The organism is Cobetia sp. LC6 (genome assembly GCF_030264805.1).
In the GTDB taxonomy this organism is placed as follows: domain Bacteria; phylum Pseudomonadota; class Gammaproteobacteria; order Pseudomonadales; family Halomonadaceae; genus Cobetia.
Map to the genome: position 1 here is coordinate 1 of NZ_JASSPL010000007.1, position 57,671 is coordinate 57,671.

The window sequence follows — 57,671 nt, forward strand, 5'->3', positions numbered from 1 at the left end:
GTAATGCTGAGTTCTGAGTATGACATGAGCGCAATACCTTACAGGGAAACTCAGGTGTTGCACTCAGAATCTGCGGCCAAGGAGAATATGATTGGTATTCAGTCACTGATGTTTTTTCTAGCTCTAAAAGCAGTGAGTTTAAGCGCTACGTATGTAAATATTCTACGGATTATACGAGTTGTTACTTTAAGTTTGTGGAAGGCTGCATGTTAGGTGAAAAGAGCTGTTTGAAATATATGAAAGGTGATTATTTTAGCTTCAGAAAAGAAAACTACCATTATATTGAAAAAACGAATGGCTTTAAATTGGACTCTATTCTAGTAACAGGCCCAGCTAGTGGCTATACAGCAAACGTAATAACTAAAAGATCTTTAGAAAATAATGTTGATATTAAATATGAACCCTTGTCTAATGATGATGTAAGAAGTTCACTTAAAGAATTGTTGAGCAGGATTTGATTTATGCTTATAAAAGACTTCGCAAAAAGCCCATATAAAATAAAAATCTATTTACTAGGAGTCTCTGCAGTATTAATATTGTTAATATTCTTAAATTATTATGCTCTTCCGTTAATTTGCAATTATTTCGGATTTGATTATAGCTCTACCTTTTCATCATTTTTCAATAATATCATAGCTCTGGTTGGCTCTAGCTTATTTGCTTCTGGTTTTTATTTATTGCTTACACCAAGCGGTCTAAGTGAAAATGATATTAACTTAATATCTTCTCATGACATTAAGGATTTGCTTAAAAATATGGTAAGTGAGACGGAGAGGTTTAGCTACTTAGGACATACGGCAAGATGGAATAGAAGTTTTTCATTGCCTAAGCTGAGTGAAATTAGCAATGATAAAAAGTCTACACGTCATGTAGATATAGTGATTATAGACCCGAATAGTGAGACGAGTTGTTTGTACTACTCACAATTTGGTCATGCAAATCGAGATAAAGGTGGTGAAGTAAAAAATATTCACGATGTGCGAGTCGAGTTGATTACAACTTACTTGTGCTGTGTCAAAGAGAATATGTCGCCTTTTATGGAAGTTAATCTTTATTTTACGGAAAATATTTCTTTATTTAGATACGATATATCAGACAATGGAATCCTACTTTCTAAACCCTACAAAGGTGATCCTGCGCTCTACTTCCCTAAGGGGACTTTTTTCTATGATTCTTATAAGCAGGAGTTTAACATAGCTAAAGATCAAGCAGATAGAGTTGACTTGGAAAGAATTGAAGTTCTAGATTACGAATCAGTCAAGCACCTATTATTGAAATCCGATATATTTGACGATTACTTGGATGAAAGTTTTGTAAATGTGGTATGGGATTCTTATAAAAAGATGACTATCCCATATTAGTGTCTTGGTATTTTATAAGTGCCCTCATATCGCACCCATTCCCGATAAAACCCGTCCAGTCGTTCTGTCTCGTTGAGGTGTGATGCCTCGGCGAGGCGTTCGCGTGCGTCTGTAGGCAGCATGGCGATGCGGGCGTCGAGGTCGTGAGCGTGGCGTGGGTTGCGGTATTCGAGGTCCAGCCCGAGCGGAGCGGTGGCGAGGCCGACGAGGACATGCCCGTGGCGGTGGGCGATGGAGACGTAGAAGCCTGCCGGTAGCGCAGGGTGGTGGGGCGCCTGGCCGCGCGGTGACCAGTCGGCCAGCGCAAGCTGGATGCCTTGAGCAGCGGCGAGTTCACCGAGTAGCACGCGGGCGAGGTGCGATTCGGCTTCTCGTTGCTGGCGACGACGGGCCTTGGCGGATGATACGGGGGGGGCTGCGTTATCCACATCCGGATGTCGAGCGCGCAGCGAGCGACGGCGGGAAGCCTCAGCCGAGGAGTTGATAGAGGGAGCAGCCAGATCAGCACAAACCGCGGGCAGCACACAGGCCTCGGCCAGCCACAGGCGGGCTGGCCGAGGGGAAGATTCAGAGCAGGGATTTGGCAAGGTGCAGGCAGTGCCGCCAGTCGCAGACGCCAGGGAAGCGGCGAGGGCGTGGGGATCATGCGAGATCAGCGGCTCGCCGTTGGACAAGTCGGCGCTCGGCGAGCCCGTGCTCAGCGAAGCGGTGTCATCTGATGCAGCACGCCCCAGCACCACGCAGCGGTAGGCGGGGTGATCGGTCGGGCGCACCGCAGGCTCGTCTGCCAAGTTATCCTCAACCGGCTCGCCTGCTTCACGCACATCCTTGCCTTGCCTGGCCGTCATGATGGCGAATCAGTTCTTCGGATGCAGGATCACCAGATCCCCACGCAGCGCGACGCCCGCGACGATATTGCCTGCGTGGCACTCGTACTTCTCGCTGCTGGAGTAGGGCACCTTGTCATAGTCGCTGCGGATGTTGATGACCGCATTGGCCCCGTATTCGCGCGCCTTTTCCTGCAGCGCACGCAGCGCCGACAGGAACACCCAGCGACAGGCTTCCGCATCGCTCTTGTTGGTCGCGTTGGTCTTCGGGTTCACCCGCGCCCAGCCGCGCTTCTCGATTCGCTCGTAGGGCTGCTTGTCACCGAAGAAGAAGGCCACGTCCTTGCCCAGTCGCTGACTGGCCGCGGTGCTGGCCATCACCGGCATGATCGGCAGGAAGTGTTGCGTGTCCCGCGCCTCTGCCGGTGCGGAGGCCAGCAGACTGGCAGAGCCGATCACCAGGGCGGCGCCCATTGCCATGCCTCGTGCAGAGCGAATGGCACGCAACACCCAAGGGAATGACTGAGCAACGGATGACGCCATGTGAAACCCCTCCTTACCGTGTGATTGACTGGCTCGAGGCCAGCGAATATCGCCGTCAGACAGCCAGAGGCGTGAGCCAATCACACCATAGACCATGCAGCGGGCGCGTATCTTGCGCCAGAACTGACCCGCTGCAAAGTCGTCTGGTAGCGACAGTCGTGCGCCAGCTCGCTCGCAGTGCAGTCACTCCTGCCAGCGACGCAGAATCAGCGAGGTATTGATGCCGCCGAAGGCGAAGTTGTTGCTCATCACGGTGTCCGTCTCGATCTCGCGGCCTGCGCCGGTGAGGTAGTCGAGCTGCGCACAGCGCGGGTCGAGACTGGTGAGATTGGCGGTGCCGTGGAACCAGCCCTCACGCATCATCTCGATGGCGATCCAGGCTTCCAGCGCGCCACAGGCGCCCAGGGTATGACCGGTGAAACTCTTGAAGGCGCTGATCGGCGTGGAATCGCCAAACACCGCATGGGTGGCATGGCTCTCGGCGATGTCACCGCGCTCGGTGGCGGTGCCATGCGCGCTGACATAGCCGATCTCCGAGGCCTCGACACCGGCATCCTCCAGCGCCATGCGCATTGCGGCTTCCATCATGTTGGCGTCCGGCTGGGTGACGTGACGGCCATCGGAATTGGTGCCGAAGCCGAGAATCTCGGCGTGGATGGTCGCGCCGCGCGCCAGGGCGTGCTCCAGCTCTTCCAGAATCAGCGTACCGGCACCCTCACCGATCACCAGGCCATCACGTTCGGTATCGAAGGGCCGCGGTGACAGGTCCGGGCGCTCATTGCAGGTGCTGGTGGCGAACAGGGTATCGAACACGGCGGCGTCTGCGGCGGACAGCTCCTCGCAGCCACCGGCGACCATCGCGGTCTGGCGGCCGAAGCGGATCGCCTCATAGGCGTAACCGATGCCCTGACTGCCCGAGGTGCAGGCGCTGGAGGTGGTGTGAATCCGCCCCTTGATGCCGAGGAAGACGCCGATGTTGACCGGCGCGGTATGCGCCATCATGCGGATATAGGAATTGGCGCTGAGGCCATCGGTGGAGTGGTTGATCAGCATGTTGCCGAAGTCGGCCACCGCGTCCGGCTCACCGGCCGAGGCGCCGTAGGCGATGCCCATCTGGCCGCTTTCCTTGAGCGGGCTGTCACTCAGTCCCGCGGCTTCTAGCGCCAACTCGCTTGAGCGGGTCGCCAGCTGTGCCACACGGCCCATGCTGCGTAGCGCACGGCGGTTGTAGTGCTTGGGCAGTGCGAAATCGCTGACCGGCGCGCCGAGACGCGTGTTCAGGCCGTCGTACTTGTCCCAATCCTCGATATAGCGAATGCCGGTGCGCCCGGCGGCCAGATTGGCGCGCAGGGTCGGCCAGTCATTGCCGATGGGCGAGAAACCATGCATGCCGGTGACCACGACACGTCTGCCGCGCAGTGCGTGAGAGGAAGCCGTCATCAGAACATCCCCCCGTTCACCGCGATGGTCTGGCGGGTGATGTAGCCGGCGTCCTTCGAGCACAGGAAGGCCACGGTGGCGGCGACTTCCTCGGCTTCCCCCGCGCGGCGCATGGGAATCATCTTCAGCGCCTCTTCCATCTCGACGCCTTCGGTCATCTCGGTGGTGATGACGCCCGGTGCGACGGCATTGACGGTGATGCGGCGCTTGGCCAGCTCCACCGCCAGCGCCTTGACCGCGCCGATCAATCCCGCCTTGGCGGCGGAATAGTTGACCTGCCCCCGATTGCCCATCATGCCCGACACCGAGGACATCACGATGATGCGCCCCGGCTTGCGACGGCGTACCAGCGGCATCGAGAGCGGCTTGATGACGTTGTAGAAGCCATCGAGGTTGGTGCGGATCACGCTGTCCCAGTCTTCGTCGGTAAGCGCCGGAAAGGCGTTGTCGGCATGGATACCGGCATTGCAGATCACGCCGTAGTAGCAGCCGTGCGCCTCGATATCCGCTTCGAGCGCATTGCGCGCGGCTTCTCGGTCGGCGACATCGAAGCTCAGGATGCGCGATTCACCGCCCAGGGCGCTGATCTCACGCGCGACCTCCTCGGCAGCGTCGCGGCGCGAGCGACAATGCAGCACCAGGTTGTAGCCTTCGCGGGCCAGACGCAGCGCGATGGCGCGGCCGATACCCCGGCTGGAGCCGGTGACCAGAATCCACTCGCGCGCTTCAGGGGCGGCGGTGGCAGTTTCAGTAGCGGGGGGGGTGACAGACATCAGACATTACCTTGCGATGAGGCACCGGCAGCATCCTGCTGTCCGGGTGAGGATTCTTGTGCGGTCTCTTGCGTAGACGCCGCAGAGGGCAGCGCCTCGGGCGCCGGCTCGAAGACATTGACGCCGGCACGCGCGACGGTGGCGCCGTGCTCGTCGCTGATGGTGGCCTCGAAGGCGCCCAGACCGTTGTCAGCGCGATAGTCGAGCTGAACATGAATCTGCCAGCGACAATCGCAGGAAAAGGCGGCGACTTCGCTCTCATAACGGCGACTCCCAAGCAGAAAGCCGACTCGTGGTGGCTGGCCGCTGCGTGCGGCCTGCAGGCCCGACCAGGCAGCGATGGCCTGCGCCATCCACTCAAGCCCGACCCAGGCGGGGATCACGGTCTGCCCGTCGGCGTTGTGCTCGGCGAACAGGTTGTCTGGCGTCGGGGTGATGTCGGCGCTCAGCGAATGCTCGTCACAGCGCAGCACGTTATCCAGCAGACACATGCCGGCATCATGGGGCACATAGGGGCCAATGGCGCAGGGCATGGCGGGATAGCCCGCCTCACGGGGCTGCACATCAGAGTCAGCAATGGAAACTGAGTCGGTGCTCGGGGTCAGCATGCAGAGGACTCCGGGTCGGTGGTGTGGCGCTCCAGCACCAGCGAGATGTTGTTGCCGCCGAAGGCGAAGGCATTGCTCATCACCCGCAGTGGCGGGGTCTCGGGACGGTCACGATAGACGATGTTGAGCGTAGGCAGCGTCGGGTCCAGTGCCTCACGCGGCGTGGCATGCGGCGGCAGGCGACCATGTTCCAGCGCCAGCCAGCAGAATGCGGCTTCCAGCGCACCGCAGGCCCCCAGCGTATGGCCGGTGAGGGCCTTGGTCGAGCTGACGGCGGGCAGACGGGGCTCGTCGGTATCAGAACCGGCATCAGAAACGCTGTCAGAACCGGCATCAGAACCGGCATCCCTGCCGAACAGGCGGCTGATGGCGAGGCTTTCCATCGCATCATTCAGCGGCGTGGCGGTGCCGTGCAGGTTGATGTAGTCGATCTCGCCGGGGGCGCGGCCGGCACTGGCGAGTGCGCCGCGCATGGCGGCCTCGGCGCCGCTGCCATCGGGGCAGGGCGCGGAAATATGGTGGGCATCGCTGGATTCACCGACGCCGGTCAGCTGTACGCCGCCTTGCTCCGGGGTGACCACGAACAGCACCGCGGCCTCGCCCAGGTTGATGCCATCGCGCTCGGCCCCCAGCGGCAGGCTCTCCTTGCGGCTGACGGCCTCAAGGCTCATGAAGCCTTTCACCGTCATGTGACACAGGCTGTCGGCGCCACCGGCGATCACCGCATCGCATTGGCCGGAGGCCAGCAGGCGGCGTGCGCTGGCCAGGGCCTTGGCGCTGGAGGTGCAGGCGGTGGACAGGGTGTAGATCGGCCCACGCGCGCCGCTCATCCAGGCGACACACTCGGCGGGTGCGCCCAGTTCCTGGCGACGATATTCAAAGCTCTGCGGCCAGCTGTCGGCGCTCGGCGTGCCCTGGGCGACGGCGGCGCGCTGGGCGTCCATCGCGGCTTCCGTCTCGCCGATGCCGGAGGTACTGGTACCCAGCACCACGCCGATGCGCTCTGGGGCGATGCCCTGACGCTTGAGAGCCTCAAGCTCCGGTGCCAGCTGCTCAAGCGCGGTGGCCAGCAGGCGGTTGTTGCGTGAGCGTAGCGGGGCCGGCCAGTCGCTGTCATCCACCAGCCGCGCGGTGACGCGTCCCAGTGACAGCGGCGTGCCGGGGCTGAAGTCATCGCTGACACGCAGGCCACGGCTGGCGCTGAACAGCGCACTGCTGATCAGGCCGTGGTCCGCACCCAGCGGGCAGACGATGCCGGGGCGTGACAGGCGGCAGGCGTTGCCAGTGTCGCGGCCCTTGGGGGTTGCGGTGGCCACGGTTGCAACAGATTCAGTCATGCGCGGGAGCTTCCGGTGAGTCGTCAGAATCGTTCTGTGTACTGGGCGCTGCCAGCGGTTCCAGCGTCAGCTGCATGTCGGCTGCCGGGTCGCGCAGCGTCACGCGGCCGCTGGCATCGCGGCTCAGCTCGGCGATGGTCACACCATCATGTGTGATGATGCGCTGCGCGGGCTGGCGGCGTTGCTGCCAGTCGCCGCGTTGTACCAGTTGCCAGCCTGTGTTCGCAAAGGCGTCATCGATCGCGTCCTTTGGCCAGTGCACCCAGGCGATACGCCGTGCCAGCCAGTCGGCGGTGAAGGGCAGCTTCTTGAGCACCTCGGGGCGTGCCTTCTCGAAACGATTGCCATCGGCGTCATGCACCAGCGTCAGCAGGCGTTGGCCCTGCACGCTGAGCATGACCAGCCGCATGGCCTCGGGCGATTGGCGTAGTACGCCGATGAGAGGCGGCAGATTGTGCTCCTGCGCACCCTCGCCATCGACTGCACGCTGTGCGCTGTCATCACTCTCTATACGCGCCACACGCAGAATCAGACGTTGGGTGCTGGTCTGCTCGAGATTCGCCAGCGCCGGCATCGGGCTGGCAGCCTCCAGCGGCTTTGGGGCGAGCAGGCTGCAGCCGCTCAACAGCAGCGTGGCGGCCACGGCAAGGCTGGCCAGCCCGAGGCGGCTGCTCAGCCCTGATGAACGCAGCCCGACTGAGCGCAGCCTTGCTGAACGCAGCCCGGTGAAAACAACGTGAGAGGCGAAAGAGATGTTTTTCATGACGCTACTTTACCTGTTCTCGCCGATGCTTGCTGCGCGGCCGAAGGCGCTGAGGCCAGCGAGTGAGTCGCTTTCCGGCTCCGCGTCAGGCGCGAGTGTCTGCTCGGGCGCGGTCAGCCTGGCAAGGGCCGTCAGGCGGCGGCGACTGGCGCTGACAAAGGGGTTGGCCGTGTCCCAGGCGTAACCGGCGAGCACCGAGCTGATCATCTGGCGAATCCGTGCATGCGGCTCGGGATGATAGATGATGTCGGTCAGACGGCTGTCGTACCAGGCGGTGACGAATTCGCGGAAGACCTCGATGCCACGGCGCAGCGGCTGCTCGTATTCGCTGGCCCAGTCGGGGCGCTGCTCATCGCGGGTCGCGGTAAGCTCACGCGCGACCAGCGGCGCGGCACGCAGCGCCGATTCCAGCGCGATGGTCACGCCGGAGGAGAATACCGGGTCCAGAAATTCTCCGGCATTGCCGAGCAGCGCATAGCCCGGGCCATGCAGGCGACTGACATCGGCGCTGTAACCGCCCAGTGACTGCACGGCGTTGGCCGGTCGAGCCTCACGCAGCAACTCCGCCAGGCGCGGTTCTTCCATCACCCACTGCCACAGGCGTGTCTGCGCATCGTCCTCGGCGGCAGGCTCGATCAGCTCGCGCGGGCCGACCACGCCCAGCGAGGCGCGGCCATTGGCGAAGGGAATCAGCCAGTACCACACATCGGGATGCGTCGGATGCGAGGCGATCAGGATATTGTCGCGACGATAGCCCTCGGCGGGCGGCGCGAGGTCGGCGATGCCATCGTGGACATGGCCGAACAGCGCCATGCGCGGCTCCAGGCGCGGGTCACGCTCAAGGGATTCGAGGCGCGCCAGCACGCGGCCATAGCCGCTGGCATCCAGCACGAAGGCAGCCTCAAGCTCACGGCCATCCGCCAGCGTGAGGCGCGGCCCCTGCGCATGGCCGGTGACGTCGCTCTGCGCGGGGCGGGCGGGAGTGAAGCCCGTGACCGTGACGCCGAATTCGACCTCGGCGCCCGCCGCCCGCGCGCCCTCGATCAAGCGCTGATCGAAGTCGGCGCGCTCCACCTGCCAGGTGGTGCCGGGGCCGTCGCTGAACTTGTCGCGGAAGTCGATCACGCGATGCTCGCCGCGGCGGGTGAAGGCCGCGCCGGTCTTGCGCTGATAGCCACCGGCGGCCGCGGCCTCCATCAAGCCGCAGGCCTCCAGATGCTGCATGCAGCGTGGCAGCAGGCTCTCGCCGATGGAGAAGCGCGGGAAGTGGCTGCGCTCCAGTACGCGCACCGCATGGCCCGCGCGTGCCAGCCACGCTGCCGCCGCCGCGCCGGCGGGCCCGGCGCCGATGATGATGACTTCCTTGCGTGATGGGTTGTTGCTGCGATCTGCCGATTCCATGGCATCGTCCCCTGTTGTTGTCGATATCATTATCGTTATGTGTACTTGTTGCGCTGCGTTCCCTGCGGCTTGCTTGCCTCTCGCTCATGGCTCGCCTCAACTGCGCGCGAAGGGCACCAGGCTCCAGGTGGCGCTCAGCCCCAGCAGGCAGGCCAGCCCCAGTGCCGCCAGCGCCGGTGTCTGACTGAAGCTCAATAACCCGAAGGCTAGCAGGCTGGAGGCGCACGACAGCGAAATCGCCAGCAGGCTGGCCTGCGATGCACGGCTGGCGCTGGTCTGTGCTGCATCTGACGCTGTAGCTGATAAAGAGCGGCGCGCGGGATGCTCGGCACAGAAGATGCCCGCATCCAGGCCAATCCCCAGTACCAGCAACAGGCCCAGCAGGTGGAAGAGGTTGAGGCCGACGCCTGCCAGCGTCAGGGCCGACAGCGTCAGTATCAGTCCGCCCAGCGGCGGCAGCAGGGCTCGCCAGGTGCTGCGACGATAGCGCAGCGCCAGCAGCAGGCTGATCAAGACCACCGCGCCGCCGACCAGCCAGGCCATCTCGCTGCGAATCCTGCCCAGCGTCGTCGAGAGCCTGGCGACCTGATCGACATACTCGAGGCTGTCGTCATCCACGGCGAGGCGCGCAAGCGCTTCACTGCCCGCAGCCGTGACATCGCCGAAGCGCACGATACCGATGGCGGCGCTGCGCGAGTCGAGCCACAGTCGCTGGCCCATCTCGCCGGCGGGCAGTGCGACCCAGCCCGCCGGGCGCAGCGGGTGGGCGTCTGCGATGGCCTGCTCGGCACGCTTGACCAGCTCGGGCGGCAGGCCTGCGGTGCTCAGCACCCGGGGCAGCAGGTTGCGGGTGCGCTCACGCATGGCGCCGAGGTTGGCCTGCTGCTGCGCAAGCGTCGGCAGTTGCTGAGCGAGGCTCGCCCAGTGGCCCAACTGCTGTTGCGCATTCAGTCGCTGGAAGGTGCCTTCCAGCGCATGTAGGCGCGTGAGCAGGGCGGCGTCGGTCTCGGCCTGCACGATCAGGTAGCGCAGGCCGTCCGGTTCGGCGAGCAGGCGCTGCACCTCGCGTTGTTCGTCAATCAAGGCCTGCGGCGACGGATTCAACTGAGTGAGTCGGTCATCGCTGCGCAGTCCGTAGAGGCTTGCCAGCGCGGCCAACAGCAGCAGGCCCAGCGCCTGCCAGCTGCGCCTGCCGGGAATGGCGCGCGCCAGACCTCCTGCGGCGCGGGCGGCGGGGGAGTCCTCGCGGGTGGCCTGCGCCGGCAGTGGCAGTTGCGGCAGCCACAGGCGCACGCTCAGCCAGGCACCGATCAAGCCGAGTGCGGCGAACATGCCCATCTGACGCAGACCGGGCATCGGTGTCAGGGTGATGGCCAGATAGGCGGCGAGGCTGGAGCACAGCCCCAGCGTCAGGCCCGGCCACAGCGCGGTGAGCCCGCCACGGCCATTCGTCGCCAGACGGCGCATGCATTCCAGATGCAACACGTAATCGATGGAGATGCCGATCAGGCTGGCGCCGAAGGCCAGCGTCAGCACATGCAGGCTGCCGAAGGCCCACCAGGACAGCGGCAGCGCGAACAGCACGCCCGTTGCCACCGGCACCAGCAGCAACGGCAGCCGCCGTGGGGTGCGGAACACCGCCCATAGCAACAGCAGCACGCCGATCAGCGAGCCGAGCCCGATGGTCGACATCTCCTGCTTGGCCTGCCGCGCGCCGTTGCTGGCATGGAAGACCAGCCCGGAGCGCAGCAGCCGGATGTCGGGATAGTCGGCCTTCACGCCATTCACGGCCTGTTCCAGCGCCTGCTGGTCACTCATCGCGTAGGCGCTGCCCGTCAGGGTGGCGCTGATCAGGCGATAGCCGTTACCGGGCTGCTCACCGCTTGATGTCGGCGCGCGCAGCAACAGCTGGCCGCCGGACAGCGACAGGTTGGCGGGCGTCAGCCAGCTCTGCCAGGCGCCGGCAAGCCCGAAGGGATCGCGGATCAGGTCGCGCTGGCCGCCGGGCTGGAACAACTGCCTGAGCGCGCGCGCCTGCCAGTCATCATCACTCAGGCCGGCAAGCGACGGGGCGATCAGGGCCGGCTGGACCTCTGCCGGCAGGCGCAGGCTTTCGAAGCTCTTGCCGTCATCCAGCCTCGCGATGGGCGCGAGCGCCTGCCGCAGCGCCCGGGCGGCAGCGTCACGCTGCTTTCGTGCGGCGGCGCTGGCATCGCGACTGCCGACCAGAATCACCAGCCGGTTGGCGGTGTCATCCAGCGATTCGGCGCGCGCCGCCAACGGGCTGCGCTCCTGCTCCGGCAGCATGGCGGTGATGCGGGTGTCGACCGCCCCGCGCCATGGGCTCTGCGGGACGATCTTCGCGGCCAGCAGCAGGGCGCACAGCAGCAGGGCGGCGGCCCACAGCCAGCGCCAGACGGCACGATCCAGCCCCTTGCGCGGCTCATGGCTGGGTGATGTCATCGCTCGCAGTGACCGCCGGCGGTGAGGGCCAGCTCCAGGCGGTCACCGTCGCCGCTGTCGAGGTTCACGTGTTCCAGCCAGCTGCCACCGTCGATCTCGAGGCGCTCGATGGCCTCGGCCAGGCGAGCATCGTTGGGCGTCAGGCTGGCCTGCCAGTCATCCGGCGTGCCCGTCAACGTGAGGGAGAAGTGCTCCTCCAGCGCCTGCCAGTCGCCGTGGAAGAAGCTGATCAGCAGTTCCGCCATCGCCTGCTGGTCGGCCGGCAGCGGTTCGCCATTCGGGCCTTGGCTGGCATCGGGGCGCATCTCGAGACGGTCTTCAATCGGCGAAGTGGTTTCCCACACCAGCCCTGCGGGCGCGTTCGGGTCGCCGATCAGACGGAAATGACCCCGGCTCTCGAGCTCTGCACCGACATCCTCGAGCCAGCGCGTCTGCTGGAAATCACCGCAGACAGGGGCGGTACGTGCCAGCTGTTGCGTCAGGGCACGGGCGTCGAATCTGGCGTCTGAGTCGCTGGTCCCTGAGGCACTGGTCTCGGATGCGCTGACCCAGGGGGCACCGGCAGTCAGCAGCAGGGCAGTGGCGGCAATGGCAAGGCGTGACGTCATCACGGCGTTCCTTGTGTCGGGTTCGGGGTGGCAGGCGCTTCTTCGTCGCTGGAGCGTGACTGACTGACCTGCCAGGCGGCGAGCCGCTCACTGAGCGCGGCGGGCGAGGCCAGCAGCATCTCGCCATCCTCCAACCCGACGGCGACCTGCACGCTGTAGCCACGGGTCAGGCGCTTGCCGCTCTCGACATCGCGGATCACGTAGTCGAGCTTGAGGCGGTTTTCCCACTCGCGCAGCCGCGCGGTGACGGCGATACGCTGGCCGAAGCGCGCCGGGCCGGCATAGCGCAGGCGCAGGTCGATCACCGGCCAGGCGTAGCCGGAATCGCGCATCTGCGGGTAGTTGTAGTCGAGCATGTCGAGCAGCTTGCAGCGGGCGATCTCGAGATAGCGCACGTAATGGCCGTGCCAGGCGACTTCCATCATGTCGACGTCGTGGAAGGGCACTTCCATCTCTACCGTGGCGGTCGGCATCGGGGTGTCTGTGGGCTGATTCATGGCTTGTCTCTCGCTCAAGGCTGCCTCGTTCATGGCTTTTTCCTCGCTCAAGGCTGTCCGCTCGCTCATGCGTTGGCCTCGTCTGCGCTCAGGGCCCAATGGCGCTCACGGATGCGCGCGCACAGCAGGCGCAGGTCGGCTTCCAGAGCGCGATCTTCCTCGAGGGGCGCGATGTCTTCACGCAGCTCGCGGGTGAAGGCGGCCAGCCTGGGCGGCGTGGCGGCCTGGCCCGTGATGTCGGCGCGCTGTTCGCTGCCCTGCACGGCGGCGTGCAGGGTGGCGGCGGCGACCTGTTCCACCAATGTCAGCACGCGCAACGCATCCCGCGCGGCGATGGTGCCCATGCTGACCTTGTCCTGATTGTGGCACTCGGTGGAACGCGAGAAGACGCTGGCGGGCATGGTCAGCTTGAGGGCTTCCGCCGTCCAGGCCGAGGCGCCGATCTGCACTGCCTTGTAGCCATGATTGAGCGGCGCGCGCTCAGGCGTGGCACCGCTGAGATTGCTGGGCAGGCCACGGTTGTAGCGGCTGTCGACCAGCAGTGCCAGCTGGCGGTCGAGCAGGTCGGCCAGGTTGGCGACCGCCGTCTTGAGGCTGTCCATCACCATTGCCACATGGCCGCCGTAGAAGTGGCCGCCGTGGAGAATCTTGCCGGCCTCGACATCGATCAGTGGATTGTCGTTGGCGCTGTTGAGCTCGGTCTCCAGGAAACTGCGCCACCAGTGCAGGCTGTCCTCGACCACGCCGATGACGTGGGGCGCGCAGCGCGTCGAGTAGCGGTCCTGCAGGCGCGGTGAGTTGATCGGCGTGGCATCCACTTCCGGCGCCGCCGGGTGGGCCAGATCATCGCGCAGCCACTGGGCCACGCGGGCCTGGCCGGGATGCGGCTTGGCGGCGAACAGGTCGGCATCGAAGTGATAGGGGTTGCCTTCCAGCGCCTGCACGCTGAGCGCGGTGATGCGTGCGCTCAGGCGGCTGAGGTAGGTGGTGCGGCCGTAGGCCAGCGCGGCGAGGGCCGTCATCACGGCGGTGCCGTTCATCAGCGCCAGACCTTCCTTGGGGCGCAGCACGTAGGGCGTCAGGCTGTGAGCCGCGAAGACCTCCGCCGTCGGGCGCAGCGCGTGGGGCTGGCCTGCGCCGGGGCGCACCCAGACCTCACGCTCGCCACACAGCACGGCGGCGACATAGGACAGCGGGGTGAGATCGCCGCTGGCGCCCACCGAGCCTTCCTCGGGAATGCGCGGCAGGATGTCGTGATTGAGCAGCCACACGAGGCGCTCCAGCAGCGCCATGCTGACCCCGGAGACACCACGGCACAGCGAGACGAGGCGCACCATCACCACCGCGCGACTGCTGACCACATCCAGGTCCGCGCCCATGCCACAGCCGTGGAAGGTGTAGAGGTGGCGCGGCAGGGCTTCGAGGTCCTCTGCCCCCTGCACGGCTCGCGTCACGGAATCGCCGTAACCGGTGGTGACGCCGTAGACCACGCCTTCCTCTTCCAGCAGGCGTTCCAGCAGGGCCGGGCCGGCCTCGATACGGGCGCGGAAGGCGGCATCCGAGGTCAGGCGCACCTCACGGCGGCCTTCGGCGACATCGATCAACTGCTCGAGGGTGATATCACTGCCGTCGAGAATCAGGGCGGAGGCAGAGGTGGCGGGCTGTGACATGACGAGGTACCTGGCGAAGAGAGAAGCGTGACAATGCGCTGAACGTGAAGGCCGAACAAGGTGAAGGCTGCGTAGCCGGGCGCGAAGCAGCGTTGTCGCAGGCCCGGCGCGGATCAGGCGTCCTGTTTCGGAGCCGACGTGCTGTCTGGATTCGACGTGCTGTCTGGCGCCTGATGCCAGAAATCGAAGAAGTTGAACCACTGCAGTGGATGGTGCTTCACGCGCGCTTCCAGATGACGGGCGTGGCGCTGCATGGCCTGCTGGATCCACGCCTCGCGACCGCTGCGCTTGACGGCGCGGCTGTCATCGAAGGGCGCGAAGTCGACCCGGAAACGCGGATGGGCGCCGCCCTGTTCGCGAATGCAGCTCAGGGTATAGACGTGACAGCGCAGCAGCGCGGCCAGCATGAAGGGCCCCTGGGGGAAGGGTGCGGGCTGATTGATGAAGTCACAGTGCAGCACGCGCGGTGAGGCCGCGGCACTGGCCGGTGACGCGGGTCGGCTGCCTTCTGCCGTGTTGGCTTCTACCGAAGGGGAATCTGCCTTGGTATCGTCGAGCGTGGGCGGAATCGGCACGCGGTCGGCGGCGATGACCACGAAGCCGCCGCGATTGACGCGATCACCCAGCGCCATGGCGGTGGCAGGCGTGATCTCGCTGACCTCGATCATCTGCGGCGGCTTGCGGCCGGTGGCCTGCTCCAGCAGTTGATTGAACTTCTCGGCATGGCGCGTGTGTACCAGCGCGCACAGGTCGATGTCGTGGCGCTCACCGATGGCATTGATCACATCCAGATTGCCGTGGTGGGCGACGAGGATGATGCCGCCCTCGCCCCGCAGCGCAGCGTCGCGCAGGTCTTCCGGGCCGGTGCCGGTCAGCGAGGACAGCGGGATCTCGCCGCTCCAGGCCGAGACCTTGTCCATGATCGCCTCACCGAACTGCATGAAGTGGGCAAAGCTTCTTGTCCACAGGCGCACGCCGCCAAGCTCTGGCTCAAGACGCTTGAGGAAGTCGAAGGAGGCCCGGCGCGCCACCCCGCGCAGCAGGAAGTACCACACCAGCACCGGGAACAGCGCGATACGAAACGGCCAGGCACCGAGGCGACGACGAATCGTCACCATCAGGCGCATGCCGGTGGTGGAGCCGGTTTCCGACAGGCGTGCCCAATGGGTCATTCGTGTTTCCCCTTCGCGTCGTCAGGCTGCGAGGGGCGGCTGACATGAGTGGATGTTGTCTTGCGATTGCGTCCCGACAGCGTGCGCCAGGCAAGTTTCGGCGAGCGCAGCAGCATGCCGAGGAACAGTCGCGTGTGCATGGCGCTGATCAACAGATTGTCGTGACCGGGGCGGAAGTGGCTGACGCCTCCGGTGGGATAGCTGACATGCACCGGCAGGTTGGCGACCTCGCCATCGGCCCAGTACCAGCGCACCAGCACCTCGGTGTCGAAGGACATGCGGTCGCCACAGTCATGACGTGCCAGCAGCCGGTTGGTGGCGGCCAGCGGGTAGAGGCGCACGCCGCACATGGTGTCGCGGATGGCCAGCGACAGGGTGTTGATCCACACCCAGATGTGCGAGGCGTAGCGGCCATAGAAGCGGATGCGCGGCACGCTGGCGTCGTATTGCGGATAGCCGATCTGCAGGCAGTCGGGGTTTTCCTGCATGCCGTTGAGGAAGGCGGGCAGATCGCTGACATCGTGCTGCCCATCGGCGTCCACCTGCAGGGCATGGGTGAAGCCGAGCTGCTCGGCAGCCTGCAGCCCACTGCGCACGGCAGCACCCTTGCCGCCATTCTGCTCGCGACGCACCAGGTGATGACCCTCGGCTGCCAGCTGATCCAGCACCTCGGCGCAGGGCGCGCTGCAGCCATCATCCACCAGTACGATGGGCAGCCCGAGCGGTGTCAGACCCGCACACACGCCGGCGATGGTGGCGGGGTGGTCGTAGACCGGAATCACCACGCAGGCGCGCAGTGGCGACTCGCTGACGGGGGGAGAGGATGTGTGGCCGGTCATCGGCGCCTGGGGTTGGCTCATGACGCCTCCGGTGTGGATGTCGTCTGGGGTGAACTGAGTGGCGAACTGAGTGGCGGACTGAGAGGTGTGTCATCGGTTTCAGCACCGTAGCGCAAGCGGCCGCTGGCATGCAGGCCTGCGCGGGATTCCAGGCGGAAGTCGACGCGCAGGCCGTGGCTGTCGGCTACCAGTGTCGCGGCCAGCGTGAAGCGCATGCCCGGCAGCAACAGGTTGGAGAACTTGATGCGCTCCAGACGCTGAAAACGGCTTTCCTCCACGCCGACACCCGCCAGGCGCAGGCGGCGGCCGAGATCGCGTGCCCACTTGAGCATCACCACGCCGGGCACCAGTGGCTGGGTGGCGAAATGCCCTTCGAGGTAGCACAGGCTGTCGGGTACCTCGGCTTCCAGCGTCAGCTGCTGCGCGCCGCTGGAGGTTTCGCCCAGCCAGCGTGGCAGACGATGATCGTCGAGATCGGCAAACAGCCGTGCGACGGAGTCCGCCGTGAACTTGCCCTGGGCATTCAGTGGCAGGCGCGTGACGAAGCGCCAGTAGCGCGGCAGGGCGATGCGCTCGAAGCCCGGCATCAGTGCACGCCGCAGACGCGCGATCAGGTCGTGGCGACTGGCGTGGTCCTGCGGCAGCGCGCTCTCCTCCATCACCACCACCGCGCCCAGGCGATGCTCGCGAGTGGGCATCGGCAGGCAACGTACCTCCAGCACCTCCGCTTGCTCGCTCAGGCAGCGCTCCACCGCGCTCAACGAGACCCGCTTGCCGGCCAGCTTGACCAGACGATCACTGCGCCCCAGCAGCTGGAAGCGTGGCGCTTCATTCTGCTCGCCCTGCGACGGAGGCTCAGCCGCCACTGGCGCGGCGTTGTCGGCCTGCTGCCACCACTGGTCCGGCTGTTCCAGAAACGGCGAGCGCACGGCGAAGGCGGGCGAGAAGCGGAGTTCGACCCGCGGCAGCGGTGTCCAGTCGGGCGTCTCGTGCTGGCGGCGGTGTGCGATGCCGCCCGTCTCGGTGCTGCCGTAGATCTCGATCACCGGCGCCTGCAGGCAGTTCTCGGCGTGGCGGGCAGCCTCGGCCGGCAGCGGAGCACCTGAAGAGAAGACCCGCAACACCTGGGCGTTGTCCTTGGAGTTGTCCGCCACGCGGGGCTCGTCACTGGCCTGGGGCAGGCGCGCCAGCTGGGCCGGTGAGCTGACCAGCTGGCAGCGATACCCGAGGCCGGACAGCTGCGCGATGGCGGCGGCCAGCTGCTCCGGGTAATGACAGGCTTCGCTGAGAAACGGCACCCCTTCGCTCAGCGGGCGCAGCAGCGACACCAGCAGACCGTAGATGTGCTGATGGCTGACCTGACTGAGACTGACGGTGTCTGTGGTTGGCTCAGACGCTGGGTCAGCGTCTGGAGTGTCTGACGCCAGCGGCCATAGCGTGCGATGCACGGCCAGTTCGGCCTCGAGCTGATCGAAGCGCTTGGCGATGCGCAGCGGCTCGCCGGTGGAGCCGGAGGTGCAGAGCTCCAGCGCGAGACGCGCGCCGTCCGGCGTGATCTCGAACGGTGCATTCGGTGCAGCGGTAGAGCTGACAGTGCCGGGTCGCTCCGACGGCCAGCCATCGCCGCTGGCCTCGGGCAGCTTGCCATCACTGCTCTCGGCCAGGCGGGCCAGGGTGTCCGGGCGGTCATCTCCTGGCAGCACGGCGAGCATACCGCGCTCCCACAGCGCCAGCAGCTGCACGCAGGCACCAAGCGCCGTGGGCTGGAACAGCACCCAGCGCGCACCGGGCCGGCGGACAGCATGCGCAGCGGGCAGGTTGTCCAGCCACTGATGCCAGGCATCAACGCGTGCCATCAGCTCGGCACGACTCAGCGGGCGCAGCGGCTGACCGAGACTGGCCAGCCAGCAGGCCGGCGCCGCAGGCGCGAGTCGGGCGAGCTGGCGCCAGCCCTGATGGATGAGGGAGGTGGCGCGCTGGGCGGTGTCTTGCTCAGTGGCACGACTGGCAGGCTGGCGGGCATCAGACATGTGAGGCAGGCAACTCTTCAGAAAGTCGAATTCATCTGGGGGCGTATCACGCCGGGCGAATCCACGCCGGGCGAATCCACGCCGGGCGAATCCACGCCGGGCGTATCCACGCATGGACTCAGCTATCGATAGCCGAGCTCATCGATAGCCAAGCTCATCGAGGACCAGGTTCAGCCATCGGCGTGGCGCAGGCGACGGCGTACCAGCCATTCGCCACAGAACAGCAGCCCCATCAGCACGTAGCTCAACAGGCCGTTGTAGAGCGTCCAGGTCGCGAGGTCGGCATACAGCGCCGTGGCCGCGGCAACACTGGCATTGAAGACGAGGAAGCCGCACCACACTCGGGTGACCTTGCGGGTATAACGCACGCCTGCGGCGGGCAGATCAGGCTCCTTGAGACGTGCCAGGCGCTCGATGATCGGCATGCCACGCCACAGACTGGTGGCGAACACGCTGAGCATGGCCAGATTGACCAGCACCGGATAGGCGCGCAGCCCCAGTTCCGCCTCGCTGAGCAGGCTGATGGCGACCAGCAGCGCGGCCAGCGTCAGGCGCGGGAACCACGGCAGGGGCAGACGCTGGATCAGCAGGGCGCCCAGCGCGATCAGCGCCCACACCCAGGGCGAGACATGTCCGCTGGTCGCGTCGCCCGTCGGGTCTGCCGTCAGCCGCGAGAGCAGGGCATAGACCAGCAGCGGCCAGCATACGGCGGCCACCACGCCCAGCCCACCAAGCAGAAGCCTTGGCAGTGATGGGCGCCGCCTTCGACCAGAGGACAGTGATGTCATGCCTGGCGCTGCATCAGCTGCTCGACGGCGGTCACGACATCATCGAGGCTGCGAACGCTCTTGAAGTCATTGGCTTCGATGCGGCGGCCGGTGAACTTCTTGAGTTCGACCACCAGGTCCACCGCATCGATGCTGTCGATGTCGAGGTCTTCGTAGAGCAGTGCCTCGGGGTGGATGTCAGCGGCATCGATCTCGAACAGCTCGATCAGGGTGCTGCGCACATGGGCGTAGATCTCTTCGCGGGACGCGGTCTGTTGCTCAGCGCTCACGACGGGCCTCCACGAGTTCACGCAGGGCATTGAGGCTGGCGAAATGCGCGCGGGTGTCCTCGGCTTCGGCGTCCAGCGTGATGCCGTACTGCTTCTGCAGCGCGAGACCGAGCTCCAGGGCGTCAATCGAATCCAGACCCAGGCCGTCCACGAACAGCGGCTCATCGGCGACGATGTCGTCCGGCGTGATGTCCTCAAGCTCCAGGGTGTCGATGATCAGTTGCTTGAGTTCCAGTTCCAGCTTGGCGCTATCGCTCATGAGTATTCCTCGTGTCGGCGTACCGATAATGGCCGGTATGAATGGCAGCAGGCTTTATTAACGGCGGGAAGGCCGAATATCTTAATCACTTTTTTCTCGCTATCTGATCAACATCAAGATCAGGGCAGTACGGAGCAGAGCGCTGTCATGACTCGCGAATCCGTTGCTGGAAGGCGGCCAGTTCAGCGGCAAAGTCGCTGGCCAGGCGGCGCGTCAACTGGCGGGCATCGCGTGATAGCGGTATCTCATCCTCGGCTGCCGATGGCGGTGCGACATGCGCCGTCATGTCAGGCAGCACCTTGATGTTGAGCATCACCCGTCGGGCCGGGATGTGATACCAGGGCTCGCCCTTGGTCAGGGTGCTGGGCTGGCAGTCGATCAGCACGGGGGTGATCTCGCTTGGCGTGCGCAGCGCGATGTTGGCGGCGCCGCGGCGGAATTTCAGCGCCCGCCCGGGCACGCTGCGTGTGCCCTCCGGAAACAGGATCAAGGCATTGCCGCGCGCCAGGCTCGCGCCGGCGGCCTCGAGCACGCCCTGCGGCTCTTCATTGGTGATGTAGCCCGCGGCGCGGATGGGGCCACGGGTGAAGGGGTTGCGCGCCAGCCGCCCCTTGACCACGCAGTCGGCGTGGGGAATCAGCGCGAGCAGGAAGACCACGTCGATCAGTGTCGGGTGATTGGCCAGCACCAGCAGGCCCGGACGTTGCAGGCGCTCGCAGTCGTGCAGGCGATAGTCGAGCACGCCCAGGCCGCGCATCAGACCCACGAAGCCGCGCATGCAGTGATGGATGATGCTGCGCGCGAGCTTCTGTCGTTTCTCGGGGCGACGTACCACCAGTGTCAGCAGTGGCCACATTCCCCCCACCAGCAAGCCGCCCAGCCCGAAGGTCAGGAAGCTGAAGGCCGTGGCGATGCCACGCCACAGGCGTCCGAGGGGTGACGACAGCATGCGAGGCATCAGTCTGCTGGCGGCGTCGGTGAGGCGGCGTGAGCGCGGCTCAGCTGCCAGTGATGGCGGCGACAGGCGAGCGTCTCGGCCCCGGCCTGCTCGAGCCAGGCAATGACCTCGAGCGGCGTCGGGGCGCTGTCCGTCAACGATTCGCCAGGCGTGGCGCTCAACGTCCATGCGCTGTCATCGTCACTGCGGCGGCTCAGACGCAGGGCGACGGCGCTGGCGCACGCCGGGTAGTCACCGTGGTGCAGAAAGGCCTCCGGCGCGGCAATATCGGAGAACAGCACGATGACATCCTCGCGCTCACTCAGATAGCCGAGCGCCTCGCTCATCAGCGCCTCGAATTCGTTGCCGCAGGCGGCGAGGGCTTCCAGCGGCTGATGGGACTTGCCGGTGATCGAGTACATGCCCAGTACGGCGTTGTGCACCGAGAGCGAGAAGCGCGCCGGTGACAGGGCTTCGTCGGACTGGGTGGCGGCATCCAGCAGGGCGAGAATCTTGCCGGTATCGCCATGGCGCGAGGCATGGATGATGGGCAGGTCGGCGTCAGGGTCGAGCGCGAACAGCAGCTTGCAGCAGGCCTGGCCGACCGGGCTGAGTCGACGACGCTGCATGGCCGGGACTTGCTCGGCACGCGGGGAAGGGGTGATATCTACGCGGCTGTCGTGGGCGGTGCGGGTCGCACTCGCCTGCCAGGCTCGCCAATCAGTCAGACGCATGAGGTTCTTGTCCGTGAACGCATCGTTGCCATATTGGGGTCTCAGTGTACCGCACAGGGGTTGGGCAGCCCAACCGGACTCAGGCGTGTTGGCACTGAGCAGGCGGCGTGGCTACGCGTGTCGTTGGCAGGATAGCAGCTTGCAGGGCGGCACAAGGCGCCTGGCGTGAGGTGTCGGGGGTGGGGGCCGTGCAGTTGATCACCGCTGTGGCGGCGCTGGACAGCGGCGGAAGAGGGTGTAGGGTATCGCCGCACTGAGACTGGCGCCCGGGGCGCCATGGGCAAGAACGCTGAGGACGCACAATGATGACTGTCATCAACAGGTCGGTGGCATGAAGGCTGGCTCGCCGAAACGGCGGCGCAGACGGGAGCGCGCAGGGCAGGCGACCCGAGCGCACTCGCAGGCGCTGGTTCGCCTTCTTTCGCTCTCGGAGTGGTTGCCGGTCGTCCGGGTGCTCGGCCTGCTGCTGTGCGTGGTGGCCTTGATGATGCTGGCGCCCTTGCTGGTGCTGCTTGGTGAAGCGGATGCGGATGCCAGCGCCTTTCTGATCTCGCTGGGCATCACGCTCGGCTCGTCGGCCATCATGCTGACGGTGTCGCGCAAGGTGGAGCTGCAGCTCAAGCCACGCGCGATGTTCGTGCTGACGACACTGAGCTGGGTGCTGGTGTCGGCCTACTCGAGCCTGCCTTTGATCTTCGGGGCGACCCACCTGGGCGTGACCGATGCCGTGTTCGAATCGGTGTCGGCGATCACTACCACCGGTTCGACCGTGCTGTCTGACATCGAAGGGCTCTCGGATGGCCTCAAGCTGTGGCGTGGCCTGATGCAGTGGGTCGGTGGCATCGGCATCATCGTGATGGCGATCGCGATCCTGCCGTTTCTGAAGGTTGGCGGCATGCGCCTGTTCCAGACCGAATCCTCGGACTGGTCCGACAAGGTGCTGCCGCGCGCCGGTGGCGTGGCCAAGGCCATCGGCCTGGTCTACGTCGGGCTGACGTTGCTGGCCATCGGCTGTTACTGGCTCGGCGGCATGCACTGGCTGGATGCGCTGGTGCATGGCATGACGTCGCTGGCCACCGGTGGTTTCTCCAATTACGACAGCTCGATGGGCGTCTATTCCGACCGGCCCTATCTGCTGTGGATGGCGTCGACCTTCATGTTGCTGGGGGCGTTGCCCTTCGTGCTGTTCATCCGCGCCTGGCAGGATCAGGCCGGTGTCCTGTGGCGCGATGCCCAGGTGCGCGGCTTCCTGCGTCTGCTGGGGTGGGTGATCGCCTTGCTGACGCTGTATCGCGTCGTCAACGGCGAGGCCATCTTCACGGCGCTGACCCAGGTGACCTTCAATGTCATCTCGGTGGTGACGACCACCGGTTACGCCAGCGACGATTACAGTGCCTGGGGGCCCTTTGCGGTGGTGGCCTTCTTCTACCTGACCTTCGTCGGCGGCTGCAGCGGCTCGACCAGCGGCGGCATGAAGATCTTTCGCCTGCAGATCGGGCTGATCATGCTCGGCAACCATCTGCGCTCGCTGATCCATGCCAATGGGGTCTTCTCGCAGCGTTACAACGGCCGTGCGTTGCCCGATGAGGTGGTGCGCGCCGTGATCGCCTTCTCGTTCTTCTTCTTCATCACCATCGGTGGCCTGGCGCTGGCGCTGTCATTCATCGGGCTGGATCTGATCACCGCGGTGACCGGCGCCGCCACGGCCGTCACCAACGTCGGCCCGGGGCTGGGCGAGATCATCGGCCCGGCGGGCAACTTCTCGAGCCTGCCGGACAGCGCCAAGTGGTTGCTGTGCCTCGGCATGCTGATGGGGCGTCTCGAGATATTGACCGTGCTGGTGCTGTTCTCGCCCAGCTTCTGGCGCAAGTAGCGGCCCACGAAAAAGCCACCGTCGATTGACGGTGGCTTTTTCGTGACAGGTACAAGACTCAAGTGCCTTGCTCCGCAGTGCTGGCTTACTGCGCGACCTTCTCGCGGTCCGTCGCTTCGGCGGCATCGAGCTTCTCGTCGAGGTCGATCGAAAGCCCTTCGCGATTGAGGATCGGGTTGGCATATTGCACCAGCCACCAGTCCTTGAGCTCTGTGGGTACCTCTGCGAGGCGGTTCTCGAAGGTGGCGCGCTCGGCACCGCTGATGGCGGAGACATCCAGTGCCGAGGCCAGGCGCGGCTCCTCACGCAGCTGCTGGCGGCTGGCGGCCAGCTTCTCGAGCGCCAGCTGATGGCTCGGGTAGAGGGTGTAGTAGGCCAGCACCTGACGGTCGACTTCCTTCACCACGTCTTCCGGGGTCTCGAAGTCGCCCTTGAGCGGCTCGCCGAATACCAGCTTGACGCGCCCCTTGTGGCCGCTGATACCGGCAGCGATGGACTTGATGTCCTCGTACTGCACCTTCTCGTAACGCCCTTCATTGGCGACGGCTGCCAGCTCACGCGCCTTCTGCAGATCACAGGGGTCGAACTCGTAGCTGATCGATACCGGCACGATGTTGAGCTCGCTGACCGCCTCGCTGAATGGACGTGTCTTGTCGGCGGTGCGCGCGGCCATGGTCAACATCTTGATGATGGCGCTTTCGGTGCCGTCTCGTCCATCCTTGGCGCGCCCTTCACGCTGGGCCAGCCAGATGGAGTGCTGGTCGTGGATCAGTGAGTGACGGATATAGCCCGACAGCGACTGGTAGGCGGCCAGCATCGCACGCTTGCCCTTGGCGGAGCGCGGCACGATGAAGCTCTTGTTGAGGCGCATCAGGTCGGTGACGAAGGGCTTCTGCAGCAGGTTGTCACCGATGGCGATGCGTACCGTGTCACGCCCGTGACGATAGAGGGCGTAGTTGACGAAGGCCGGGTCCAGCGAGATGTCGCGATGGTTGGACAGGAACAGATACGGCGTATCCGGCGACAGGCGCTCCAGCCCCACCGTCTCGAAGCTGGTAGTGGTGGTGTGGATCATGCGCGCCATGTAGACGGCGATGCGGCTCTGGAAACTGGCAACATCCTTGACGCCAATCATCTCGCGCTTGATGGCCAGGCGCGCGATCTGGCGTGCCAGCCACGGGAAACGCTGGGTCAGGCCCGGCAGGCGGAAGCGAGTCAGGGTGTCGAGCAGCTCGCGGTCCTGCTCCAGGCGTACCAGCACCTCCGCTACCTCGTCGTCGTGGTAAGGGCGAATATCGGCGAACGGGTCCTGTTCGCTGGTCGTGGCAGGCTTGGGTGTTGCAGTGTCAGTCATCGACGCACGTCATCCGGGTTTGTCATTCTGAGAAAAGAGAAAGTCGGCTGCGGGCCGAAGGCTCAACTGGCGGGCTGGGCTTCACCACCCAACCAGGCGGTCATCTGCTCGATCACGCCGGACAGTACCTGGGCCATCAGCGCGAAGTCGGTCTCCAGGCGCAGGATGGGGTCTTCGCCATCATCCTGGGCATTGGCTTCATCGACCACGGCATCGGCGAACTTGAGGCTCTTGAGCGCCATGTCCTCACCGAGCACCAGCGCGACGCGACCATCGACTTCCAGCGCCAGCTTGCTGACCACGCGGCCCAGATTCAGCGCCGTCTGGATTTCCTCGCCGTCGAGATCGAACTGACGCGCACGCAGCACGCCATCCTCGCCGCCCGGCGCCTTGAGTTCGACCTGATCACCGACGATCAGGTCTTCCGGGCGCGAGCTGACATCCTTCAGCCAGGTGGTCATCACCTGGGAAGGCGGCTGCGCGACGGCCAGCGGGGTGACCTTGAGCGTGCCGAGCGTCTGGCGCAGCAGGTCCAGCACTTCCTCGGCGCGCTTGGCATTCGAGGCGTTGACGGCGATCAGGCCGCGACGGCTGTCCCACCAAAGGTCGGTGCGCGAGGAGCGGGTGAAGGCGCGCGGCAGCAGCTCCTCGTAGATCTGCTCCTTGAGGGTCAGCTTCTCGCGGCGACGCAGCGGACGGCCTTCGGCGGTCTCGCGCTCGGCCACGCGCTCCTCGAGTTCTTCCTTGACCACGGCGGAGGGCAGTACGCGCTCCTGGCGCAGCGCGCTGATCAGGAAATGGCCCTGAATCTCGTGCACCAGCAGGTCGCTGTTGCGACCGCCCGGTGCCACCCAGCCGATACGCTTGGCTTCGACGCCGGTGACCGGGCGGAAGACGTGCTCCGGCAGGGCGTCGGCGAGACGACCCTCTTCCAGCGGTGCGCTATCGTGCAGGCGATACAATTGCAGGTTCTTGAACCACATGCGACCAGTCCTTGAGTCCGGTGAACGGGGGCAGCCCGTCTGAATGGCGCATATTATGGCGAAACTCATGCGGCGGGTCATCCGCCGTGGGTCTCGCGGTGGTGATCCGGTGGTTCGGGGAAGGGGAATAGGGAGGCTGGAGTGGTCGACGGTATGGCGCCTGTGCGTGGAGGTGAGGAGAAGGCTCTGGCAGGCATTTTCCTCTGTTCCATTTCTCTCCGGCCTCTGTCCGACGCTCGGGTGGCGGCAGTCGCGATTTTCAGCCAAGCGTTTGTTTTTCTGTCCGTCACCGGCATAAGATCAGCTGACGACGGCCATACGGCGCGATCGTTTCATGGACGGGAGGCAGGGATGCAACACGACAGCAATCCACCGCAGACAGCGAACGGCAGTCACGCAGGCGTCGTCAGTCGCACGGCCCTGACAGTGCGTGGCTACCATCTTGATGGCTATGGGCACGTCAACAATGCCCGCTATCTGGAGTTCTATGAGGAAGGGCGCTGGGAATTCATGCTCGCGCACCTCGATCTGGCCGCGCTCAAGCGAGAAGGCATCGCGATGGTGGCGGTCAACCTCAACCTGGACTGGCACTATCCCGCCACCGTGCACGATGAGCTGATCATCACCACGCGGCTGGCCGAACTCGGGCGTCGCAAGATGATCATGCGCCAGGAGATCCATCTGGGTGAGCGGCGCATGGGCGAGGTGCATCCGCGTTCCGGAGCGCTGGTCTCCAGAGCGGATTTCACCTTCGTGCTGATGAATACCGACACCGGTCGCGCCATGCCGCTGGATGGCGAGATCGGCTCGCTGCTGGGCGCGTTGGTGAGTGAAGAAACGGCCTGATCGCTCTCAGCGGCGAGGCATGAGCCAGCAGGCCGTGCACATTGACGGCCGTACTACCGTACTTAGGTGTCCTTGCGGCGTCGTGTGAGCTGCTAGGCGCGCTCGCAAGTGATATAATGCCGCCACTTCGGTGCCGCGGAGCTGGCACCCCGTGTCCGCTTCACGTCACTGCCGCGCTGCAGTACCGACGGAGCATGCGTCGTTGCTGCAGTGGCGCCAACAGTTGAGTTCAAGGATTTGACGAATCATGGGTGAGATCGCCAGAGAGATACTGCCAGTCAACATCGAGGACGAGCTCAAGCAGTCGTATCTCGATTACGCGATGAGCGTCATCATCGGGCGTGCCTTGCCGGATGTTCGCGATGGCCTCAAACCGGTTCACCGTCGCGTATTGTTCGCGATGCACGAGCTGAACAATGACTGGAACAAGGCCTATAAGAAATCTGCCCGTGTCGTCGGCGATGTGATCGGTAAATACCACCCGCACGGTGACAGTGCGGTCTACGACACCATCGTCCGCATGGCCCAGCACTTCTCCATGCGTTATGTGCTGGTGGATGGTCAGGGCAACTTCGGTTCCATCGATGGCGACAGCGCCGCGGCGATGCGTTACACCGAGGTGCGCATGGCGCGCCTGGCGCACGAGCTGCTGGCCGACCTCGAGAAGGACACCGTCGATTGGGTCGACAACTATGACGGCACCGAGCGCATCCCTGGCGTGCTGCCGACCAAGACCCCGAACCTGCTGGTCAATGGCTCCTCCGGTATCGCCGTGGGCATGGCCACCAACATCCCGCCCCACAACATGGGCGAGGTCATCGATGGCTGTCTGGCGCTGATCGACAACGGCGATCTGACCGTCGATGAGCTGATGGAATTCATTCCGGGGCCGGACTTCCCGACTGCCGGTATCATCAACGGCCGTGCCGGCATCCTCGATGCCTACCGCACCGGTCGTGGTCGTATCTACGTGCGTGCCGTGCATACCATCGAGCACAACGACAAGAACGGCCGTGATCACATCATCATCACCGAGCTTCCCTACCAGGTGAACAAGGCGCGTCTGATCGAGAAGATCGCCGAGCTGGTCAAGGACAAGAAGATCGAGGGCATCGCCGAACTGCGTGACGAGTCCGACAAGGACGGTCTGCGCGTGGTCATCGAGACCAAGCGTGGCGAGTCCGGTGAAGTGGTCGTCAACAACCTCTTCTCCCAGACCCAGCTCGAGACCGTGTTCGGCATCAATATGGTCGCGCTGCACGAAGGTCAGCCGAAGATCCTGAATCTCAAGCAGATTCTGGAATCCTTTGTGCGCCACCGTCGCGAAGTCGTCACTCGTCGTACCCTGTTCGAACTCAAGAAGGCGCGTGAGCGTGGCCATATTCTTGAAGGTCTGGCGGTGGCGATCTCGAACATCGATGAGGTGATCGAGCTGATCAAGGGCTCGCCGAGCGCGGCGGAAGCCAAGGAAAAGCTGATCGGTCGTGAATGGCAGCCGGGTCAGGTGGTCGAGATGCTCGAGCGCGCCGGTGCCACGTCCTGCCGTCCGGAAGACCTGCCGGAAGGTCTGGGGCTGTCTGAAGACGCCAGGCACTACCGTCTGTCGCCGGCCCAGGCTCAGGCCATCCTCGAGCTGCGTCTGCATCGCCTGACCGGTCTCGAGACCGAGAAACTGCTGGCCGAGTACTCCTCCATCCTCGAGCGCATCGCCGAGCTGATGGAGATCCTGTCCTCTGCCGACCGCCTGATGGAAGTCATCCGCGAAGAGCTGCGCGAAGTGCGTGCCCAATACGCCGATGAGCGCCGCACCGAGATCATGACCAGCCGTCGTGACCTGACCATCGAAGACCTCATCAACGAGGAAGACATGGTGGTGACGGTCTCGCGCAGCGGCTATGCCAAGACCCAGCCGCTGTCTGACTACCAGGCCCAGAAGCGTGGAGGTCGCGGCAAGTCCGCCACCTCGATGAAGGACGAGGATGTCATCGAGCACCTGCTGGTCGCCTCGACCCATGACACCGTGCTGCTGTTCTCCAACAAGGGCAAGGTGTACTGGCTCAAGGTCTACGAGATGCCGCAGGCGTCACGTGGCTCGCGTGGCAAGCCGCTGGTCAACCTGATTCCGCTGGACGACGGCGAATGGGTCACCACCATCCTGCCGGTGCGCGATTATGCCGCCGACAGCTACATCTTCTTCGCCACCGCCAACGGCACGGTCAAGCGCACCGCGCTGAGCCAGTTCTCGCGTCCGCGCAGTGTCGGCCTGATCGCGCTGGACATCGAGGAAGGCGACCGCCTGATCGGCGCCGACATCACGTCCGGTTCCGACCACGTCATGCTGGTGTCCTCCAACGGCAAGGCGATCCGCTTCGAAGAGCAGAACGTGCGCGTGATGGGCCGTACCGCCCGTGGTGTACGCGGCATGCGTCTGCTCGACGATGCACAGGTCATCAGCCTGATCATTCCGCGCACCACCGCGATCGATGACAACGAGATCGAGGTTGATGACGCTGCGGACGCGACGGCGCAAGGCGTCGAGAGCGCTGATGTGGCAGCCACCGAAGGCGCGACGGAAGACAGCGTCGCCAGCGGTGAGGTGCCGCAGTGCTACATCCTGACCGCGTCCGCCAATGGCTTCGGCAAGCGCACGCGTCTGGAAGAGTTCCCGCTGCGTGGCCGTGGTGGCCAGGGCGTGATCGCGATGCAGACCAGCGAGCGCAACGGCGACCTGGTCAGTGCGGTACAGGTCAGCGACAACGACGAACTGATGCTGATCACCGACCGCGGCACCCTTGTACGTACCCGCGTCGCCGAGGTGTCCACCACCTCGCGCAACACCCAGGGCGTGACCTTGATCCGCACCGCGGAAGAGGAGCGTCTGGTGACGACGGTGCGTGTCGACGAGCCGGAAGAGGTCGTCGTGGTAAAGGATGAGCTGGATGAAGAGGCGCTGAGCACCGATGAACAGGTGCAGGCGGGAGATGACGCCGAGTCGACGGATACCCCGCCGACAGACGCGGAATAAGACGCTGGATTGCGACCGCCTTCGGGGCGGTCGCTTCACTTTCGGGAAATAAGACGACATGACACGCAAGTTCAACTTCTGCGCCGGTCCTGCTGCACTGCCGACCGCTGTCCTGGAGCGCGCTCGCGCCGAGATGCTGGATTATCAGGGCCGCGGACTGTCCGTCATGGAGATGAGTCATCGCTCCGACGAATTCGTGGCCATCGCCGAGAAGGCCGAGGCGGACCTGCGCGAACTGCTCGAGATTCCGTCCAACTATCGCGTGTTGTTCATGCAGGGTGGCGCCTCGACCCAGTTTGCGGGTGTGCCGCTGAACCTGCTGGGCGAGGGTGGCAGCGCCAACTATCTGTATACCGGTATCTGGGGCAAGAAGGCGATCAAGGAAGCCGAGCATCTGGCGGTGGGCAGCCACGTGGCAGCCTCCAGCGAGAGCAATGGCCTGATTGCCGTGCCGCGCCAGAACGCGATCCAGCTCTCGGGTGATGTGGGCTATCTGCACTACACCGCCAACGAGACCATCGGTGGCCTCGAGTTCGACTATATCCCCGAGGTGGCAGCGGATGGCGTGCCGCTGGTGTGTGACATGTCGTCTTCCATCCTGTCTGGCCCGCTGGATGTCAGCCGTTTCGGCGTCATCTATGCCGGCGCCCAGAAGAACATCGGTCCGGCGGGTCTGACGCTGGTCATCGTGCGCGAAGATCTGCTCGATCGTGCCCGCAAGGACTGCCCGACCATGTTGAACTGGAAGACGGCCGCCGAGGCCAATTCCATGTTCAATACGCCGCCGACCTACGCCTGGTATCTCTCCGGACTGGTGTTCGAGTGGCTCAAGGATGAAGTCGGTGGCCTCGCCGCCATGAACGCGATCAATGATCGCAAGGCGCAGGCGCTCTACGCGGCCATCGATGGCAGCGACTTCTATTCCAACCCGATCGTCGCCGAGAACCGCTCACGCATGAACGTGCCGTTCGTGCTGGCCGATGATCGTCTCGACAAGACCTTCCTTGCCGAGTCCGAAGCGGCCGGTCTCCTGAATCTGGCCGGTCACCGCAGCGTCGGTGGCATGCGTGCCAGCCTCTACAACGCCGTGCCGGAAGCTGCCGTCACTGCGCTGGTGGACTTCATGGGCGACTTCGCGCGCCGTCACGGCTAAGGGAGGAGGTGAGATGTCGGATTCCAAGGAAAGCCCTGCGCCGCAGGCGGCGGGCAAGGCGGTGACGCTGGACGACCTGCGTCAGCGCATCGATGCCATCGACAACGAGCTGCTGAACCTGATCAGCGAGCGCGCGGGCTGCGCGCAGCAGGTTGCCGAGGTCAAGCTGGCGGCCGGTGACGTGGGCGAGGACGGCCAGGTGCAGTTCTACCGCCCGGAGCGCGAAGCCCAGGTATTGCGCCGCATCATGGCCAACAACCCCGGCCCGCTGAAAGGCGAGGAGATGGCGCGTCTGTTCCGCGAGATCATGTCCGCCTGTCTGGCGCTGGAACAGCCGATCCGCCTGGCCTATCTCGGTCCGGAAGGTACCTTCACCCAGCAGGCCGCGCTCAAGCACTTCGGTGACAGCGCGGTGACCAAGCCGATGGCGGCCATCGACGAGGTGTTCCGCGAAGTCGAGGCCGGCGCGGTGCAGTATGGTGTGGTGCCTGTGGAGAACTCCACCGAGGGCGTCATCAACCACACGCTGGATTCGTTCATGGGCTCGCAGCTCAAGATCTCCGGCGAAGTGGTGCTGCGCATTCACCATCACCTGCTGGTGGGCCCGAACACGCGTCGCGAGAAGATCTCGCGCATCTATTCCCACGCCCAGTCGCTGGCCCAGTGCCGCAAGTGGCTGGATGCCCACTTCCCGCACGCCGAGCGCATCGCGGTGTCCTCGAATGCCGAGGCTGCGCGTCAGGTGCGCACCGAGTGGCACAGTGCGGCGATTGCCGGTGACATGGCGGCCAAGCTCTATGAGCTGGAGAAGGTCGAGGAGAAGATCGAGGACAGCCCCGACAACTCCACGCGCTTCCTGATCATCGGTGACAGCTCGGTGCCGGCGTCCGGCGATGACAAGACCTCCATCGTGGTGGCGATGCGCAACCAGCCGGGGGCACTGCACGACCTGCTGGCGCCGTTCCACCGTCACCAGATCGACCTGACCCGCGTCGAGACGCGTCCGTCACGTTCCGGTGCCTGGAACTATGTCTTCTTCATTGACTTCCGTGGCCACCGCGATGACCCGCTCATCACGGCGACGCTGGAAGAGCTGCGCCAGTGCGCGGCGGACGTCAAGGTGCTCGGGTCCTACCCGGTCGGTGTGCTGTGAGCAAGGTTGACCACACGCGCCATGTGGCGCCGTCAGACCTGCTGTCCTCGCTGCCGTCAGCCGAGCGTCTGGCCGGCGAGCGGCGTATCCTGCTGGTCGGGCTGGGCTTGATCGGTGGCTCGCTGGCCGCGGCATTGCGCGCGGCGGGCCATCGCGGCGAGATTCTCGCCTGTGATCGTGACTCCAACGAGATCTGCCTCGGTCAGCGCATGGGGCTGATCGACGGTGGCAGCACGCAACTGGCGGCGCTGGTGCCGGGCGCCTCACTGATCGTGCTGTGCGTGCCGGTGATGGCGATGCAGAGCGTGATGGCCGAGCTGGCGCCGTTGCTGGAGGATGACGCCGTCATCACCGATGTCGGCAGCACCAAGGGCGCGATCCGCGATGCAGCGCTCGGCGTCTTCGGTCGCATGCCGCCGAATCTGGTGCTCGGTCACCCGATCGCCGGGTCCGAGAAGAGCGGTGTCGCGGCGTTCAATCCCGAGCTCTATCGCGATCACAAGGTGATTCTGACGCCGGAGCCGGTCAGCGACCCCGAGGCCGTGGCACGCGTGGCGGCCATGTGGTCGGTATGTGGTGCCCAGCTTCTGAGCATGAGCGTGGCGCGCCACGACGAAGTGCTGGCGCGCACCAGCCACCTGCCGCACCTGCTGGCGTTCTCGCTGGTCGACAGCCTGGCGCGCCAGGATGAGCGGTTGGAGATCTTCCGCTACGCGGCGGGCGGTTTCCGTGATTTTACGCGCATCGCGGGCAGTGACCCGGTGATGTGGCGCGACGTCTATCTGGCCAACCGTGATGCGGTGCTGGAGGCGTTGGATGAATTCGAGGCCGGGGTAGCGCGGGTGCGCGCTGCCGTGACCGCGGGCGATGGTGAGGCGATGCTGGGGATATTCACCCGCGCAAGCCACGCCCGACACTACTTCAATACCCTCTTGAAACAGACGAGTTATCAGACCATGGAACAGCAGAACGTGCGGTACCGTGCACTGCCGGGTGGGCAGGTTCAGGGGCGCATTCGTGTGCCGGGCGACAAGTCCATGTCGCATCGCTCCATCATGCTGGGCGCCTTGGCGACCGGCGTGACCGAAGTCGAAGGCTTCCTGGAAGGGGAAGACAGCCTGGCCACGCTGCAGGCCTTCCGCGACATGGGGGTGGTCATCGAAGGCCCGCATCAGGGGCGTGTCACCATTCACGGTGTGGGTCTCAATGGCCTGAAGCAGCCGCCGGGCCCGCTGTATGTCGGCAACTCCGGCACCGCGATGCGCCTGTTCGCCGGTCTGCTGGCCGGTCAGGCCTTCGACACCGAGCTGACCGGTGATGCCTCGCTGACCAAGCGTCCGATGGACCGCGTCGCCAATCCGCTGCGCGAGATGGGCGCGGTGATCGATACCGCCGACAACGGCCGTCCACCGCTGCGTATCCACGGTGGTCAGCCGCTCAAGGGCATCCGTTACGAGATGCCGATGGCGTCCGCACAGGTCAAGTCGTGCCTGCTGCTGGCCGGTCTCTACGCCGAAGGCGAGACGCGTGCCATCGAGCCGGCGCCGACGCGTGACCACACCGAGCGCATGCTCAATGGCTTCGGCTATAAGGTCGAGCGTCAGGGCGCCGAGGCGTGGCTGAACGGTGGTGGCAGCCTCGAAGCCTGCCCGATCGATGTACCGGCCGACATCTCCTCCGCGACCTTCTTCCTGGTCGCCGCAGCCATCACGCCGGGCTCCGATCTGGTGCTGGAGCACGTCGGCATCAACCCGACGCGCATCGGCGTGATCAACATCCTCAAGGCGATGGGTGCCGACCTGAGCGTCACCAATGAGCGCGAAGTCGGCGGCGAGCCGGTGGCAGACCTGCACATCCGTTATGCGCCGCTCAAGGGCATCGACATTCCGGAAGACCAGGTACCGCTGGCCATCGACGAATTCCCGGCACTGTTCATCGCCGCCGCCAACGCCGAGGGCATGACCCGTCTGCGTGGCGCCGAGGAACTGCGCGTCAAGGAATCCGATCGCATCCAGGTGATGGCGGACGGTCTGGCGCAGATCGGCGTCGAGCACGAAGTGGTCGCGGACGGTATCGACATCCGCGGCGGCGCCTACGGCGGCGGCCTGGTCGACAGCCACGGCGATCACCGCATCGCGATGGCCTTCAGTGTCGCGGCGCTGCGCGCCCAGGGCGAGATCCTGATCGATGACTGCGCCAATGTCGCGACCTCCTTCCCGAACTTCGTGGCGCTGGCCGCTGAAGTCGGCATGCAGGTCGAGAATCTCGGTGCCGTGGCACCCGGCCAGGAGGCTTCATGAGCGGGGAAGCGACACCTCATCACAGCCAGATCTGCGACGCGCCGGTGTTGACCCTTGATGGCCCCGGCGGGGCAGGCAAGGGCACCATCAGCCGTCTGGTCGCGGCGAGCCTGGGCTGGCATCTGCTGGACTCCGGTGCGCTGTATCGCCTGACGGCGCTGGCCGCCGAGCGCCATGGCGTAGCGCTGGAAGACGAGGATGCCGTGGCGACCATCGCCGAGCACCTCGATGTGCAGTTCGATGCCGAAGGCGATGCTACCAGCGTGATTCTGGAAGGCGAGGACGTCACCCGTGACATCCGTCTCGAGTCGGTCGGCAACAATGCCTCCATCATCGCGGCCCAGCCGCGCGTGCGGACTGCACTGCTGGCGCGCCAGCGTGCCTTTGCGCGTGCGCCGGGCCTGGTGGCCGATGGTCGCGACATGGGCACGGTGGTCTTCACCGGTGCGCCGCTCAAGATCTTCCTGACGGCAAGCGCCGAGGAACGTGCGCGTCGTCGTCATGCCCAGTTGCAGGAAGCGGGTGTCGATGCTAATATTTCAAGCCTTTTGACAGAAATACAGGCGCGCGATGCGCGTGATATGGGCCGGGCAGTCGCCCCGCTCAAACCTGCAGACGACGGCGTGATCCTCGATACGACGGATCTCGACATCGAGCAAGTGATCGAACGCATCCAGCAGCTGCTGGTCGAATACGGCCTGGTAGCGGCGCGCTGAGACTCGAGTCTCAGCCTGTAAGTCGTCAGAACAACGGATTGATCGCCTGCTGTTGCAATACGGCCTCCGGGTCGGGCAGCAGCGGGTTTCGCTCGCTTTGCGAGTGATGATGCAGAACCCAGATGACACCGAGGTGTCATCAACCCCCCGGCAAGGTGTCATGGGGTGCATCGGCGGCAAGCGGAAAGCCGGTGTATCTCGAACCAGCGTCAACGCCCCCGGGGATATGTAGATATGGCCCGTGCTTGCTGGTGGTACGGAGACTGCGGTGCAAGCCGCCCCAAACGTTGATCATGTAGGAATACCATGAGCGAGAGCTTTGCTGATTTATTTGAACAGTCACTCCAGGACATCAACATGGAGCCGGGCGCAATCGTGTCCGCTACCATCGTGGATATCGATGGCGACTGGATCACTGTCAATGCCGGTCTGAAGTCTGAAGGTCAGATTCCGTCTGAACAGTTCCGTGACGAAAGTGGCCAGCTGTCCATCAGCATCGGCGACGAAGTCATGGTCGCACTGGAAGCCGTGGAAGATGGCTTCGGTGAGACCCGCCTGTCCCGCGAGAAGGCCAAGCGTGCCGAAGCGTGGAAAGAGCTGGAAGCCGCCTTCGAGAAAGACGAGATCGTCAAGGGCGTGATCAACGGCAAGGTCAAAGGTGGCTTTACCGTCGACATCAACACCATCCGTGCCTTCCTGCCGGGTTCTCTGGTCGATGTCCGCCCTGTGCGCGACACCGCCCACCTCGAGAACAAGGAACTGGACTTCAAGGTCATCAAGCTCGACGCCAAGCGCAACAACGTTGTCGTGTCTCGTCGTGCCGTCCTCGAAGCCGAGAACAGCGCTGAGCGTGAAGCCCTCCTGGCCACTCTGCAGGAAGGTCAGCAGATTCAGGGTATCGTCAAGAACCTGACCGACTACGGCGCCTTCGTCGACCTCGGCGGCGTTGACGGCCTGCTGCACATCACCGACATGGCATGGAAGCGCATCAAGCATCCGTCCGAGATCGTTGCTGTCGGCGACGAGATCAATGTCAAGGTGCTGAAGTTCGACCGCGAGCGCAACCGTGTGTCTCTGGGTCTCAAGCAGCTGGGCGAAGATCCGTGGGTCAATATCAAGGCTCGCTACCCGGAAGGCGCCAAGATCAACGCACGCGTCACCAACCTCACCGACTACGGCTGCTTCGCCGAGCTGGAAGAGGGCGTCGAAGGTCTGGTCCACGTGTCCGAAATGGATTGGACCAACAAGAACATCCACCCGTCCAAGGTCGTCAATGTCGGCGATGACGTGGAAGTGATGATTCTGGACATCGACGAAGAGCGTCGTCGTATCTCCCTGGGTATCAAGCAGTGCACCACCAACCCGTGGGAAGACTTCAGCGGCAAGCACAACAAGGGCGACCGTGTCTCCGGTACCATCAAGTCAATCACTGACTTCGGTATCTTCATCGGTCTGGAAGGCGGCATCGACGGCCTGGTTCACCTCTCCGACATTTCCTGGAACGAAGCTGGCGAAGAAGCCGTGCGTCGTTACAAGAAGGGCGAAGAAGCTGAAGCGGTCATCCTGTCCATCGATCCGGAGCGTGAGCGCATCTCTCTGGGCGTCAAGCAGCTCGAGAGCGATCCGGTCTCCGAGTACCTGGCCGTCAACGACAAGGGCGCCATCGTGTCCGGTCGTGTTGTCGACATCGATGCCAAGGAAGTTCAGGTAGAGCTGGCGACTGACGTCATCGCTATTCTGAAGGCTTCTGAAATCAGCGCTGACCGTGTCGAAGACGCACGCAACGTCCTGAGCGTCGGCGATGCTGTCGAAGCCAAGATCGTCGGTGTGGATCGCAAGAGCCGCCTGATCAACCTGTCCGTCAAGTCCAAGGACCAGGTTGAAGCACCGCGTCGCGATGCTGCCAAGCCGCGTACCCAGGAAGTCGAGAGCAACGGCCCGACTACCATCGGTGATCTGATCAAGCAGCAGCTGGGTCAGGAGTGATTCCGAGACACTCCGCCTCCTCGTGAGGCGGGGTGTCCGGATCCACGCTGAAGCGACATGCCTCTGGTTGTCACATCAGCGTCTCCGAATCGGTATCCTGTGTGAGGTTCGCCCTCATGCGGGAACGAAAAAAACCGCCACCCCGAAGGGTGGCGGTTTTTTCATGCCTGGTCGTTACGCGTGGCTGCTGGTCATCGTTGAGCGTTGTTGCTGGTCATTACCAGTCGCCACCTGCCAACCACCTCATCTGGCGTCGCTCAATGTGCCTGCGAGGCTGCGGGCTGACTGACCTTGGCCAGCAGCTGCATCTGGCGTAGCGAGATCATGCAGTACAGGCTGCGGTAGAGCGTCGGTTCCTGCGTCGGGTTGGTCTTGCGCAGGCGAGCTTCCAGCTGGTGGAGGTCGCTGGCCAGCTGTTCCGCGTCCGGGGTCTGAGTCTGTCGTGCGGCTGTCTGAGTCATGTAAAGGCGCTCCGTGAGTCCATGGTCGTGGATGGGATCAGGGTCGGCTCTTCTCTGGATTTCTCGAGGTGCGTCGCCACGCTGGCCTGCCATGGCCCTTCGCGTGTTGGCGTGGCGGCGTCTCTGCCTGCTCTGCGACAGTTCTCGACCTGCGTGGCTGGTCTCAAGTTCGCGAAGGAGCCTTTGCCTGACACTGCAGCCTTCGCGCGTGAGCACTGCTGGGCTGCAGCTACTGCATGGGGCTATGCCGTATCTCTATGCCGGTATTTCTGTACCGGTATTTCTATACCTAGGCTGTGTGACGAGTTCTGCGGTGCCTGACGTCCTGCCTATCAAGCATAGCGGAAGGTCTATAGTGCACCTTGATCCATGTCAGAAGGATGACGTTGCGCTGACAGGCTGTTGCGAAGTGGCGAGAGCCAAGTGGCAACAGTCCGAGTCTCAGTACATGACGGAGGGCCGTGCACGACTCAGGTCGCCTCGTGATCGCTCTGCTCGCTGTCTGCGCCAGCGTTCGCCGCTGCCGTCTGGCGCTCAAGATTGGACAGCATGCCGCGCAGGATGGAGAGCTCGCGGCGTGTCGGCTCGGCACGCGCGAACAGGGCGCGCAGCCGCTCTTCGGTCTGGGAGTGGGGCTGGTTGAGGAAGCCGGAGCCCTGCAGGGCGCGACCAAGATGCTCATGGAAGTAGCCGAGCTGTTCGCGGGTCGGCAACTGGTCGTCCTCACGGCGCGCGACAGGCGCCTCCTGAGGCTTGTCGAGTGTCAGGCGCCATGCACTGCGGCACTCGTGCGCCAGCACCTGGACGGCCTGTGAGACGTTGAGGATGCCGTAGTCCGGGTTGGTGGGGATCGACACCTGATGCGTGCAGCAGGCGATCTCCTCGTTGGTCAACCCGAAGCGTTCGCGGCCGAATACCAGCGCCACCTTGCCATCGCGCGCGATATCCATGGCGTGGGCCGCCATCTCGCGTGGCTCATCGAAGTGGGGCAGCGGGACGCTGCGCAGGCGAGCGCTGGCCCCGATGACCAGCTGGCAGTCATTGACGGCGTCTTCCAGGCGCTCGACTACGCGTGCATTTTCTAGCAGCTCCGCGGCACCGCTGGCCATGCGCGTCGCTTCCTCATCGGGGAAGCAGCGCGGATTTACCAGCACCAGGTCCTTGATGCCCATGGTCAGGATGGCGCGAGCGGTGGCGCCGATATTGCCGGGGTGGAAGGTCTGCACCAGCACGACACGCACATTGTCGAGGGCACTAGTGGTAGGAGAAGCGGCGGGGGTGTCAGTCATGTGAAGATCCTGGGCAAGCGAGGCGCGCGGCCTGAGTGGTAGCGTCACCTGTCGTGACCGTAGGCATTTCAGCTGCAATACAACGTCAGCCTCGATGCACTGTCATCACCAGGCGCAATGTCTCGGGTCGCGGCAAAAAGTGGCGCCTAGTGTAGCGTGGTGAGCGGGAGGCGTCAGGTACCGAGAGGCGTGGCGCTTGCCACATGAGAGTCACGGCGTTCACTGTATGGGGCTCGCGGTGCACACCGTGTGGAGCTCGCAGCGCTCGCCGAATGACAGGCATGAAAAAACCGCCCCTGCTTGCGCAGGAGCGGTTCGGGTCACGATGGGTGAGCCGTGGGGAGAGGCTGGCTTACATCATGCCGCCCATGCCACCCATGCCGCCCATACCACCCATGTCGCCGCCGCCGGCAGCGGCCTTGTCTTCCGGATCTTCAGCGATCATGCACTCGGTGGTAATCATCAGACCGCCGATGGAGGCCGCGGACTGCAGTGCAGAACGGGTCACCTTGGCCGGGTCCAGCACGCCCATCTCGAACATGTCGCCGTAGACGCCGGTAGAGGCGTTGTAGCCATAGTTGCCTTCGCCAGCCTTGACGTTGTTGAGCACGACAGAGGCTTCTTCACCGGCGTTGGTGACGATCTGACGCAGCGGCGCTTCCATGGCACGCAGTGCGATGGCGATACCGTGAGTCTGATCTTCGTTGTCGCCTTTCAGGTCGGCCAGCTGGCCCAGCACGCGAACCAGGGCAGTACCACCACCAGGCACGACGCCTTCCTCGACGGCGGCACGAGTGGAGTGCAGGGCGTCTTCGACGCGAGCCTTCTTCTCTTTCATCTCGACTTCGGTGGCAGCACCGACGCGGATGACGGCAACGCCGCCGGCCAGCTTGGCGACACGTTCCTGCAGCTTCTCGCGGTCGTAATCAGAAGAGGTTTCCTCGATCTGAGCGCGGATCTGGGCAACGCGTGCTTCGATATCGCCTTCGTTGCCGGCGCCATCGATGATGGTGGTGTTTTCCTTGGACATGGTCACGCGCTTGGCGGTGCCCAGGTGGTCCAGGTTGGTCTGCTCGAGGTTGAGGCCGACTTCTTCGGAAATCACGGTGCCACCGGTCAGGACAGCGATATCCTGCAGCATGGCCTTGCGACGGTCACCGAAGCCCGGTGCCTTGACGGCAGCGACCTTGACGATACCGCGCATGGTGTTGACGACCAGAGTCGCCAGCGCTTCGCCTTCGATGTCTTCGGCGATGATCGCCAGCGGCTTGCCGGACTTGGCAACGCCTTCCAGCACCGGCAGCAGTTCGCGGATGTTGGAGATCTTCTTGTCGACCAGCAGGATGTACGGGTCTTCGAGTTCGACCGCCATGGTGTCCTGGTTGGTGACGAAGTACGGAGACAGGTAACCGCGATCGAACTGCATGCCTTCGACCACTTCCAGCTCGTCTTCGAAGCCACGACCTTCATCGACGGTGATGACGCCTTCCTTGCCGACCTTCTCCATCGCTTCCGCGATGATCTCGCCGATGCGAGAGTCGCCATTGGCGGAGATGGTGCCGACCTGGGCGATGGCCTTGGTGTCAGTGCACGGCACGGACAGCTCACGCACGGCCTTGACGGCTTCGATGACGGCCTTGTCGATGCCACGCTTCAGGTCCATCGGGTTCATGCCCGCGGTCACGCCTTTCAGGCCTTCGTTGACGATGGACTGAGCCAGCACGGTGGCGGTGGTGGTGCCGTCGCCAGCCACGTCAGACGTCTTGGAAGCGACTTCCTTGACCATCTGGGCGCCCATGTTCTCGAAGCGGTCCTTCAGTTCGATTTCCTTGGCGACGGAAACGCCGTCCTTGGTGACGGTCGGAGCGCCGAAGGATTTTTCCAGTACCACGTTACGGCCTTTCGGACCGAGGGTAGTCTTGACCGCGTCGGCCAGGACATTGACACCGCGCGCCATGCGCTTGCGTGCATCATCGGAGAAACGAACGTCTTTTGCAGCCATGTTTATCTCTACCTTTAATCAGTAAGTCGAAGCGTTGGAACCCGAAAAAGCTGAAACTCAGCCTTCCACCACGGCGAGAATGTCGCTCTCGCTCATGATCAGCACCTCTTCGCCGTCGATTTTCTGCTTCTCGACGCCGTAGCCATCCTTGAAGATCACGGTATCGCCGACTTTCACGTCCAGCGGGCGAACTTCACCGTTTTCGAGGATGCGACCGTTACCGGCAGCGAGAATCTCGCCACGGGTCGGCTTTTCCTGGGCGCTGCCGGGCAGAACGATGCCACCTGCAGTTTTCTGTTCTTCTTCCACGCGACGAACCACGACGCGATCGTGCAAGGGACGAATGTTCATTGCTCACGTTCTCCTGATGGTAAATCCCGCCAGCTCCCGTTCTTTGTCGGTGAGTCTGGCGTTCAATGGGGTTGCCTAGCGAGTGTTGGGCCCCGCCGCTGGGGGGCGTGGCCGTTATCCATTGCACCGCTTTTATGGTGGCGGGGGGACAGCTTTCAAGTAGGCGATCATAAAAAAAATTCAAATCGGCGCATCTTGTGCGTCGCATGAAAGCTACGCACCCGGGCTGCAGCCTGTCTTCCGCAAGGTTCCGCTAGATGAATCAACGGCTTGAGTGTATCCGAGCCGTTCACTGCTGGCATATAGCTGGCAGCCCCCAGACGGTGTCCATTGGTACAAGACGCCAGAAGGTGGTCATCGGTCAGGGGGAACGTCATTGCAAGATGCAAGGTTCGGACGGGTAGCTCACGGAGCGCGAATCCGACCAGTGACTGGCATTGGCACAGGGGCAGGACAGGGGCAGGTCATTACAGAACAGAAGAGGACAGGAGAGCATGATGGGGCCTGTGAGGCGAGGTATCACAAATCAAAAGGGCCCGGCACTGGCTTCCAGTACCGGGCCCATCGCTGTCATGCAAGACTTTCAAACATGACTCCCAAGCAGGCGATTGCGCGTGGTGATGGCGCGTGAAAAGGCGCTAGAGGCGCGGCTCGTCACGGCTGATGTAATCGCCTTCCAGCGGCTCGCCGGTCTGCTGGCTGCTGCCTTGCTGTCCAGCGCGATTGCCGCTTGTGTGCTGCTGATCGCCACCGCTGCGTGAGGCATCGTCAGCACGGGTGTCGGCTTCCCAGTCACCTGCGCGGGTGCTGCGGGAAGCCCCCGCAGCCGAGAAGCGTCCCTTGAAGAAGCGCGCGATCGTGCCATTGCCGCTCAGTCCACGCGTCAACAGTCCCCGTGAGGCGGGGAGCAGGCACAGCAGGCCGAAGGCGTCAGACAGAAAGCCCGGCGCCATCAACAGGGCACCGCCGAAGATGAGCGCCGCGCCTTCCATCAGCTCGCCGGAAGGCATCTCGCCACGTTGCAGGCGTTCCTGGGCGCGCATCAGCGTCGCGCGACCTTCGCGGCGAATCAGATGCAGGCCGACGGCGCCGGTGATCAGCACCAGCGCCAGGGTCGGCAGCAGGCCGATCTGGCTGCCGAGGCTGAACAACACCACGAAATCCAATAACCCGAACAGGGTAATCACTAACAGTATGGGCATCGTCTCTCCCGAAGCAGGTAAATGGCAGGTTGCGCCAATGCGTCAAGGGTAAACCAGCCGCCGGACGGGGAACAGTCGAATCGGGCCCTTTGAACGGCCCATGATCCGCTGGTGAGCGGTTGATGGTCGGTGGCGTGGATGGCTGGCGCTGCAGGGGTAGCGGTGCCATGCTGAACGATGCTGCATGTTGCAGTGCACAATAGAAGGGGCTGGGTCGGGAGCGCCGGACAGGCAGAGCCCATGGCGGCCGCAGGGGGCGGGCCCAGGCTCACTCATCAGTATCCCCTGATTACGCGCACGCTGTTGATAGTGTGCGTTGACGCTGTCATTGCGTAGCGTTGGCGGATCTCGCCTGCGTTGAGGCAGGACACGCCGCGATCTGTTGCACTGCATCATGAAAATTTACCGCGAACTGGCAGCGGGCGTCATCCCGAGGCATTCTCTGTCACGATGACGCTGAACACTGAAGGGCGCGGTGCGGGACACTCGACACATAGATCGTGACGCTCGTACGGCATGCGGGCCTCGCATCCGGTAGCAGTTACTGACTGCCGGCAGACAACCTGGGAGACGGGACATGAAGCTTGACGACAAGGTCATCGCGATTACGGGCGGCGCTCGAGGGCTGGGGTTGGCCATGGCGCGCTATCTGGGCGAGAAGGGAGCGGTGCTGGCGCTGCTGGACATCGAACAGGACGGCCTGGATGACGCCGTCGCGAGTCTGCAAGCTGCAGGCATCAAGGCGCAGGGCTTCGTGACCAATGTCGCGGAAGAAGACTCCGTCAGCGCGGCCTTCTCGGCCATCAAGGGCGCATTGGGGCCGGTGAGCGGTCTGGTCAACAATGCCGGCATCACCCGTGACGGCCTGCTGATCAAGGCACGCGATGGCGTGGTGGAAAAGACCATGTCGCTGTCCAGCTGGCAGCAGGTCATCGATGTCAATCTGACCGGTGTCTTCCTGTGCACCCGTGAAGCGGCCAGTCAGATGATCGAAGCCGGCCAGCCGGGCGTGATCGTCAATATCTCCAGCATCTCGCGCGCCGGCAACATGGGGCAGAGCAACTACACCGCCGCCAAGTCCGGTGTCGCGGCGCTGAGCGTGACCTGGGCCAAGGAGCTGGCACGCTACAGGATTCGCGTCGGTGCCGTGGCACCGGGCTTCATCGCCACCGAGATGACCGCCGGCATGAAGCCGGAGATGCTCGACAAGATAAAGAGTGGCATCCCGATGCGCGATCTGGGTCGCCCGGAAGATATCGCCAGCAGTGTGGCCTTCATCTTCGACAATGACTACTTCACCGGGCGAGTGATCGAATGTGATGGTGGTCTGCGCATCTGACCCCATGGCTTGTGTCAGCCGATGAGACTGAAGCCCCCGCGATGACAGCATCGTGGGGGCTTTCTCTTGCGGCGAATGCATCCAACGCAGGTTGCTGCGCGTAGAGGTCAGTATTGCCGTTCATTGTCATAAGGAGACACGTCATGCAACGACGCCAATTCATGGGGCTGGTGCTGGGGGCGGGAGCGATGCTGGCCCTGCCCAGGCTGTCTGCCGCACGTCCGCAGCTGGAACTCGAGCGTGGCGCGGACATCACGCCGCTGACCCTGGAGGAAGATGAATGGCGTGCACGCCTGAGCCCGGAGCAGTATCGCGTACTGCGCGAGGAGGGCACCGAGCGTGCGGGCTCCAGCGAGCTCAACAAGGAGCATCGCAAGGGGGAGTATCGCTGTGCCGGCTGTGATCTGGCGCTGTTCTCTTCTGCCACCAAGTTCGAATCCGGCACTGGCTGGCCCAGCTTCTTCGATCATATCGAAGGACGCCTGCTGACCAAGATCGACTACGGACTCATCTGGCCGCGCACCGAATATCACTGTGCGCGCTGTGGCGGGCACCAGGGGCATGTCTTCGAGGATGGCCCCGAACCCACCGGCCTGCGCTGGTGCAACAACGGTGTCGCGCTGCGCTTCGTGCCCGTGTGAGGCGCTTGGGAGGCAACCCGATTGGCACATTGAGCGGCTAAAGCAATCTTGCCGCTTTGTGGTAACGTGACGACATCGTGATACAGACGGCCCGGTCAACTCCACGACCGGGCCGTCTGTATATTGCCGCATGAATTCTGCTGTAAGGGACTGACGTTTCATGGACGCTACTGCAACTGACGCTACCACCTCCCGTCCTGCACCGATGCTGTCGCCCGCTGACACCACTCGCCGCATTCAACAGGCGCTGGCCGGTGAGCTTGGGGTGCGCGAAGAACAGATCACCGCCACCGTCGAGCTGCTGGATGGCGGCGCGACCGTGCCGTTCATCTCGCGCTACCGCAAGGAAGCCACCGGCGGGCTCGATGACACCCAGATGCGTCAGCTCGAAGAGCGCCTGCGCTATCTGCGTGAGCTGGAGGAGCGGCGTCAGGTCGTGCTCGAGTCGATCGCCGAGCAGAACAAGCTGAGCGCCACGCTTGAGCGGGATGTACTGGCCGCCGACAGCAAGCAGCGCCTGGAAGATCTCTATCTGCCGTATCGCAAGAAGCGTCGTACCAAGGCCCAGATCGCGCGTGAAGCGGGGCTGGAGCCTCTGGCCGATGCGCTGCTCGCGGACCCGACGCTGGAGCCGGAAGCTCAGGCGGCCGGCTTCGTCGCTGCCGACAAGGACGTGGCGGATACCAAGGCGGCGCTGGATGGTGCCAAGCAGATTCTGATGGAGCGCTTCGCGGAGGATGCCGCCCTGGTCGGTCGCCTGCGTCAACGCCTGTGGGACGATGGCATCCTCAGCGCGCGCGTCATGAAGGGCAAGGAGCAGGAGGGCGCCAAGTTCTCCGATTACTTCGAGCATGACGAGCCGCTGCACAAGGCACCCTCGCACCGTGCGCTGGCCATGCTGCGGGGTCGCAACGAGGGCGTGCTGAGCCTCGCGCTCAAGCTGGAAGGCGAGGACGACCTGCCGCGTCACCCGATGGAAGGTGCCATCGCGACGCATTTCTCCCTAGATGATCAGGGGCGCGCTGCGGACCGCTGGTTGAAGGAAGTGGTGCGCTGGACCTGGCGCGTCAAGCTCTATACCCATCTGGAAAGCGAATTGATCGGCCGCCTGCGCGAGCGCGCCGAGCAGGAGGCCATCCAGGTCTTCGCCGACAATCTGAAGGACCTGTTGCTGGCAGCGCCGGCGGGCCCCAAGGCCACACTGGGGCTGGACCCGGGGCTACGCACCGGCGTCAAGGTCGCGGTGGTGGATGCCACCGGCAAGTATGTCGATCAGGCCACCATCTATCCGCATGCGCCGCACAATCGCTGGGACGCCTCGGTGGCCGAGCTGGTCAAGCTGATCGAACGGCATGATGTCGAGCTGATCGCCATCGGCAACGGCACCGCCTCACGCGAGACCGACAAGCTGGCCGCCGATGTGCTGACGCGCCTGTCCGGCCGTCGTCTGCAGAAGGTGATGGTCAATGAGGCCGGCGCGTCCATCTACTCGGCCTCGGAATATGCGGCGCGCGAATTTCCGGATCTGGACGTGACCATCCGCGGCGCGGTCTCCATCGCGCGTCGTCTGCAGGACCCGCTGGGCGAGCTGGTCAAGATCGAGCCCAAGTCCATCGGCGTCGGCCAGTACCAGCACGACGTCAGTCAGGTGCAACTGGGGCGCAGTCTGGAAGCCGTCGTCGAGGACTGCGTCAACGGTGTCGGCGTCGACCTCAACATGGCCTCAAGCGCGCTGCTGTCGCGTGTCGCGGGTCTCAACACCACGCTTGCCGAGAATATCGTCGCGCACCGGGACGCCAATGGCCGTTTCGCCTCGCGCCAGGAATTGCTCAAGGTCAGCCGGCTGGGTCCGCGCACCTTCGAGCAGTGTGCCGGCTTCCTGCGCATCGCCTCCGGCAAGAACCCACTGGATGCCAGCGCCGTCCACCCGGAGGCCTATCCGCTGGTCGAGCGCATCGCCAAGGCACACGGGCGTGATCTGCCGAGTCTGCTGGGTGACAGCGCCTTCCTGCGCACCGTGAAGCCGACGGAATTCACTGATGAGCACTTCGGCCTGCCGACGGTGACCGATATTCTGCGCGAACTGGACAAGCCGGGACGTGACCCGCGTCCCGAATTCCGCTTCGCCGAGTTCAAGGAAGGCGTCGAGACCCTCAAGGATCTCGAGCCGGGCATGAAACTTGAGGGCGTTGTCACCAACGTGACTCACTTCGGAGCCTTCGTGGACATCGGCGTGCATCAGGACGGCCTGGTACACATCTCTGCCCTGTCGCAAAAGTATGTTGCCGACCCGCGGGAAGTGGTCAAGGCGGGCGACATCGTCAGCGTCAAGGTGATGGAAGTCGACATCCCGCGTGCGCGCATCGCGTTGAGCATGCGCATGAGCGATACTCCCGCCGACAAAGGCGCGGCTGGCGAGGCGCGACGCAGCGCAGAGGGCGGTCGTGGTGGGCGCGCGCAAGGCGGTGGTGGCCGTCAGGAGCGCGGCGGTCGCGGCAGCAATTCTGGCGCTAGCGGCGGCGCGGCACCGGCCAACAATGCGATGGCGGCAGCACTGCTCAATGCGCGCAAGTCAAAATCATAAGCCTTGAAAGCATTTTTTACGCGCCCATAATGTGGGCATACTGACCTGACGCGAACGGTACCTGCCGTTCGCGTCTTGCATGGCATCCGGTGCAGCACGCGGGCCATGGTCATCCAATTCGACCGGAGAGGCTGGGCTTCTCCCCATGCGAAAGGGTTCATACCTTGTCCGAGCAACTCGCGTCCGCCATCGCGCGACTCACGCCCCAGGCCCGTCAGGGTCTCTTCGGGCGCCTGCGCCGTGGTATCGAGAAGGAAGGCCTGCGGGTTACCGCTGGCGGTGACATCAGCCAGACGCCGCATCCGCGTTCTCTGGGGTCGAAGCTGACCCACCCGTACATCACCACGGACTATTCCGAGTCTCTGCTCGAGTACATCACCCCGGTGTTCACTCGTCCCAAGGAGTCGCTGGAGTTTCTGGCTGACCTGCATCGTTTCAGCTATCGCAACCTGGGCGATGAGCTGATCTGGCCGGCCAGCATGCCGCCACGTCTGCACGGCAATGACAGCGTGCCGATCGCCGATTACGGCACCTCCAACAGCGGCACCATGAAGCATATCTACCGCAAGGGGCTGGATGTCCGTTACGGGCGCATCATGCAGTCGATTGCCGGTATCCATTACAACTTCTCGCTGCCGGATGATTTCTGGAGCCTGCTGCAGGGGCTGGAAGGGGCAGAGGCGGAAGATGCGCGTGATTTCCGCTCGCGTCGCTATTTCGAGTTGATCCGCAACTTCCGCCGCCATAGCTGGATCCTGCTCTATCTGTTCGGCGCCTCGCCGGGGATCGACGAGAGCTTCCTCGATGGCGGCAATGATGATCGCCTCAAGCGTCAGGCGGACCGCAGTCTGGTCTCGGCCTACGCCACCAGTCTGCGCATGTCGGACCTGGGCTATCAGAACAAGGTGCAGGCGCAGCTCAAGATCTGTTTCAACTCGCTGGACAACTTCGTCGGCACTCTGCGTCACGCCATTGTCACGCCGTGGAAGGACTACGAGAAGCTGGGCGTCAAGCAGGCCGACGGCAGCTGGTCGCAGCTCTCCAGCAACATCCTGCAGATCGAGAACGAGTACTACTCCGACATCCGTCCCAAGCGTGTCACCCGGCAGAACGAGACGCCCAGTCAGGCACTGGAAGGGCGCGGTGTCGAATACATCGAAGTGCGCTGTCTGGATCTCAATCCCTTCCTGCCGGTCGGGATCGACGAGACGCAGATCCGCTTCCTCGATACCTTCCTGATCTGGTGTCTGCTGACAGAGAGTCCGTGGATCGACGACGAGGAATGCGCCACGCTCGACGACAGCAAGCGTCGCGTGGTCGAGGCAGGGCGTGACCCGGCGCTGACCCTGAGCGTCAATGGTGAAGAGCGACGCCTGCGCGATCTGGCAGCCAATATCATGGATGAGCTGGGGGAAGTCGCGGGCCTGCTCGACAGTGGCGACAAGGCTGGCAGCGCGCACCGTGATGCGCTGGCGGCACTCGCACCGCGCTTCGATGATGCCCAGACCACACCGTCTGGCCGTCTGCTGGCCAGCATGCTCGACAACGGCAGCAACTTCGTCGACGAAGTGCTGGCGCTGGCCAGGGGCCAGGCCGAGCAGTTCAAGTCAGAACCGACGGAGCGTGCGCGCGGCTATCTGCTCGATCAGCTGGTCGAGACCTCGCTGCAGCAGCAGGGCGATATCGAGAAGGGGGATCATCAGGATTTCGACACCTTCATGGCCGAGTACTTCGCGTCCGCCCATGCTACGCAACCGGCGTGATCTCGAGACGCAACGCCAATTCATGTTCAGGTCATCGCGACACGGCATGATAGGTATCAGTCGCTGATAGTGACGGATTCGGCTATCGCTGCATCATCGGCGCCTCAGGCTTGAGGCGCCGATGATGTATGTGGCCTGCGCACCCTGACGACTGAGCGCGGTTGCTGGGCACGACGCGATGCATGCCTCCATGCAGTCGCAGGGCCTTGATGGCCTTGCGGCTGCGTCATTTCTCACCCATGACTCCACTGGAGTTTTACCGGCAAGGACGGCAAATGACACAAGCGGACAAACAATCTGGGCAGCGGCCGGTAGCGCGCAAGGGTGGGCTTGCCAGCCTGGCGAGCTGGAGCGGGCGTCAATGGTGTCTGTTGGGAGCGCTGGGATGCGCCTTTTTGCTGGGCGTGGCCTTCGTGCTGCAGTTCGCCTTCGACCTGGCACCGTGTTCACTGTGCATCTTCCAGCGCGTGGCGGTGGCCGTGGCAGGCGTATTTTTCTTGCTGGGGGCCTTGCATGGCCCCGGGCGTGTCGGCACGCGTATCTACGCGCTGGGCGCACTGGCCGGCAGCATCGGTGCGGTCGTGCTGGCGGGTCGCCATGTCTGGCTGCAGTCTCTGCCGCCGGACCAGGTGCCGGCCTGTGGCCCGGGCCTCAACTACATGCTGGAAGTGCTGCCGGTATGGGACGTGATCACCCAGGTGCTCAACGCCTCCGGTGAGTGCGCCCAGATCAGCGCGCAATGGCTGGGGCTTTCGATCCCGCAGTGGTCGTTGATCGGCTTCTGTGGGCTGGCGCTGGTACCGCTGGCGATGCTGTGGAGCAGCTTCCGCCGTTGAGGCAATTAGCCCTGCCACCATGGTGGGGGGTTGGCAGCGTGCACGGCATGGAGGATAGTGGGTTGGCAGCGGGGCGAGCACCGGATGTCAGCCCCTATCGTTCGGGTCATGCCAGAGGAGGCGCCCATGCTGGAGGAATGCACCACTGCGGCGGAACGCTTTCGTGGCGTTCATCAGTTGGTTGATCGCTGGCTGGACCAGCGACGCGAGATGCTGGTCTGCTTCATGGATCTGCACGAGGCCTGCGTCAATGACCTCGATCAGCTCGAGATGACACGCGTCAATCGTTTCATCGAGCTTTTGATGGACTACATCTCGGCAGGGCATTTCGAGGTCTATCCTCAGCTCAAGGAAGAAGGCCGTGTCTTCGAGGATACCGCGGCACTGGCAGTCTGCGAGCAGCTGATGCAGCGTCTGGAGCCCTCCACCGAGCTGGTGCTGTCCTTCGACGAGGATTTCTCCAGCCCTACCCGCTGCCAGCACTATCGCGCCCGACTGCCGGAATGGCTGGCCCGCCTGCAGCAGGGGCTGACCGAGCGCTTCGCCCTGGAGGATCAGCTGATCCAGCGTCTGCATGCGGTACACGAGCCTGTTGCCCAATCTGCCCCGTCGGGCCAGTCGGTGTCCTGAGGCGCCTCCCGTCAGGCAGCCATCAAAAAGCCCCGCCAGCGAATGCTGGCGGGGCTTTTTGATGCTCATCCCGAGGCGTGTCTCGAAAGAGGCTTACATCAGTGAGGAGGCTTCCGGACGCTCGATCTCGGTCAGTTCGATCTCGCCGGTCAGCAGATCACGCTCGAAGGCTTCCTTGTCGATGTTGAAGCCAAGGAATTCCTGGGCGAGATACATGTCCTTCTCGGCGTTGCCCAGGCAGCTGGTGCCACCCGGTGACGGCGTCATGTTGAAGACGATGCCGGTGCCCGGATTGATCTTGGCTTCGCCCATCACGAGCTTCTGCTTGCTCTTGTCAATCAACTGCGGACGAACGCCACCGAAGCCCTTGGCGAAGCTGACGTCCTTGACGTCCAGGCTCGGCACGATCTTCTTGATGTCGCCGTGGAACAGACGCTCACGCAGCACCGGCACCTCGAACATGAAGTTCTTGAAGATGTAGTTGCGGATGTCGCGCACCTTCATCAGGTCCCATAGGGCCTTGACGACGTTGCGGTCCATGCGCAGCACCTTGAGGAATTCCCAGAAGGTCTTGCCGTTGTAGCGCTCCAGCAGCGGCAGCATCAGGGCGGTCGGGCCGAAGCGGGTCTTGCCTTCCACTAGCACGTCCGGGTCGCCGTGCACGGCGGCGAACGGCAGGTTCTCGTTCTGGATGGTGTAGACCTTGCCGTTGAGCACCTTCGGGGTGAAGTAGAAGGAGCCGGCCATCGGCAGGCAGGACTTGTCCAGGCCGTAACCCATCTTGTGGGCGAACAGCAGCGAGTGACCGCCGGCGCTGACCACGACATAACGTGCGCTGAGCTCGCCCTTGTCGGTCTTGACCTTGTAGACGTCACCTTCCTTGCGGATGTCTTCCACGGCGGTCGAGAGGCGAACGTCGAAGTTCATGCCTTTCTCGGCCGCTGCCTTCTCGCCTTCGCTGACGAAGGCTTCCGACAGGGTGGTGTAGTTGACGGCGGTATATTCGTCGGTGGAACCCAGCGCGACGATCTCCTCGTCAGGACGACGACCTTCCACCACCTTCGGCTCCAGCTCGGCGATGTCGTCACGCTCGAGCAGCTTCAGGTTGGGGAACAGCTGCTTGAAGGTGTCGAAGCGCTTGCGTAGGAACTGGCATTCCTTGGCACCGACCGCCAGCACCATCTTCGGATACTTGTAGACGATGTGATCGCGCTCACTCTCGCTGAGCTTGGTGGCGAAGTTGACCACCATGCCCGCGGTGCGCTTGGTCACACGCGCCTTCTCGACCGTGTAGTTGGTCTCGATGTCGCCGCAGTGAATGGTCTGGGAGTTGTTGCGACCGTGCGAGTTGACGATCGCGACGTGGTCGTACTTTTCCACCAGGCCGACCGACTTGAGGTCGGTGTAGCGGGCGAGTTCATAGAGAAGGGCGGTGCCGGACACGCCGCCACCCACAATCAGGACATCGTATGTCGTTGAGGACATGGCTGCTCACGCTCAAGGTTGGTGAGGGACATCCCCCGGACCCGACCGGGATTCCGGAGGCCGTCCTGCCGTGACGGGGCAAAAGTTGCCGCACCAGGCTCGACGGTTCGATGGACACACATTATAGACACATCTTGTGCGAAATGATTCAGCAAATAAGGTCGACTTTATGGTGAATGCTTGTAGCCACATGAAAACCTTATAGCTGAGGTTGCTCGACCTTATGGATCGATTAAATTCATGTAAATCAGTCTTTTATCAGTCGCGCAGTGAAATGATTCGCCAATCGCGCGCGTCAGCGGCGGCGCGCAGTTGCTCATCCGGGTCCACTGCGATGGCAGTATCGACACGCTCCAGCAGTGGCAGGTCATTGATGGAGTCGCTGTAGAAGGTGCTGCCATCCAGGGTGTGGTCACGTTCGGCGAGCCAGGCTTCGAGGCGGGTCACCTTGCCGGCCTGGAAGCTGGGGACGCCGCTGACGCGCCCGGTGTAGCGGCCGTTGACGACCTCGGGTTCGATGGCGATCAGCTCATCGACGCCCAGGCGGTCCGCGATGGGAGCGGTGATGAAGCGATTGGTGGCGGTGATGATCAGCAGGGTGTCGCCGCGTGCCCGGTGACGTGCCAGCAGCTCTTCCGCCCGCGGCAGGATGATGGGCTCGATCTTGGCGGCCATGAACTGCTGGTGCCAGGCCGCCAGCTGCTCCGGACTGTTCTCGGACAACGGCTTGAGTGAGAAGGCCAGGTATTCGTGAATGTCCAGCTCGCCACTCTGGTAGAGCTGGTAGTAGCGCTCATTGGCTTCACGATAGACGTTGGCGTCGACAGCGCCCTGTTCGACCAGAAATTCGCCCCAGGCGTGATCACTGTCCCCGGCGATCAGGGTATTGTCGAGATCAAAGATGGCCAGACTCACGGAAAACTCCTTGCTCTGCCCAGCCACACTCGGCTGGGCGACAGACACGGACAACAGAGCACGATAGGGTGCCGGCCCAGTGTTTGCGCGGGTGTACGGTGGCCGACGAGCAGTCTCGCTCGGCCGTGTTGCACTGCAATAGCGTGAAGGCAGCGATTATTGCAGAGGTGCTCGGGCTTTCACACCGCCAAACCGCGTATTGAAGCGCTTTCAGCCTTTGTGGAAGAATGGTTTCAATTAACGAATCAAAGGTGACATCCGTGATCGACGCTGACGGCTTTCGCCCCAACGTTGGCATCATCATTGCCAACTGTGAGGGCCAGCTGCTCTGGGCGCGCCGGGTAGGACAGAATGCGTGGCAGTTTCCGCAAGGGGGCATCAAGCCAAACGAGACACCGCAACAGGCGCTGTTTCGTGAACTCGAAGAAGAGATCGGCCTGAAAGCTGAGGACGTCGAGATACTGGCCTGCACCCGTGGATGGCTGCGCTACCGGTTACCCAGACGCATGGTAAGAACGCACTCCCGACCGATCTGCATCGGTCAGAAGCAGAAGTGGTTCCTGTTGCAGATTCGCTGCCAGGACAACCGCGTCAGTGTGGATACCACGCCCAATCCTGAATTCGATGGCTGGCGTTGGGTAAGCTACTGGTATCCGCTGGGGCAGGTCGTGGCCTTCAAGCGCGAGGTCTATCGGCGCGCCCTGCGTGAGTTGGCGCCGCGCCTGCAGCGTCTGGTGGACACCGAACGGCTCAAGGCACTCGCCGAGGGGGCATCGCTGCATGAGGCGCGAGGTGCCTGCGGGACGCCTGGGGCCAGTGGCTCGCCGGTCGGCACTGCCAACGCGGCGGCCAAGGGGCTCGATGGCACAGGTGCCGCTGGCTCCGGGGCCGGTGGCGCCAGCTCCAAGGGTCACGGGCGTCATTCGTCCGGCTGATGGCGTTGATGGGCGCGGGTGGCTAAGGGTGGGTCACGCCGCCTTGGCTGAGCAATCACCTTCTCGACGTCTTCGATGCGCGAGATACACCATGCTTGAGGTACTCCATGCTTGAGGTGCTACGTCGTATCGTTCAGGAGGTCAATGGCGCACGTTCTCTGGACGCGGCACTGGCGACCATGGTGTTGCGCATACGCAAGGCCATGAAGACGGACGTCTGCTCCGTCTATCTGCTGGCACCGGAAAGCGATCGCTTCGTTCTAAAGGATACCATCGGTCTGCGCTCGTCGTCGGTGGGGCAGGTCAGTCTGGCGCGTGGCGAGGGCCTGGTCGGGATGGTGGCGCTCAGGGAAGAGCCGCTCAACCTCGAGGATGCGCCCGCACACCCCCAATTCCGGTATTTCGAGGAGACCGGAGAGGAACGCTTCTCCAGCTTCCTTGGAGTCCCCATCATTCATCAGCGTCGTGTACTCGGGGTGCTGGTCATCCAGCAACACGAGAAGCGTCGTTTCGATGAAGGTGAAGAAGCCTTCCTTGTCACCCTCGGCGCGCAGCTGGCGGGAGTGCTGGCCCACGCGCTGGCCACCGGGGCGCTGGGCAAGCTGGCCGGTACCAGCGGCCAGGCGACCTTCTCCGGCGTGGCCGGCTCCCCCGGCATCGCCATCGGCAAGGCCTTCGTGCTGTCTCCGCCCGCCGACCTGGACGCCGTCCCCGATCTGATTCCCACCGATATCGAATTCGAGATCGCACGCCTCAAGGAGGCGATCAACGCCGTGCGCGAAGAGATTCGCGTCGCGGCGGAGCGCCTCGCCAGTCGTATCTCCACCCAGGAACATGCGCTGTTCGAGGTCTATCAGCAGATGCTGGGCGACGCGGCGCTGGGGCAGGAGGTCGAGAAGCGCATCCGTGAAGGACAGTGGGCGCCGGCGGCGCTGGCCGATATCGTGCGCCGCCATGTGCAGTATCTCGAGCGTGTCGATGACGACTATCTGCGCGAAAGAGCCGCCGATATACGGGATCTTGGGCGTCGCGTGTTGTCACACCTGCAGGAAGAGGGTGACAGCGGTCCGATCGAATACCCGGAAAACACCATCCTCATCGGTCACGAGATCAGTCCCGCCACGCTGGGAGAGGTCCCGCGTGAACGCCTCAAGGGACTGGTCGCGGTCAGTGGCTCGAGTACCTCGCATGTCGCCATTCTGGCGCGTGCGATGGGGATTCCCACCGTGCTTGGCATGGTAGATCTTCCGTTGTCGCGACTGGGCGGTGCACCGGTCATTCTCGATGGTCACCGTGGTCGACTGGTAGTGCGTCCCGAGATTGAGCTCGGCGCCTACTATTCTCGGCTGATCGAGGAGGAGCAGGCGTTGAGCGCGCTGCTGGAACAGGAGCAGGATCTGCCAAGCGTGACCCCGGATGGCCATGGTCTGCCGCTGATGGTGAATACCGGTCTGGCGCTGGATTCTGTCGCATCGCTCAAGTCGCGGGTCGGCGGGGTCGGGCTCTACCGCACCGAAGTACCGTTCATGATGAGTGACCGCTTCCCCAGCGAGCAGGAGCAGGCGCGTCTGTATCGTGAGCAGCTGCTGGGTTTCGCGCCGCTGCCGGTCACCATGCGCACGCTGGATATCGGCGGTGACAAGGATCTGCCCTATTTTCCGATCAACGAGGCCAATCCCTTCCTGGGCTGGCGGGGCATCCGGGTGACGCTTGATCACCCCGAGGTCCTGATGGTGCAGCTGCGAGCCATGCTGCGTGCCGCGGAAGGGCTGGACAATCTGCGCATCATGCTGCCGATGATCTCGGGGATCGAAGAAGTCGATACAGCGCTGGCGCTGGTCAATCGAGCGCTGGTCGAGCTGGCCGAAGAGGGCATCAACGTCTCGCGACCGAGTGTCGGCGTGATGATCGAGGTGCCCGCGGCGCTCTACCAGCTGGAAGCGCTCGCCACCCGGGTCGACTTCTTCTCCGTGGGCTCCAATGATCTCACCCAGTATCTGCTGGCGGTGGACCGCAACAACCCGCGCGTGGCGAGTCTCTACGATGCCTGCCATCCGGCGGTGTTGCGTGCCCTGGCGCGCCTGGCGGAAGAGTCGCGTGCGCTTGAGATGCCGGTGAGCGTCTGCGGTGAGCTGGCGGGCGACCCCGCCGGGGCCTTGCTGCTGCTGGGCATGGGCTTTGACAGCCTGTCGATGAATGCCCCGAGCCTGCCGCGCGTGCGTGCGGCCATTCGGCGGGTGTCACTGAGTGCGGCGCAGGGACTGGTGGACGAGGTGCTGTGTCAGCCCACCGCCGATGAGGTTCATGACCTGTTGCTCCACCGTCTGCAGGCCTGGGATCTGGCCCATCTGTTGCCGCCGCGCGACAACGCGCCCGTGGCGCAGAAGGCCGGCGAGACGACTAGCTGAGCCGCCAGCTGCCGATGTCTCCTTCCTCGCCGCTCCCTGTGGCGATCGAGCATGTCATGGCCCTGCGGCTGGCGATGGTGTGGCCCTCAGGGCTGAAGCGGCGCTCCAGCAGGGTCAGGGTCTGCACCACATCGGATGCATCAGCCGTGTCCCTTGCCGGGTGGCGTTGCCAGCGCACCAGAGTCGAGGCCCTGGTGCCATATTCGGCGCTGACGATGAATGGGCTGGACAGCAGGACTTCGCGTTCGGGCGTTAGCCCGGTGACCGGCAGCTGAGCCGGCGCGGGCCGCCAGTCATCCTTGAGCAGGTCGAGCAACGCATCGTCGCTCAATGTTCGTGTCGTTGTCTGACCAGCACGGGCTGATCGGTCGAGGAGGGCTGTCAGGCGGCCACTCAGGCGTCGTTGCTTGGGCCAGTCGGCCTCGGGATGGCCGTTGCTCAGGCTGTGGACGCCCGCGCCAAGACGGCTCACCTCGGCCCCTTGCGGGCCATGATGCAGGCGCCATAACGTCTTGCCATCGCAGACCAGCAGGTTGCACCAGTCCACGGCCTCAAGCGTCAGTGCAGACAGCTTCCGTGCGTCCGCTCCCTCCAGTGCCGCGGGCACGCTCTCTCCCGCGACCAGTGCGCGCAACCAGTCCTCAAGGCCCCAGCGTGAGCATCGGCCCAGCGCCTGACGCGCCGCTGCCGCGACCAGCTGGCCACGGCTGATGCTGGCCGTCGGGGCAGGGTGATCCAGCTGGCGCACATTGGTCAGCGTGGCGAGGCTGCCGGCGGGGTGCATGACCAGCCAACCGCCGCCGGCCACCAGGTCGCGTCCGCCGCACAGGACACCATCCGGCCATACGCAGAGTCCGGCGGTGGCGCGCGCGTGAAACTCATCCCGGTTGCCGATCAGTAGCAGGCATTCGCCTTGCGCCGAGTCCGGTTGCCAGTCAAATGCCATCAGGCACATGTCGCCACTCCATCAGGGGGTCGGGAGAAAATAGCGCCTCTGTCACGCTGGCACTGCATGACGCCTGACGGCGGCTTGCGTATGCTGCTGCTTTGTCTCGACAGCTTGCGCTGGTCAGCGGTCGGGCTTGCCGACGCCTCACCTACAGGATGCTTTCAGATCATGTTCTCGCGCCGTGCTTCCTCTGTCGAGTCACCGCCTGCGGCGGCGGTGGCTTCGAATCCCCAGAATCCCGCCAGTGGCCTGGAGAAGGTCTGGGCGCGCATGATTCGGCTGACGGCTGGCCCGCTGCTGCTTGCGGAGCTGGCGGTGGCGTTGTGCTTTCTGGTCGGGGCTGCCGTGGTCTGGGACAGCACGCAGCATGCGGCCGTCGATACCGCGCTGGGGGAACTCAGGAAGGAGCATGCGCTGGCCACGGCGCTGGTCAGTGAGCGCCTGGAAACCCAGCAGCGTCGCCTGCAGATCCTGGCACGCTACGCACGGCGCCATCTCGATTTCGGCGCCACCGGGAGCAGCGCCTATGACGATGGCCTGGACCAGTTCTCGCTCACCGAGCAGGGCCAGTTGTTCAGGCCGGTATCGCGCGGGGGAGCCGCACTCTATGGTGAATTCGAAGGACCGTTGAGCGATGAGGATCGTGACGCCGGGCGGCGACTGATGCATATGCAGTGGCTGCTGTCGGACCTCTACTCGTCGGACCCCCTGATCTCACGCCTGTTCGTGAGTCTCGATAACAGCATGGTCATGCTCTATCCCTGGTTCAACGTGCTGGACGCCTTCGCGCCGGGCAGCGATTTCATGCCCTACACCGGAGTGCTGCCGGACACCGTGCGTCAGCTTGCCGAGAATACCGACAATGGTGCGGCACGCGTGGTCTGGCTGCCGCCGCACCCCGGGCCTGCCGGTCTGCCGCAGATCACGGCGCTGGCTGAGGTCTCGCTCGGCAATGGTCAGAAGGCGCGTGTCGGGCTGGATCTCGCGCTGCCGCAGATGGAGGCGCGCCTGCTGCTGCCGGGGCATGCCCCCCCGGATGCCTTCTGGCTGGTCGATGACCACCTGAACGTCTGGGCGGCCAGCAGCAATGTCGGCGACGGCCATTCCCGGGAGCTGCCCGCGGATATCGCCCGCGCGATGGATACCAGTCTGCGTGGCGTCACGCTGGTCGAC

48 protein-coding genes and 1 pseudogene (1 of these 49 running past the window's edge) are annotated in these 57,671 nt (G+C 63.8%); 19 read left to right on the forward strand and 30 right to left on the reverse strand.

The features are described from left to right. Positions 1-206 precede the first annotated feature (206 nt). Both QQF40_RS09735 and QQF40_RS09740 read left to right on the forward strand, forming a co-directional pair. Positions 207-458, forward strand: a complete 252-nt coding sequence (locus QQF40_RS09735; protein WP_285461186.1) for a hypothetical protein — start codon at positions 207-209, stop codon at positions 456-458. A gap of 3 nt (positions 459-461) precedes the next feature. Further along, positions 462-1,361 carry a hypothetical protein gene (locus QQF40_RS09740; RefSeq protein ID WP_285461187.1) on the forward strand — a complete coding sequence of 300 codons (900 nt, stop codon included), beginning with the start codon at positions 462-464 and terminating at the stop codon, positions 1,359-1,361. Here the strand turns inward: QQF40_RS09740 and QQF40_RS09745 are convergent. The 20 genes from QQF40_RS09745 to QQF40_RS09840 form a co-directional block, all read right to left on the reverse strand. Continuing rightward, complete coding sequence (locus QQF40_RS09745; RefSeq protein ID WP_285461188.1) at positions 1,358-2,209, reverse strand: 4'-phosphopantetheinyl transferase family protein; 852 nt, start codon at positions 2,207-2,209, stop codon at positions 1,358-1,360. The two genes, QQF40_RS09740 and QQF40_RS09745, sit on opposite strands and share 4 nt — an antisense overlap. Positions 2,210-2,218: 9 nt before the next feature. Further along, entirely contained in the window at positions 2,219-2,731 is a 513-nt protein-coding gene (locus QQF40_RS09750; RefSeq protein ID WP_285461189.1) for an excinuclease ATPase subunit, read from the reverse strand. Between the two features lie 183 nt (positions 2,732-2,914). Further along, complete coding sequence (locus QQF40_RS09755) at positions 2,915-4,171, reverse strand: beta-ketoacyl-ACP synthase (RefSeq protein ID WP_285461190.1); 1,257 nt, start codon at positions 4,169-4,171, stop codon at positions 2,915-2,917. Then, complete coding sequence (gene fabG, locus QQF40_RS09760) at positions 4,171-4,944, reverse strand: 3-oxoacyl-ACP reductase FabG (RefSeq protein WP_285461191.1); 774 nt, start codon at positions 4,942-4,944, stop codon at positions 4,171-4,173. Before fabG ends, QQF40_RS09755 begins: the two co-directional genes overlap by 1 nt. Then, positions 4,944-5,552, reverse strand: a complete 609-nt coding sequence (locus tag QQF40_RS09765) for a hotdog family protein (RefSeq protein WP_175088458.1) — start codon at positions 5,550-5,552, stop codon at positions 4,944-4,946. Before QQF40_RS09765 ends, fabG begins: the two co-directional genes overlap by 1 nt. After that, positions 5,546-6,889, reverse strand: coding sequence for a beta-ketoacyl synthase N-terminal-like domain-containing protein (locus QQF40_RS09770; protein WP_285461192.1), 1,344 nt, complete (start codon positions 6,887-6,889; stop codon positions 5,546-5,548). The genes QQF40_RS09765 and QQF40_RS09770 overlap by 7 nt, the downstream gene beginning before the upstream one ends. Continuing rightward, entirely contained in the window at positions 6,882-7,652 is a 771-nt protein-coding gene (locus QQF40_RS09775) for a DUF3261 domain-containing protein (protein ID WP_285461193.1), read from the reverse strand. The genes QQF40_RS09770 and QQF40_RS09775 overlap by 8 nt, the downstream gene beginning before the upstream one ends. 9 nt (positions 7,653-7,661) lie before the next feature. Continuing rightward, complete coding sequence (locus tag QQF40_RS09780) at positions 7,662-9,053, reverse strand: NAD(P)/FAD-dependent oxidoreductase (RefSeq protein WP_285461194.1); 1,392 nt, start codon at positions 9,051-9,053, stop codon at positions 7,662-7,664. A gap of 96 nt (positions 9,054-9,149) precedes the next feature. Continuing rightward, positions 9,150-11,516, reverse strand: a complete 2,367-nt coding sequence (locus tag QQF40_RS09785; RefSeq protein WP_285461195.1) for an MMPL family transporter — start codon at positions 11,514-11,516, stop codon at positions 9,150-9,152. Continuing rightward, positions 11,513-12,124 (reverse strand): LolA-related protein, encoded by a 612-nt coding sequence (locus QQF40_RS09790; protein ID WP_285461196.1) that lies wholly within the window; start codon positions 12,122-12,124, stop codon positions 11,513-11,515. The genes QQF40_RS09785 and QQF40_RS09790 overlap by 4 nt, the downstream gene beginning before the upstream one ends. Next, positions 12,124-12,621 carry an acyl-CoA thioesterase gene (locus QQF40_RS09795; protein ID WP_285461197.1) on the reverse strand — a complete coding sequence of 166 codons (498 nt, stop codon included), beginning with the start codon at positions 12,619-12,621 and terminating at the stop codon, positions 12,124-12,126. Before QQF40_RS09795 ends, QQF40_RS09790 begins: the two co-directional genes overlap by 1 nt. 65 nt (positions 12,622-12,686) lie before the next feature. Next, complete coding sequence (locus QQF40_RS09800) at positions 12,687-14,291, reverse strand: HAL/PAL/TAL family ammonia-lyase (RefSeq protein WP_285461198.1); 1,605 nt, start codon at positions 14,289-14,291, stop codon at positions 12,687-12,689. Positions 14,292-14,404: 113 nt separating this feature from the next. After that, the gene (locus tag QQF40_RS09805) at positions 14,405-15,463 is read right to left on the reverse strand and encodes a lysophospholipid acyltransferase family protein (protein ID WP_285461199.1); all 1,059 of its coding nucleotides are present in this window, start codon (positions 15,461-15,463) and stop codon (positions 14,405-14,407) included. Continuing rightward, a complete protein-coding gene (locus QQF40_RS09810; protein ID WP_285461200.1) occupies positions 15,460-16,323 on the reverse strand; it encodes a glycosyltransferase family 2 protein in 864 nt (287 codons plus the stop codon). The genes QQF40_RS09805 and QQF40_RS09810 overlap by 4 nt, the downstream gene beginning before the upstream one ends. Then, entirely contained in the window at positions 16,320-18,332 is a 2,013-nt protein-coding gene (locus tag QQF40_RS09815; protein ID WP_285461201.1) for an ApeI family dehydratase, read from the reverse strand. The genes QQF40_RS09810 and QQF40_RS09815 overlap by 4 nt, the downstream gene beginning before the upstream one ends. Positions 18,333-18,502: 170 nt before the next feature. Then, positions 18,503-19,051, reverse strand: a complete 549-nt coding sequence (locus tag QQF40_RS09820) for a COG4648 family protein (RefSeq protein ID WP_285461202.1) — start codon at positions 19,049-19,051, stop codon at positions 18,503-18,505. Between the two features lie 65 nt (positions 19,052-19,116). Further along, positions 19,117-19,389, reverse strand: a complete 273-nt coding sequence (locus tag QQF40_RS09825; RefSeq protein ID WP_043331449.1) for an acyl carrier protein — start codon at positions 19,387-19,389, stop codon at positions 19,117-19,119. Next, positions 19,379-19,648, reverse strand: a complete 270-nt coding sequence (locus tag QQF40_RS09830) for a phosphopantetheine-binding protein (RefSeq protein WP_043331448.1) — start codon at positions 19,646-19,648, stop codon at positions 19,379-19,381. The genes QQF40_RS09825 and QQF40_RS09830 overlap by 11 nt, the downstream gene beginning before the upstream one ends. Before the next feature lie 145 nt (positions 19,649-19,793). Then, on the reverse strand, positions 19,794-20,597 hold the full coding sequence (locus QQF40_RS09835) for a lysophospholipid acyltransferase family protein (RefSeq protein ID WP_175088469.1): 804 nt from the start codon (positions 20,595-20,597) through the stop codon (positions 19,794-19,796). Positions 20,598-20,605: 8 nt separating this feature from the next. Next, positions 20,606-21,319 (reverse strand): beta-ketoacyl synthase chain length factor, encoded by a 714-nt coding sequence (locus QQF40_RS09840; RefSeq protein ID WP_052384260.1) that lies wholly within the window; start codon positions 21,317-21,319, stop codon positions 20,606-20,608. 331 nt (positions 21,320-21,650) lie between these two features. Here QQF40_RS09840 and QQF40_RS09845 point away from each other — a divergent pair, with 331 nt between their 5' ends. Further along, positions 21,651-23,192 carry a TrkH family potassium uptake protein gene (locus QQF40_RS09845; RefSeq protein ID WP_285461203.1) on the forward strand — a complete coding sequence of 514 codons (1,542 nt, stop codon included), beginning with the start codon at positions 21,651-21,653 and terminating at the stop codon, positions 23,190-23,192. Positions 23,193-23,277: 85 nt separating this feature from the next. Here the strand turns inward: QQF40_RS09845 and QQF40_RS09850 are convergent, their stop codons facing one another. Further along, the gene (locus QQF40_RS09850; RefSeq protein WP_285461204.1) at positions 23,278-24,546 is read right to left on the reverse strand and encodes a 1-acyl-sn-glycerol-3-phosphate acyltransferase; all 1,269 of its coding nucleotides are present in this window, start codon (positions 24,544-24,546) and stop codon (positions 23,278-23,280) included. Positions 24,547-24,608: 62 nt separating this feature from the next. Continuing rightward, the gene (locus QQF40_RS09855; RefSeq protein WP_043331446.1) at positions 24,609-25,529 is read right to left on the reverse strand and encodes a recombination-associated protein RdgC; all 921 of its coding nucleotides are present in this window, start codon (positions 25,527-25,529) and stop codon (positions 24,609-24,611) included. 351 nt (positions 25,530-25,880) lie between these two features. Between QQF40_RS09855 and QQF40_RS09860 the strand changes: the two genes are divergently transcribed. The 7 genes from QQF40_RS09860 (at position 25,881) to rpsA (ending at position 36,708) form a co-directional block, all read left to right on the forward strand. After that, positions 25,881-26,375 (forward strand): acyl-CoA thioesterase, encoded by a 495-nt coding sequence (locus QQF40_RS09860; protein ID WP_285461205.1) that lies wholly within the window; start codon positions 25,881-25,883, stop codon positions 26,373-26,375. Between the two features lie 247 nt (positions 26,376-26,622). Then, positions 26,623-29,400 carry a DNA gyrase subunit A gene (gene gyrA / locus QQF40_RS09865; RefSeq protein WP_175088474.1) on the forward strand — a complete coding sequence of 926 codons (2,778 nt, stop codon included), beginning with the start codon at positions 26,623-26,625 and terminating at the stop codon, positions 29,398-29,400. A gap of 58 nt (positions 29,401-29,458) precedes the next feature. Further along, positions 29,459-30,553, forward strand: coding sequence for a 3-phosphoserine/phosphohydroxythreonine transaminase (serC, locus tag QQF40_RS09870; RefSeq protein WP_175088475.1), 1,095 nt, complete (start codon positions 29,459-29,461; stop codon positions 30,551-30,553). Positions 30,554-30,566: 13 nt separating this feature from the next. Continuing rightward, a complete protein-coding gene (pheA, locus tag QQF40_RS09875) occupies positions 30,567-31,706 on the forward strand; it encodes a prephenate dehydratase (protein WP_052384256.1) in 1,140 nt (379 codons plus the stop codon). A gap of 68 nt (positions 31,707-31,774) precedes the next feature. Then, a complete protein-coding gene (locus tag QQF40_RS09880; RefSeq protein WP_285461268.1) occupies positions 31,775-34,006 on the forward strand; it encodes a bifunctional prephenate dehydrogenase/3-phosphoshikimate 1-carboxyvinyltransferase in 2,232 nt (743 codons plus the stop codon). Beyond that, the gene (cmk, locus tag QQF40_RS09885) at positions 34,003-34,722 is read left to right on the forward strand and encodes a (d)CMP kinase (protein ID WP_175088477.1); all 720 of its coding nucleotides are present in this window, start codon (positions 34,003-34,005) and stop codon (positions 34,720-34,722) included. Before QQF40_RS09880 ends, cmk begins: the two co-directional genes overlap by 4 nt. Before the next feature lie 306 nt (positions 34,723-35,028). Beyond that, on the forward strand, positions 35,029-36,708 hold the full coding sequence (gene rpsA / locus QQF40_RS09890) for a 30S ribosomal protein S1 (protein WP_043331442.1): 1,680 nt from the start codon (positions 35,029-35,031) through the stop codon (positions 36,706-36,708). A 257-nt stretch (positions 36,709-36,965) separates the two neighbouring features. Here the strand turns inward: rpsA and QQF40_RS09895 are convergent, their stop codons facing one another. From QQF40_RS09895 to QQF40_RS09915, 5 genes are all read right to left on the reverse strand, one after another. Next, positions 36,966-37,169, reverse strand: a complete 204-nt coding sequence (locus tag QQF40_RS09895; protein WP_175088478.1) for a hypothetical protein — start codon at positions 37,167-37,169, stop codon at positions 36,966-36,968. A gap of 470 nt (positions 37,170-37,639) precedes the next feature. Continuing rightward, entirely contained in the window at positions 37,640-38,458 is an 819-nt protein-coding gene (locus QQF40_RS09900; protein WP_175088479.1) for an RNA methyltransferase, read from the reverse strand. 352 nt (positions 38,459-38,810) lie between these two features. Further along, positions 38,811-40,460 (reverse strand): chaperonin GroEL, encoded by a 1,650-nt coding sequence (gene groL, locus QQF40_RS09905; RefSeq protein ID WP_175088480.1) that lies wholly within the window; start codon positions 40,458-40,460, stop codon positions 38,811-38,813. 57 nt (positions 40,461-40,517) lie between these two features. Beyond that, positions 40,518-40,811, reverse strand: a complete 294-nt coding sequence (locus tag QQF40_RS09910; protein ID WP_043331438.1) for a co-chaperone GroES — start codon at positions 40,809-40,811, stop codon at positions 40,518-40,520. 638 nt (positions 40,812-41,449) lie between these two features. After that, on the reverse strand, positions 41,450-42,013 hold the full coding sequence (locus tag QQF40_RS09915; protein ID WP_175088481.1) for an FxsA family protein: 564 nt from the start codon (positions 42,011-42,013) through the stop codon (positions 41,450-41,452). Between the two features lie 577 nt (positions 42,014-42,590). Here QQF40_RS09915 and QQF40_RS09920 point away from each other — a divergent pair. From QQF40_RS09920 to rsd, 6 genes are all read left to right on the forward strand, one after another. Next, on the forward strand, positions 42,591-43,352 hold the full coding sequence (locus QQF40_RS09920) for an SDR family oxidoreductase (protein WP_285461206.1): 762 nt from the start codon (positions 42,591-42,593) through the stop codon (positions 43,350-43,352). A 143-nt stretch (positions 43,353-43,495) separates the two neighbouring features. After that, positions 43,496-43,993, forward strand: coding sequence for a peptide-methionine (R)-S-oxide reductase MsrB (gene msrB / locus QQF40_RS09925; RefSeq protein ID WP_285461207.1), 498 nt, complete (start codon positions 43,496-43,498; stop codon positions 43,991-43,993). 205 nt (positions 43,994-44,198) lie between these two features. Next, complete coding sequence (locus QQF40_RS09930) at positions 44,199-46,577, forward strand: Tex family protein (protein WP_285461269.1); 2,379 nt, start codon at positions 44,199-44,201, stop codon at positions 46,575-46,577. 164 nt (positions 46,578-46,741) lie between these two features. After that, positions 46,742-48,340 carry a glutamate--cysteine ligase gene (gshA, locus tag QQF40_RS09935; RefSeq protein ID WP_175088483.1) on the forward strand — a complete coding sequence of 533 codons (1,599 nt, stop codon included), beginning with the start codon at positions 46,742-46,744 and terminating at the stop codon, positions 48,338-48,340. Positions 48,341-48,615: 275 nt separating this feature from the next. Continuing rightward, positions 48,616-49,176, forward strand: coding sequence for a disulfide bond formation protein B (locus QQF40_RS09940; RefSeq protein ID WP_175088484.1), 561 nt, complete (start codon positions 48,616-48,618; stop codon positions 49,174-49,176). A gap of 126 nt (positions 49,177-49,302) precedes the next feature. Further along, entirely contained in the window at positions 49,303-49,806 is a 504-nt protein-coding gene (gene rsd, locus QQF40_RS09945; protein ID WP_175088485.1) for a sigma D regulator, read from the forward strand. Between the two features lie 93 nt (positions 49,807-49,899). Here rsd and QQF40_RS09950 read toward each other — a convergent pair whose 3' ends face one another. Together QQF40_RS09950 and QQF40_RS09955 are read right to left on the reverse strand one after the other, a co-directional pair. Beyond that, positions 49,900-51,291 carry an FAD-dependent oxidoreductase gene (locus QQF40_RS09950; protein WP_175088486.1) on the reverse strand — a complete coding sequence of 464 codons (1,392 nt, stop codon included), beginning with the start codon at positions 51,289-51,291 and terminating at the stop codon, positions 49,900-49,902. A 258-nt stretch (positions 51,292-51,549) separates the two neighbouring features. Next, on the reverse strand, positions 51,550-52,206 hold the full coding sequence (locus tag QQF40_RS09955) for a histidinol-phosphatase (protein ID WP_175088487.1): 657 nt from the start codon (positions 52,204-52,206) through the stop codon (positions 51,550-51,552). A 260-nt stretch (positions 52,207-52,466) separates the two neighbouring features. On the opposite strand from QQF40_RS09955, the pseudogene QQF40_RS09960 reads away from it, so the two are divergent. Further along, positions 52,467-52,940, forward strand: a pseudogene (locus QQF40_RS09960) (RNA pyrophosphohydrolase); the annotation flags it as partial. 308 nt (positions 52,941-53,248) lie between these two features. Beyond that, complete coding sequence (ptsP, locus tag QQF40_RS09965; protein WP_285461208.1) at positions 53,249-55,549, forward strand: phosphoenolpyruvate--protein phosphotransferase; 2,301 nt, start codon at positions 53,249-53,251, stop codon at positions 55,547-55,549. Here the strand turns inward: ptsP and QQF40_RS09970 are convergent. Then, on the reverse strand, positions 55,542-56,504 hold the full coding sequence (locus QQF40_RS09970) for an NRDE family protein (RefSeq protein WP_285461209.1): 963 nt from the start codon (positions 56,502-56,504) through the stop codon (positions 55,542-55,544). The genes ptsP and QQF40_RS09970 overlap by 8 nt on opposite strands. A 162-nt stretch (positions 56,505-56,666) precedes the next feature. On the opposite strand from QQF40_RS09970, the gene QQF40_RS09975 reads away from it, so the two are divergent. Continuing rightward, positions 56,667-57,671, forward strand: the start of a protein-coding gene (locus tag QQF40_RS09975; RefSeq protein WP_285461210.1) for a response regulator. Its footprint extends 1,809 nt past the window's final position; only the first 1,005 of its 2,814 coding nucleotides appear in the window; it begins with the start codon at positions 56,667-56,669; its stop codon lies off the right edge, out of view.

What these genes read in the sequence shown, in the direction of transcription:
- QQF40_RS09735 (WP_285461186.1), top strand. Translation starts at nt 207, where the DNA reads ATGTTAGGTGAAAAGAGCTGTTTGAAATATATGAAAGGTGATTATTTT.
- QQF40_RS09740 (WP_285461187.1), top strand. Translation starts at nt 462, where the DNA reads ATGCTTATAAAAGACTTCGCAAAAAGCCCATATAAAATAAAAATCTAT.
- QQF40_RS09745 (WP_285461188.1), bottom strand. Translation starts at nt 2,209, where the DNA reads ATGACGGCCAGGCAAGGCAAGGATGTGCGTGAAGCAGGCGAGCCGGTT.
- QQF40_RS09750 (WP_285461189.1), bottom strand. Translation starts at nt 2,731, where the DNA reads ATGGCGTCATCCGTTGCTCAGTCATTCCCTTGGGTGTTGCGTGCCATT.
- QQF40_RS09755 (WP_285461190.1), bottom strand. Translation starts at nt 4,171, where the DNA reads ATGACGGCTTCCTCTCACGCACTGCGCGGCAGACGTGTCGTGGTCACC.
- fabG (WP_285461191.1), bottom strand. Translation starts at nt 4,944, where the DNA reads ATGTCTGTCACCCCCCCCGCTACTGAAACTGCCACCGCCGCCCCTGAA.
- QQF40_RS09765 (WP_175088458.1), bottom strand. Translation starts at nt 5,552, where the DNA reads ATGCTGACCCCGAGCACCGACTCAGTTTCCATTGCTGACTCTGATGTG.
- QQF40_RS09770 (WP_285461192.1), bottom strand. Translation starts at nt 6,889, where the DNA reads ATGACTGAATCTGTTGCAACCGTGGCCACCGCAACCCCCAAGGGCCGC.
- QQF40_RS09775 (WP_285461193.1), bottom strand. Translation starts at nt 7,652, where the DNA reads ATGAAAAACATCTCTTTCGCCTCTCACGTTGTTTTCACCGGGCTGCGT.
- QQF40_RS09780 (WP_285461194.1), bottom strand. Translation starts at nt 9,053, where the DNA reads ATGGAATCGGCAGATCGCAGCAACAACCCATCACGCAAGGAAGTCATC.
- QQF40_RS09785 (WP_285461195.1), bottom strand. Translation starts at nt 11,516, where the DNA reads ATGACATCACCCAGCCATGAGCCGCGCAAGGGGCTGGATCGTGCCGTC.
- QQF40_RS09790 (WP_285461196.1), bottom strand. Translation starts at nt 12,124, where the DNA reads ATGACGTCACGCCTTGCCATTGCCGCCACTGCCCTGCTGCTGACTGCC.
- QQF40_RS09795 (WP_285461197.1), bottom strand. Translation starts at nt 12,621, where the DNA reads ATGAATCAGCCCACAGACACCCCGATGCCGACCGCCACGGTAGAGATG.
- QQF40_RS09800 (WP_285461198.1), bottom strand. Translation starts at nt 14,291, where the DNA reads ATGTCACAGCCCGCCACCTCTGCCTCCGCCCTGATTCTCGACGGCAGT.
- QQF40_RS09805 (WP_285461199.1), bottom strand. Translation starts at nt 15,463, where the DNA reads ATGACCCATTGGGCACGCCTGTCGGAAACCGGCTCCACCACCGGCATG.
- QQF40_RS09810 (WP_285461200.1), bottom strand. Translation starts at nt 16,323, where the DNA reads ATGAGCCAACCCCAGGCGCCGATGACCGGCCACACATCCTCTCCCCCC.
- QQF40_RS09815 (WP_285461201.1), bottom strand. Translation starts at nt 18,332, where the DNA reads ATGTCTGATGCCCGCCAGCCTGCCAGTCGTGCCACTGAGCAAGACACC.
- QQF40_RS09830 (WP_043331448.1), bottom strand. Translation starts at nt 19,648, where the DNA reads ATGAGCGATAGCGCCAAGCTGGAACTGGAACTCAAGCAACTGATCATC.
- QQF40_RS09835 (WP_175088469.1), bottom strand. Translation starts at nt 20,597, where the DNA reads ATGCTGTCGTCACCCCTCGGACGCCTGTGGCGTGGCATCGCCACGGCC.
- QQF40_RS09840 (WP_052384260.1), bottom strand. Translation starts at nt 21,319, where the DNA reads ATGCGTCTGACTGATTGGCGAGCCTGGCAGGCGAGTGCGACCCGCACC.
- QQF40_RS09845 (WP_285461203.1), top strand. Translation starts at nt 21,651, where the DNA reads ATGAAGGCTGGCTCGCCGAAACGGCGGCGCAGACGGGAGCGCGCAGGG.
- QQF40_RS09850 (WP_285461204.1), bottom strand. Translation starts at nt 24,546, where the DNA reads ATGACTGACACTGCAACACCCAAGCCTGCCACGACCAGCGAACAGGAC.
- QQF40_RS09855 (WP_043331446.1), bottom strand. Translation starts at nt 25,529, where the DNA reads ATGTGGTTCAAGAACCTGCAATTGTATCGCCTGCACGATAGCGCACCG.
- QQF40_RS09860 (WP_285461205.1), top strand. Translation starts at nt 25,881, where the DNA reads ATGCAACACGACAGCAATCCACCGCAGACAGCGAACGGCAGTCACGCA.
- gyrA (WP_175088474.1), top strand. Translation starts at nt 26,623, where the DNA reads ATGGGTGAGATCGCCAGAGAGATACTGCCAGTCAACATCGAGGACGAG.
- serC (WP_175088475.1), top strand. Translation starts at nt 29,459, where the DNA reads ATGACACGCAAGTTCAACTTCTGCGCCGGTCCTGCTGCACTGCCGACC.
- pheA (WP_052384256.1), top strand. Translation starts at nt 30,567, where the DNA reads ATGTCGGATTCCAAGGAAAGCCCTGCGCCGCAGGCGGCGGGCAAGGCG.
- cmk (WP_175088477.1), top strand. Translation starts at nt 34,003, where the DNA reads ATGAGCGGGGAAGCGACACCTCATCACAGCCAGATCTGCGACGCGCCG.
- rpsA (WP_043331442.1), top strand. Translation starts at nt 35,029, where the DNA reads ATGAGCGAGAGCTTTGCTGATTTATTTGAACAGTCACTCCAGGACATC.
- QQF40_RS09895 (WP_175088478.1), bottom strand. Translation starts at nt 37,169, where the DNA reads ATGACTCAGACAGCCGCACGACAGACTCAGACCCCGGACGCGGAACAG.
- QQF40_RS09900 (WP_175088479.1), bottom strand. Translation starts at nt 38,458, where the DNA reads ATGACTGACACCCCCGCCGCTTCTCCTACCACTAGTGCCCTCGACAAT.
- groL (WP_175088480.1), bottom strand. Translation starts at nt 40,460, where the DNA reads ATGGCTGCAAAAGACGTTCGTTTCTCCGATGATGCACGCAAGCGCATG.
- QQF40_RS09910 (WP_043331438.1), bottom strand. Translation starts at nt 40,811, where the DNA reads ATGAACATTCGTCCCTTGCACGATCGCGTCGTGGTTCGTCGCGTGGAA.
- QQF40_RS09915 (WP_175088481.1), bottom strand. Translation starts at nt 42,013, where the DNA reads ATGCCCATACTGTTAGTGATTACCCTGTTCGGGTTATTGGATTTCGTG.
- QQF40_RS09920 (WP_285461206.1), top strand. Translation starts at nt 42,591, where the DNA reads ATGAAGCTTGACGACAAGGTCATCGCGATTACGGGCGGCGCTCGAGGG.
- msrB (WP_285461207.1), top strand. Translation starts at nt 43,496, where the DNA reads ATGCAACGACGCCAATTCATGGGGCTGGTGCTGGGGGCGGGAGCGATG.
- QQF40_RS09930 (WP_285461269.1), top strand. Translation starts at nt 44,199, where the DNA reads ATGCTGTCGCCCGCTGACACCACTCGCCGCATTCAACAGGCGCTGGCC.
- QQF40_RS09940 (WP_175088484.1), top strand. Translation starts at nt 48,616, where the DNA reads ATGACACAAGCGGACAAACAATCTGGGCAGCGGCCGGTAGCGCGCAAG.
- rsd (WP_175088485.1), top strand. Translation starts at nt 49,303, where the DNA reads ATGCTGGAGGAATGCACCACTGCGGCGGAACGCTTTCGTGGCGTTCAT.
- QQF40_RS09950 (WP_175088486.1), bottom strand. Translation starts at nt 51,291, where the DNA reads ATGTCCTCAACGACATACGATGTCCTGATTGTGGGTGGCGGCGTGTCC.
- ptsP (WP_285461208.1), top strand. Translation starts at nt 53,249, where the DNA reads ATGCTTGAGGTGCTACGTCGTATCGTTCAGGAGGTCAATGGCGCACGT.
- QQF40_RS09970 (WP_285461209.1), bottom strand. Translation starts at nt 56,504, where the DNA reads ATGTGCCTGATGGCATTTGACTGGCAACCGGACTCGGCGCAAGGCGAA.